Raw genomic sequence first — 57671 nt, 5'->3', positions numbered from 1 at the left:
AACTGATTTCACCTTAAATTCCATCAATCCATGAGAAGGCCCACATAGCTCCGCACATTTCCCACGGTAAACGCCTTCATTAGGCGCACTAAAGCTAAAGCGGTTAATCGTTCCAGCTGGGTTGGTATCGATTTTACCGGAAAGAGAAGGGACCCAGAAGGAGTGCAGCACATCTTTAGTTTCCAGTTCAAAGGCGATATCTTTGCCCACCGGAATAATCAGATCCTGTGCTGTAGTTACCTTATAATCGGTATACTCAAACTCCCACCAGTATTGGTGGCCGGTTACTTTAACCTTGATCGCATTCTTGTCATTGGAATGATCATCTCCAGCGGCAAACACTGCTTTCACCGTTGGCACGGCCAGTACTACAACAAGGATAAGCGGAATAACTGTCCAGAGAATCTCAAGTTTAATGCTGCCCTCAACCTGCTCAGGGATTTCATTCTGACCCGGTCTTCTGCGGAAGCGGATCAGTACATAAGCTGCAATCGTAAAGACAATCAGCAGCACCACGATCATAATGCTGATCGACAGCTCCATTAATCCGTAAGATCTGTCTGCTGCAGGTCCCTGTGGTCTGAGTACTGACAAGTCCTCACGACCGCACCCGGCAAGAAAGAGTCCAAACATAGCGGTCATGGGAAGGAGTCGCTTTACAGCCTGCCACGTTTTCATCATTGATCTACCCCGCTTTTCCCGATTTCGTAGATTCCTGTTTTTTTCTGTCAATTATAACAATCACTATTAATATAAGTTTAAGGGAAAGTTTTGTCAATCGTTCACAACTAGTTCACATTGTAATTTTCGACACAATAAACCCTTGTCCCATCTGGATTTGATGGCATTTTATGAAAACGCAAACAAATAAAAAATAATAAAGAAAGCGCATACACTTTAAAATGTGTCTATTAATTCATTTGACTATTCTATGAGGAAGACTTTTCCTTATTCGTAAATGGGCATACAAAAAAAACCGATTCCAGCAACAAAAGTTGCTCGGGCACGGTTTATAAGAATCCTCGTGGATGTTATTACTCAAAATGATGTCTAAAGTTAAGCAAGTGACAAACGTATCTGTTAGCTAGGAGACGGATGAATTCATCCGTACCAACTCGTGTTCCACGACCATGGTCAGTTCCTCTTCATAGCCTCCTGTAATCCGATACTTTCGGACGTACTCCTTTACGAATTTCTTGGGATCTTTGGGCCGGAAAATGCGTGTCATTTCCCGTAGACTTTCCTTGACTTCGTTATGACCTTTACTTGCCATGATCAGTTCCCTCCCAAAACATTGAAAATGAATGCTCCGTTGTAGAGAATGCATGATGAAAAGTACGCCGTAACCTCGAATGCAAGTGAAGTATCCATTACACATACGTGGCTTGCACTATCCGTCAAAACGTGGAATCTAAAGCTATGTCTAGCCTTTGAAACACCGCCTTGCCGGTGAAGCAGGTTCGTCGTGATTTGGGCTGAGAGTAAGGACGCCTGATGAACGATAGCTCCTTGACACTTTTATTACCCGAAGAGCCACTTACTGAATCACTCCTTTCGGGCCTTATCGTTATATTGTATCATATTCCGGATTAACTTCCACCTTTCCTTGTAAAATGTACTATTTGGAAAATATTATTTTTTTACAACTCTCTTCGTAAGTCATATGTCTCCAAACTGGTTAAAATATAATAACCAATACAGCAAGTGAAACTGCATTTATCAACAAATGAGAAGGAGATCGTTATGGTCCAGCCTGTAATTCCCGTAATGACTACCGCAACGCCAGAGGACACAGCTACACGCCGGGAGGGTCTTGAACAAGCCCATCAAGCTATCCTAAAAGAATATCCCAAGATGCATAGCATACTTATTGTGCGCCATGGCAACCTTATCTTCGAACGTTATTATAACGACCATCATGCTGGAGCATTAAATGATCTCCGTTCTGCTACCAAAAGTTTTGTCAGTGTCCTTACGGGAATCGCTATCGACCGTGGCGAGATGCCTGATCTCCATATTTCTGTATCTGAGGTACTTCACAAGCATATTCCATACCTTCACTCCCCACATCTCTCAAAAATCACACTCCGTCATCTTCTTACCATGACTTCCGGCTTTAGCTGGATCACAGGGAAGAAGCTCGGTGAACCTCTCGTCCGGAACCTCCATCGCAGCCGCCGCTGGGGTTCCTTTGGCCTTAGCTTGAACATTATTCCAGAACATATCGGCCAGTTCCAATATCGAAGCATCGACTCACATCTAATCTCGATGATGATTAGTGAATCTACAGGTCTTGATGCATTTTCCTATGCAGCACAGCATTTATTTACTCCACTCCGAATGGCTAATACCGCTTGGTTACCTAGTCCCGAAGGACATAGCATGGGCCATATCGGCTTGCACTTAACCTCTCGGGATATGGCTAAATTCGGAATCTGCCTGCTGAATAATGGAGTGTTTGCAGAGCAGCAAATCATCCCAGAGCATTGGTTGCAGGATGCACTTACCGCTCAAACTAAGGGATATCCAGCGTTTGGTGATTACGGATATCAGTTTTGGATCGGTACGATGAGCGGGCAGCCCTACAAACTCGCCCACGGGCATGGCGGGCAGCAGATTCTGCTCTTCCCCAATCTGGATACTGTCGTGGTCTTTACAGCAGAGAGCAAGACAAACAACTGGAAGAACCCACGCAAGCTGCTTGAAAAGTATGTTCTCCCTTCAATGAGCTAAACATACTTTTTCCTGACAAGTCATAGGCTTGTAAGGAAGAAGGATTCGAACAATCAAGCCCCTTCTTCTCCAAGCAGAAGGAGAGTGAGCCTATTGTCCCCTTTTAAATCATCTACCGGATTGCCCGATAATATAGCGGGCGCGTTGTGTTACTTTTTCCCTTTTCTCGGCGGCGTCGTCTTTCTCGCATTGGAGAAACGCAGCCGCTTTGTGCTGTTCCATTCGCTGCAATCACTGATTACCTTCGGAGTGCTGATGATCCTCCACGTTCTAACCGGATTGGTCCCTTTCCTCGGTCCCTTGATGAGTGCACTCGTCTCTCTCTGCAGCTTTGGAGTGTGGCTGCTAATGATCTACCATGCCTTAAGTGGCAGGTGGTACAAACTCCCTTGGGCAGGTGATATCGCAGAAAGTCAGATTCGCCATCTGTAATCCCCCCCCAAAAAGCAGTCCCTCTGATCGCTGAAAAGTATTCCCTTTTGCCCATCCACTCCTTACAATGTAGAAAGGGCATCAATGGAATTCTACAGGCTGGAGGAAATTATATGTATCTATTTATCATAAACCCACGTTCCGGCGGGGGAGCAGGCGGCCGGACCTGGCATACTGTAGAGGCGCTCATGAAGGAGCGTTCGCTGCCTTTCATGTCCTTGTTTACGCACAGCGTAGAGGGTGCAGAAGCCCTTGTTTTAAATACACTAAAGCATCGCGAGGATTGGAAAGCTGTGATTGTAATCGGTGGTGACGGCACGCTCCATAGCATTTTGGGTGCACTTTGCGGTAAAGATATCCCCATGGGCGTGATTCCTGCCGGCTCCGGCAACGACACCGCCCGGGGGTTCGGCATCCCGCTTTCGATAGAAGCCGCGCTGGAGGCCGCCCTTAGTGAGCGGTATATCGAAGCAGACCTGCTTTCAGGAGCAAACGGACTGACCGTAACAGCCGTTGCCAACGGCTTTGATGCTCAGGTGGCCGAGAATGTGAATGCCAGCCGTTACAAACGGCTGTGCAATGCCATTGGAGCAGGCCAGCTGGCGTATATCATCGGCATATTGCATACGCTGATGACGTTCAAGCCCTGCCGGGTAAGTGTAGTCTGCGACGGCACGGAGCATGCCTTCGAGAAGGCATGGCTGGTCTCGATCTGCAACCTGCCCAGCTACGGCGGCGGGCTTTTGATCTGCCCGCAGGCAAAGGCCGATGACGGCCAGCTCGACGTCTGCGTCGTGCACGGGTGCAGCCGCGGGCAGCTGCTGCGGCTGTTCCCTACGGTACTGAAGGGCAAGCATGTGGCGTTGCCCTTCGTGTCTATGCTGCGCGGACGTAGCGTAGCCGTAGGCTTTGCCGAGGCCCGGCCTGCGATCGGCGACGGCGAGAGCCTCGGCAAAGGGCCGCTGGCCGTTCGCTGCGAGCCGGGGGCGCTGCGGGTGCTATCGCCGCTGGCGGCGGACAGCGTACAGCTGCCCGTCGACACTGCAGCGGCATGCGGCAGCAACGGGTAACCTGACCCGTGCATACCATACACACAAAAAACAGCAAGCGACTGGTTCATTACCAGTTCGCTTGCTGTTTTGTATATCCTATAGCTTTTGTTTGAGCATTCATTCCTAAAGCCTCAAACAAGAGGCTCTTCCTCGTCTTCCACGAAAGTGACTCTTCCGTCCTCCAGTGAAGCAATACGCACAAGTGATTCTACGCGATATCCCGCTTCCTGCAGCAGCCGATTCCCTGGCTGGAACGCTTTTTCGATCACAATGCCAATTCCAACCACACTTCCGCCCGCCTGCTCAACAATACGGGCAAGTCCGAAGGCGGCTTCACCATTCGCCAAGAAATCATCAACAATCAGCACCCGTTCTCCGGGAGCAATGAATTTCTTCGAAACGGTAATTTCATTCGTTTCTTTCTTCGTGAAGGAGTATACCTTCTCCACGTAAATGTCTTCTGTCAGCGTCAGCGATTTCTGCTTACGGGCAAAAATCAACGGAACCTCCAGCTCTAATGCTGTCATAATCCCCGGAGCGATTCCCGAGGATTCTATAGTCAGCACCTTCGTAATTTCTTCGCCAGCGAACCGGCGGATAAACTCACGGCCAACCTCGCGCATCAGGAAGGGGTCCATCTGATGATTCAGAAAAGAATCCACCTTGAGCACTCCTTGCCCGAGTACAATACCTTCTTTCAATACCTTTTGTCTCAACAGCTCCATAGTGCTCCTCCTTCTCCCATCATTAAATCCATTCTCCCCACATTACAGGCCTGTCGGCTTCTGAGGCAATAAATTTCCAACGATCGATTTTAAATTATGATCATCCTTGCTCTTTTCCTGACCGTTATCATAACCCGTAATTCGAATCTCCAAGAAATCTCCCGGATTTACCGGTTTAAAAATCAATTTCTCGCGGTCTTCCAGTCTCACGTTAAAATTCATATCCTTAAACATTTCGACCAGTTCTGCTTCTCCAGGAGATGCTCCCTTATCCAGAAACAATAGTCCACGCAATTTCTTAGGACCATCATTGTGCACCACTTCAAAATGAACGATACATTCCATGCTTCTCACCTCCCTATGATAATAACTACTGCGCCTGTTCTTCCCCATCATCGCCTTGATCATACATAACATATTTGCTATGAATTTTGCTGTAACGTTCTCCATAACGCTCTACTAATTCTGCGCCCATATCCTGCTCCAGCTCGAATAAGACCATTTCCTGTGTAAAATGATTCAACAACAGCTCCACTAACACCGGGTGCTCTGTTACCACTGCTTGTGCGGATCCATCATCATAACGCATCCCCAGCATACACCAGCTCCGGTCGATCACAAATGAGAACTTCCGTCCATCCGCCCGCTGCGAATCTTTTCCGAATGACGGCCATACCGGGTAAGAGGCAGCAGCAGCATTGCCACCGTCAAAAGCCCATAAAAGCCTAACGCCACGCAGTTCGGCCTGTTCAAGTTCGCTCCGCAGAAGCGACGCTTCCTCGCGCCACATATCCACCACAATCTCCTGCTCTGCCATGTTAAGCTGGCGAATCAGCGCCCCCATTACATTGCGGTCGCCCTCTACATTATAAAAAGAAGGACTAACAGGCCCCCCGCGAGGCATCTCACTTTCCATATAAGCCAGCGAAGCTTGAACTCTTCCCGAGATCATCGTCGCCAGCTCCTCTGGATTGAGAACACTATACCGCGCAGGCTCTCCTTCACCACATCGTACATATCCCTGCTGTGTTAGGCGCTGAAGCGCCGCATACACATTTGATCTTGAAACTCCGAGCTGTTTGGCAACCTCATAGCCAGAAGCCTGACCTTTAGTCGCAAGCTCGACCATGATTTTGGACTCCATCTCCGTGAAGCCCAGATTGCGCAGATGCAGCAGCAGCTGTTCCATCTTGTTGTCCCCCTAAGCCCTAAGCTGACTGATATCTGTACTATATTTGCTCCGATCCACAACGCGGGCACCATAAGGAGCCCTTTGGCAATTCATTCCGACAGATTTGACACTTAATCATATCACGTACACCACTGTCCTGGGTGACTGCGGACTCCTCCTGATGTTCATTCGCATTCCAATCGCGGATGCGACGATCCAGCTCAAGCTGTCTTTGTCTTTCCCGTTCCAGCTGATCAGCATGTCTGCGATCCCGTTCGATGTCATGTTCGTTCGCCGCATATTCCTCCAATGGCAGCTCATCATCCTCTGAAGGCAGAATCTCAGAATACACCATACTTTGCGGATGGAGCTTCATTGCAATCTCCTTCTCTTCATCCGTTAGCTCATCTGCACCATAGTATTGATCCTCATCCTCTTCGTCCTCATCCACAGTTTTGACGAATACGGGCGGTGAAGGAATCTTTCTTGAAGTGGTTAGCTCCTCCAGCTTACTTCCACACTTTGGACAAAAGTTTGCATCGAGCGCCACAACATTGCCGCAAGAACATAACCGTTCATTTTTCAGTTCAGCAATCCTTGCGCGTTGGACTTCGATTTTTTCCTGAAGTTTGGAACAGGTCCGTGCCAGTTCTACCATTTTGCCTTCAGCTACCGACATATCCTTAGTGCGATACCCTTCATAAAAAAGCCTGCCCATTTTCGTGAATTCCACTTCCATCTCACGTTCAATATCGGAAATAAGCCCGTTCAGCTTGCCAATCTCAACAGAGCTTTGTGCTTTTTCAGTAACCCGGCTCGCACTATCTTTGATTCGTTTCATAAAACTCATTACAGTTCCTCCCTCTCCAGCGATACGTGATTCTATCATACCAAATGTATCGAACAGATTCATTAATGTGCTTTAATACGCGATTTAGCGGAGAATGTTCCTATAAATTCTTATTTTCACTGATTTCAGACGTTATTTTGCGTCAGGGGTTCTACATCGGTTAAAATAGAATTAATCACAAATAACGAAATTGGGAGAGTTTCAGTGGAAGAACATGACAGCACACAGCTTACGCTAAAACAGATGCAGGTACACGTTAAGGATCTGCAACATTGGCAGGATAACGAGGATTTCACAAATCTTATCAATGAGTTTAAGTCTCTGCCAGCACTCTATCGCCATGCACTAAATGATCTTGAGAATAAAATCGATGTGATCAAAACGGAATGGCAGGTCCGTGACGGCTTCAGTCCCATCGAACATGTTAAATGCCGAATTAAAGAACCCAAGAGCATCCTGCAAAAGATGGAGCGCAAAGGTTTCGAGTTCAACTTGGAAAATATGGAGCAGCACATTCACGATATTGCAGGTATGCGGATTGTATGTGCTTTTGTTAAAGATATTTACCGTCTGGTTGATCACCTCAGCACACGCGAAGACATTCGCGTATTGGAGATCAAAGATTATATAGCCCATCCCAAGCCGAATGGGTATCAAAGCCTGCATCTTATCGTCGCAATTCCGCTCGTCCTGCTGGAAGGAACACGCTGGGTCAAAGCAGAAATACAGCTGCGAACCCTAGCCATGGACTTCTGGGCAAGTATGGAACATATTCTGTATTATAAATTCGATAAACAGCTCCCTTCGCATGTTGCTGAGGAATTGAAGGATGCCGCACGCGCCGCCGATGAACTGGATCAAAAAATGCTGCGCCTGCGCCGTGAGATTCTGGAACTTGCAGAAGGGGAATCCCCTGCCGGCGGGCAGGTTTAAGCTTTCATATTTCTACATTTCTCAAAAATTAAGGGGATGTCTCATAAGCCATGACAATGGCTGCTGGGACACCCCCTTCTTTTTAATCGATTAGGCCGTTTGATCGATACCCTTCGCCGCCGAAGCAAGGTGTTATCGGAGCCGATCTTATTCACAGATTAATCCTCCATTTTGCATAATAACGGACCCCAAAGTCGCTATGGACATAAAAAACACCAGATTTGTGCCCTTTTATATGAAATAGCTGCACTGGAGTCCGAAAACATGCTGGATAGGCGGTAAATGTGTGAATAACGCCCCCTGGGTCCCTAAGCCTCAACGGCTAATATTACATCCGGCATTCCGCTGTATTCAGCCTCAAGGCTTGCCAACCAAAGGCTTCCATGTAACGCCACCATCTGTAGTGGTCTGTAGAAATCCTGGACCCGCCAGCCAGCCGTTTTTCGGCGTAACAAACTGAATGTTTTCTGCCTTCGCGAATAGCTGTGATGTTGCAATCATCCTCCAGCTTACTCCCCCGTTGACAGTCGCCACCAGTTTGCCGCCCTCCTGCAAGGCCCAACCTTCCCGAGCGTTCAGCCATGTTGTTCTCACCGCCTCAGTACCGAGTAATTGAGGGCCCGGCTTCCATGTCCTACCTCCGTTATCACTTGTGTAAAACACCATACTTCGAATCCCATCGTCAACAATCTCCAGCGGCAGGATGCCTTTCATATTGTCTTTGCCTGAGAATTTAGGTGGATAACTATTACTGTAAGTAAATGCTGCCATAGCAGCCGGCTTCTTTAATTGTTCCGGCTTCCAGCTCTTCCCGCCATCCGAAGTTCTGAACGTTAAAATGTATTCTTGCCCATGGTTGCTGGAGGTGATCCAGCCATTCCGGGAATCCTGAAAGGTCATCCCTGTTGGATAGGCTTTAATACTCCCCGTTAGATTTCCGATTCGCTTCCAGCTGTTCCCGCCATCTGTCGTGCGATACAAGGATTTCTCCATCATCCCGAGACCAGGTTCTGAATCCAGCAGCACATACCCGTTATTCACATCGATAAAATGAATAAATCCGCCACTGTATCCTTGCTCCCAATCCTCCGTGACGGGAAGTTTTGTCTCCTTCCAGGTCTGGCCCTGATCAGAGGTATGATAGATCAGGACAGGTTGACCCATACCATGACTACTTATAATCCAGCCATTTGTGGCATTCAGGAAAAAGCTTGCTGCGGCAAAGATGCCTGTTTCTTGTGGAATAGGAACGATATTGCTGTCCGGATGGTACCAACTACTCCCTCCATCGTTCGTAGTCCATAATCCAGTCTCATCTATTCCCCACCCATGCTTTATGTCATTCATGCTAAATTTAGCAGGATACCCCTGCAAAGAATTCATATCCGTCTTCAGCTCAGCGGTATTTGTCCCAATACTCGAATCTAAACCAAACTTATCGTTTACCATGCAGGATTGCAGAAATAACCCGGCAATGATTATCGGGGCAAAAACGGCATATAGTCTCAAATGAAATCCTCCTTTTTCCATTTCCTTCTATTCTATAATCATAGACAGAGTTTAATAGTAAAAGGTTACAGAAGCTTTACACAAAGAAGCCGCCTCCTCAGATAGGATGCGGCTTCTTTACACTCCACTGCTGTTTAATTACGCCTTACTTGCTCGACGGGCAGCTGCTTCTGCTACTCGATTCATAATCAAAGTTAGGCCTTCTAGCGCCTTAGGTGTCTGAGGCAGCAAAGCTCCCCAGTCTTCCGTTACCGCTGCTACTACCGGCGATGAAGGAAATGGCCTAGCCGTAATCTCATGGAACTGCGGTCCCGGCTGGTGAAGCGAACCTTCAGCAGCCGCTTCTGCAAGCCATTCTCCAGAGGAAATTGCGGGGCCCTTGCGCTCTAGCCGTGCTAATTCCGTTGCAAGCTCACTAACTGGGGCTGCCTCTGTCTCAGAATCATCGGCAGCTATATCACTTTCAGCCCAAAGGGCAAATATTCCATCCAAGAGTTCTCCCTTAGTAAATCCTCTCAGAGAAAGCGCCAGCAGCGGTTCTTCAGCAAGTCGTTCTTTTATAAGCTGCAGAATCTCCGCCTGATCCTCTAACCCTTCACCCTCAAAGAGGGCCTGCTCCAGCTCTGTATCTGTAGGCAGAAGATCCAGTTCCGCCAGCCCACCCGTTAATCTCCCCTGCAACAATGCAAATACCTCATCCGGACTTAGCGCCAGACGCCGCAATATTTCTTTTCTACGGGCAGCATGCCATACTGGAACCTTCAGAGAGAGAGGTCGCTCCGGTCTTTGTCCCTGAGGAACAGCAGAAGTACCGACATTCCATTCACCCTTTGCCCGTGACCCTCCCGTCACTTTCCCGGGCGAAGTCGTCCATGCTGCTTTTACTAATCCAGGCACAACTTCCAGCCGCATCTCTAACAGTTCACTCATTGTTTGATCCCTCCGTATTGCTCATGTCTTTCCTTACATCCAATCCTGATCCTGCAGTTCAATAAGCTCCTTCAGTTCATGATTAGACATCTCGGTCAACCATGTTTCACCAGAACCAACAACCTGCTCCGAAAGGCTTTTCTTCCGCTCAATTAATTCGTCAATACGTTCCTCCAGCGTTCCTTGGCAAATCAGCTTATGAACTTGAACATTCTTATCCTGTCCAATTCGGAAAGCCCGGTCTGTCGCCTGATTCTCCACTGCCGGATTCCACCAGCGATCGTAATGAATAACATGATTGGCCCGGGTTAAGTTCAAACCTACTCCACCCGCTTTAAGAGATAACACGAAGAAGGATGGACCCTTGCCCTCTTGAAAATCATGCACCATCTCGTCACGCTCTCGTTTTGGAATCCCTCCGTGAAGGAACAATGGCGATGTACCATAACGCTTAGTAAGCTTGCTCACCAGCAGCTCGCCCATCGCTACGTATTGCGTAAAGATCAACACAGATTCGCCAACTTCAGCAATACTGTCCAATACCTCGAACATAACCTCCATTTTACCGGAATGTTCATTACGCGGACTCCGACCTTCTTCTTTCCGGAATAGCTGAGGATGATCGCAAATCTGCTTCAGCTTCGTCAGAGAGGATAACACCAGTCCACGGCGAGCCATACCACTGCTCTCCCCGATCACGCCGAGCATTTCATCCACAACACCCTGATACAGGGCAGCTTGGGTCTCGGTCAGCGGGCAATAAGACTTCAACTCCAGCTTCTCCGGTAAATCCTTAGAAATATCCGGATCACTCTTCAGACGCCGCAACAGGAAGGGTGATACCAAGCGATGCAGCTCCCGCAGACGCTCCCCACCCTCCCCAGACACATAACGCTGCCGGAAGGAATGATAGGTTCCTAAATAGCCCGGGTTTAAAAAGTGGAAAATAGACCATAACTCGCCAAGTCTGTTCTCTACCGGAGTACCCGTCATAGCTATGCGATGCGGCGCTGATAACTTCATCACACTCTGCGCCTGCTTCGTACGGTGATTTTTAATATATTGAGCTTCATCCAGCACCACTGTTGACCACTGAACATTAGCTAAATCCTCGCTGTCACGCCCTGCCAAGTGATAGGTCGTCAGTACGATATCATGACTGGTTGCCAGTTCTAAGAAGCTATCTCCCCGAACACGGCGTCCACCATGATGTATGTGTACATTAAGCGAAGGAGCAAAGCGCTGCAGCTCCCGCTGCCAGTTGCCAAGAAGCGAAGTTGGGCAGAGAATCAGCACAGGCTCCTGCTTCTCTTCAGGGGGAGCACTTAACGCCCGGTCCAGCAGGCAGGTGATAACCTGCACCGTTTTACCTAGACCCATATCATCGGCGAGACATACCCCAAAACCCAGACCACTGAGCTCGGCCAGCCACTGATAACCCCGCTCTTGATAAGGTCTTAAAGTTCCATGCAGACCTTCAGGTACGGGACGCACCGGAAGATTACGTAATACATCTCCGCGCATAAGCGATGCCAACAGCCCGGATGTCTCCATCCCAGTGACGGACATTCCTTTCCAGAGCCGATCTTCACCATCCTCGGCTTCTAGGCGCATCCAATCCGCGGCAGTCATTTCTCCGTTTTCATGGCGTTTCATATATCTAAGAACCTGGCGGATTTCTTTAGGATCTATCTCGATCCATTCCCCGCGGAAACGTACAAAAGGTACGCCAGCCTCTACTAATGCGTTTAGTTCTTCCTCACTAATCGCACTTTCTCCAAGCGAGGCCTCAATACGGAACGAGATCAGCTCTTCCATACCCAGAGCCGCGGGCGCAGGACTATCGCCCCCGTTCACGCCTGGCTGCATTTTCATCTTCATGCCAATGCGGCGGCGTCCTTCACGGCTCCAGCGCGAAGGCATCTGCACCGTTATTCCCCGATCGCGCAGCTGCTGCACCGTCTCCTTCAAAAAGAAATAAAGACGTTCTGGTTCCAAATCTGCCCCCGTAGGCGCAGGCTTAGCAAGAGCGCGCTGGATATCCGGCGATATCTTCGCAGCCCGGCCCAGCGCTATAAGCAGCTGCTGCTGGATATTGCGATAGCGTTTCCCCCATAACGTAAACTCTCGTTCCTTACTGCTCCAGATCGATTTGGCGGGAAACCAAAATTCCCCTTCTTCCTTATTCTCCGCCCAGAAGGTTAACCGCCAGACTTCATTATTGTCTTCTGGCGGCTCCAGCCGTAGCCCAAGACCCAGCTGCCCGCTCCGCGCTTCCTCTGGCTCTGAATGTGGCACATCGCTGCCAGCGGTCTCGTTCACAGTGACCAAAAGGTCCGTCACCTCTGCTGGAGTTCCTTGCACGGGTATATCTCGGCTTCCAGTGAGAAGGCTATTCCACCACAGTTCAGTTAAAGGAGAATAACCCCGGCGATAATTCGCTTTATAAGGGGTTAACTCACTTTCAATGCCCGCAATTACCTTTTTTATCTCAGCAGTCATTACAGCCTGCATAAAGGAGTAAAGCACATAAGCTCCAGCCTCATCGCGAGAGGATAGATCCCCTGCCTCTGCGATATGCGTTCCTAGTGCAAGAACAGGCATGGATGCTGCCAGCTGCAGAAAGATCTCTTTGTCCTCCTGCTTTCGGAAAGCTGGCGACCAGCAGACTGTCGCCGCCTGTTCTCCGCCGCGGCGACGTGAGCCCACGGGGCGTGGTGGCAAGGCTCCCGGCGTAATCCCGCCTGTACCCATCAGCTCCAGCGCAAAACGTGCCGCTGCTGCCCAGTAACGCAGTTCGCCACCTGGCTCCACTCCCTGATCTCGGCATAACGTCTCATCCCATGCCAGAAGCAGTTGAAATGCATCGCTAGGAACCAAGGCGAGCCCTTCGAACGTTCGTCCGGGCAATCCGCGCCGGGCTGGCTTCCCCTCTACAGGGGGAGCCGGATATTTCACTTCTGCCAGACGCAGAGCAGCAGTTGCAAAAGGACGCACTCCTCCCTGTAGCTCCATCCGCTTCACTACGCGAGTCCAAGCGTCAACCTTCGGCTCCGAAGTTTCGCCAGAGAAGCAAAATAAAACGTCCCCTAACCATATTGCATACAGATGCTTAGTCATCGGTGATCTCCTGTCTTTTAAGCAAGCAAAAAAAGAACCAGCCCCTCACCATCAGGAAGGGTAACTGCAACCTTTTCCGCGAGAAATAAATTTTGAAGCTATACAAGTAGAAGCCGCCTCTTCCTCTTTTAGAGAGGGGATGCGCTCCTGCGGTAAATATAAGGATAAAGAACTAGGACAAAACTTATATTTTCTTGAATCTTCATCTCTTCATCTTATACGAAAAAGCGCTGATTTAAAAACATTTCTGCATATTTTCTGTAGATTTTTATGAAATAAAGTTGAAGGATATAGAAACACCCAGTAATTTGATTCATTTAAAATACCCCGCACTACTGCCCTGCTATCCAAGAATGTTATGACTCACTAGTCACTTCTTTTCTTTTTATAGTCTTAATTGTGCCAAAAAGGGGTATATTCTAAATAAGCAACACCCTATTAAAAAAGCTAGGGAGTGAATTATTTGAGACGTTATAATCCTTATAAATGGTGGAACCTCGTATTCTTTGTGGGTGTAATTATCGTAAATGTGCTGGCGGTAACCTTGCCTTTGGGCGGAAACAGTACAGGAGAGATCTCTGACAAATATAAGACTTACATGACTCCTGCTGGCTATGCCTTCTCCATTTGGTCGCTGATTTATTTATTGTTAGCCGGTTTCGTTATTTATCAATTCCGCTCCTATACAAGCTCTAGGGATTCTGTACGAGTTATTTCGTTCTGGTTTATCCTGAGCTGTGTTTTTAATATGAGCTGGCTTTTCCTCTGGCAGTATCTATACATCGAGCTTTCATTGATTGCCATGGTGTTAATGTTAATTTCAATCATTGTTATCTATCGCAAATCGCGCCAGATCGCAAATCCTACTTCAGGTGAGAAATGGTTGATCAAGCTACCCTTTAGTATATACCTTGGCTGGATCTCTGTGGCTACTATCGTGAATGTTAGCGTTGTTCTAGAGAAAAATCATTGGGATGGATTTGGACTTAGCGGGATAACCTGGGCTGTGATCATGCTCTGCGTGGGGACACTGCTTGCGGTGTTAGTCAGCTATCCTAACCGAGACAGCATCTATCCTCTGGTCTTCGTATGGGCTTTCATCGCGATTGCCCTGGAACATAGAGAGGCTAATGCAGTCTTTGTGACGGGCACAATAACGGCAGGTCTTCTGCTGCTCTACAGCATTTGGCTATTGCTCACACCCCGCAGAAGATACAGCAGATACTGATTGTCCTTTTGATATTATAAAAAGGCAGGCTCAGAAGGTGATCCTTTTGAGCCTGCCTTTTTTGTAGATTAATTTAGAAGTGCGAAATCATATTTATTTTTTACGCGCTACCGCTTCGATCTCAACAAGGCCATCTTTTGGCAGACGGGCAACCTCAATGGCACTGCGGGCAGGATAAGGTTCTTTAAAGAAGGTGCTGTAAACCTCATTAACTGCTGCAAAATCATTCATATCCTTTAGGAATACAGTGGTCTTCACTACATGATCCAGTGATGCACCAGCCTCCTCAAGAATAGCTTGTACATTGCTAAGTGCTTGACGAGCTTGTTCCTGAACGCCTTCAGCCAAATTCCCTGTCTCTGGATTAAGGCCCAGCTGTCCTGAAGTGTATACCCAACTACCGGTGGTAATGGCTTGACTATAAGGACCAATGGCTCCAGGTGCTTTTGTAGTAGCTACTTGTTTTTTACTCATCTTGTTACCCCTCTCCATTAAACGCTGATCATTTATTGTCCATTGTAAGTCCTGTTCTCACCGTAATGCAAATTTATTAGCAGCCCGAAAAACTTATCGTTTTCCAATCACATGTATTACTTCATTCGTGTAGATATGCAAACCATGCGTGTCAGCAGAGGCAATGTTAACCATAGCTCTCGCCACAGTTACACCAGGTATGGCACGATATTTAGCCGCTTTGCCAACCATTACAAACTCCAGTGCTTTCATCAATCTAGCCGCGACGCGTTCTCCCAGTCTGAATTCCTCACGATGACCCAGCAGCAAGGAAGGCCGAAACAAATGCAGCCCTTGAAAACCGATATTGCTTAACGCTTCCTCTGCTCTACCCTTAGTCCGACTGTAGAAATTGCGCGATTTGGCATCTGCCCCCATGGATGAAACAACCAAGAACTGTTTAACACCGTGATCTCTCGCAATAGCAGCAGCTGCAAGCGGATAATCCAGATCGACACGTTCGAACTGCTCTTGTGAGCCTGCCTTCTTGATCGTAGTCCCGAGGCAACAGAAGATGGAATGAACGCCTTCGAACGAATCGCTATACTCCGCCAGGTTCTCCCAATCCACAACGATTTGCTTAAGCTTGGGATGTTCTAAAGCTAATGGAGTCCGTACAAGCACTCTCACCTCACCCCAACCTTCATGATTCAGCAATTCCTCCGTAACCGCTTTCCCTACTAATCCAGTAGCTCCTAATACCAACGCAATCCTTAACATGGAATAGTCCCCTTTACTTCTATTCGTCCTTTAGAATACGACGGCCCAGCAGGAATGCAAGAGCGATCATAAGCGTTCCCACTACCAACTGCATACCGTATACTTGGGTCCATTGCGGCCAGTGCGCAATTTTTTCATACAACTGTCCCCCGATAAGCGGACCAAAAAAGGATGATAAACCCGTAAGCGCCGCATAGGTCGCCATATACATAGGCCGTTCTTTTTTCGGCGTGTCTCCAATAATAAAATTAAACGCCAGCTGGTTGAAACCGCCTACACCTACACCAAAAACAATATGAGCGGCAAACAACACCAACAGCATCGGCAACACAGACAAGAGTCCCCACATTAAAGAGGACAAGGCAATAATCGGCAACGTAAAGAACAACAGACGTTTATTGCTATATTTTGCATTTAGATTGCCCCAAACGTAGAAACTGGCCATCATAAAAAGAGTCTGGGACACATTAAGCAGTGATAACGTTTCATAATTTATATGAAGTAACTGCAACATGACATACGAGTATAGCGGAACAGTTAGATTCTGCAGCAGCAACCAGGCGGCCAGAAACAAAGTAGACTTCATAAATAAAGTATCTTTAAGCGGTTTCTTAAACATCGGCAAAAATTTATGTTCTTCCGATTTCTCGAAAGGCACGTCGGGATAAAAAAAGAATACAACGACGTTAGAGATCGCGAAGATCCACACAACAATATAAAGAATCAGAAAGCCATGGCTCCCGGGATAACGATCCAAAACGATACCCCCACCATACATTACCAGACTACCGAGTGCATTCAGGAACGTATTACGAATCCCAAAATAACGTCCACGTACACGTGCTGGAACAAGATCGCTGATCACAGAGCTCCACAGCACACCACCCGCCGTATTGGCAATAAATGCAGTAGTATATAAGGCTATAAAAGCCATGACCCAATACTCTTTAGGAAAAATAAACGGAATTAGCCCCGTAGAACTCCAAAGTATCCTATGCAGGCCGATAAAAGTAACCATAGCCCATTTGCGGCTTGGCAGCTTCTGAATCAAAAAAGCTACCCCGATCTGCATCACATTAACCAAGGTGGTAAGCGCTAGCACAAATCCAATTTGACTTGAAGTGGCTCCTAAATATAGTAGGAATCCTGTTAGAAACTGCCCTTGCAGCAGTACCTGGAAAATGGTCGATGGCACACCTTCCCAGGTAGCAATGCGCAAATTTCTGCGATGTACTGAGGTTTTACGGACACGCTTTGAACTAGTAACTGTGTGCTTAGTTTCCATGTTGTTCATAGAGAGGGGTAACACTCCTTTGATGCGGCATTTGCTTCATTCTACTCCGCATCAATCTACTGTCAATACGCCAAATTAACAAATAATATTGGAGCTTACTCTTCTATGATTTCGAGGGGTAAATAAAGCGAAAAACGGCTCCCTTTACCTTCCTCACTTTCTAAAGTAATGAAACCTCCGAGCAGTCTGGCCAAATCATTACTAATAGAAAGCCCTAATCCTGTTCCGCCATATTTTCGACTAATTGTTCGATCCGCCTGTTGGAAGGCTTCAAAGATCATGGCATGCTTCTCTGGTGCAATACCAATACCGCTATCTTCTACCTCAAATACAATCCAATGCTTCACAATAGCTCTTTCCCCACGTTCCTCTTGACGAATACGGAGTGCGACATGGCCAGACTTTGTAAATTTAAAAGCATTAGAAAGCAAATTGCGCAGGATTTGCTGAATCCGCTGCGGGTCGGAATGAATCATTTGTGGAACATTTTTTTCCATATCAATATTAAATTCCAGTTCTTTTTGTTTCGCTGTCACAGCGAACTGCATAGCCAGAATCTCTGGAATCTCACTAACACTTAAATCTTCATTAATAATATCTAATCGACCTGCTTCCACTTTGGACAGATCTAATATATCGCCAATAATCATCAATAATTCTTCACCAGAACGGCGGATAATAGCTGCATACTCCCTCATTTCTGCTTCCGTAAGAGAATTATCATTGTCTTCAATTAATTGCGATAAATTAATAATGCTATTCAATGGCGTTCTAAGCTCATGAGACATATTTGCCAGAAATTCGGATTTAAATTGCGAAGCCATCATTAACTGATCGGCACGCTCTTCAAGCTCAATCTTATTCTTATGCAGCTCCTCCGTCTGGGCAGACAGCTGTTCATTAGCACGCTCAATCTGTCCATTCCGCAAGAGACCCAATTGAAAGTCACGGATAATTAAGGAGAATAGAACACTTAGAATCAATCCGGCAGGGAAAGTAATCGGCATAATCTCTTTTATGTACTCTGGGGCGGGGATCACACCAAACACCATAATGTTGATTGCGTTCATTACATTTATGACTAGAATCACGATCAAACCTTTGTTCACCATACATAAGTTAGATCGTCTGACCCAGTAGCTAAGCGCAGCACAAACAAATCCTAGAATGGACAGATTAATGGTTCCGGCCATCGCCGCCTCATTTATTCCAAAAGTTAACCGTGTAAGACCTGTTCCTATACCGATCAAAACAAGAATGAAAGGATGCGGATAAGCCAGCGTTGATATAATAAGTGGCACAAAACGTAAATCAAAAATCACATGCTCACCCAGCCTATATCCAAAAAGAGTACTAATCCACCCGGCAAAAATGGCCAGTAATACCCAGCTTACCTTCTTTATTCCTACACTTGCATTTGAAATGGTGTTTTTATATATAAGATTAGCCAAATAGGCTACAGCTATTAGCATTGCGGTGTTTCCAAAAAATATTTTAAGATAACCCATAGATTCACTCCCACCTCGGCAAAATAAATTACAACTTTCATCTCATAATACTACCATACTAAAGCCCCATTCGATAACTAACGCCCATGGACGCAGAAGAAGAGCGCAAATCAGATGCGATTTGCGCTCTTCTTCTGGAATTTTATATTAACGTCATTAGTAATGAATTAATCGCGGTAGGAACGTCCCCAGGTTTGGTACTCTTTCTCCGCGTCTTCTTTCGTATGTCCATAACGTTCTTGTAGTTTACCTACTAATTTATCTTTTTCACCGTCAATTACGTCAAGATCATCATCTGTAAGCTTGCCCCATTGCTTCTTGGCCTCGCCTTTGAGCTGTTTCCATTTTCCTTTAAATACATTGTTGTCCATTATAAGCTCATCTCCTTAGCTGAATTAATTAGGGTAGGATTGTTATCCCGTGTTACCTTTACTTACCCTTCCCCATTCGCTATGAATCTTTCCACATTTCAAGACATTAGCAAATTAAGTCGTATTCTGTCACATATATTTTTAAATATATGTATTCAAATCTTTTAAAATTTGATATAATCCAGATATAAATTAAATATTTAATTTTTTAAGTGATTTATTTCACAATTGTTTTCCTAGTCCATGTGCTAGAATGCCATCGGAGATAAAACAACATCATTAAATTTTTTCCTAATGTATGCCGATATAAGTCAAGATACTGTTACAAATGGGTAATAACGCATGAGATTAAAGTGACAAATATCATTTATAAAGTGATTTTTATCACTTCGCTCGACTATTAAAATGTTTTACATTTTAATATATATATTTTAAACTATATTTTTGGAGGTCATTTGAAATGAAAAAAGCTTCTGTTATCTTGTCGAGCGCACTTATCCTTGGATTGCTCGCAGGTTGTGGTAACAACACAGACAACGCCGCAGCCCCTACTAACGCACCAGCTGAAACAACTGCTCCTGCAACAAATTCCGGTAACGCTGGAACTGAAGCTGGACAGTACAAAGACGGAGTTTACTACGGTACTGCTGACGTTGATGCTAAAACTGGCTGGCAATATTTCGCACTCTTAACTGTAGAAGGTGGAAAGATCACTAAAGCTGACTGGGATGCCTTTAACGTTAACACTGCAGGCGACCTGAAGAAAAAAGTTTCCGAAGATGGTAAATATGGCATGAAAGCTGGCGGTGCTTCTTCTGAATGGCACGAGCAAGCAGCTAAAGCTGAAGAATTCCTGATCGAAAAACAAGATCCAGCAGCTATAACTTTTGATGCTGAAGGGAAAACTGATGCCATCTCTGGTGTATCCGTACACGTATCTGACTTTGTAAAAGCTGCTCAAGCTGCTCTTGCTGCTGGTCCAGTAGAAGCTGGTCAATATAAAGACGGAGGCTACCATGCTGAAGGCGAAATGGACGCTGAATCCGGTTGGAAATCCACTGTTGACCTGACTGTTGCTAACGGTAATGTTGTAGCTGTTAAATTCAGTGGTTTGAATGCTGCTGGCGATGACAAGAAGCAATTCTCCGTTGATGGTAAATATGGTATGAAAGCTGGCGGCGCTTCTGCTGAATGGCATGAAGAAATCGCTTTGGCTGAAAAATACTTCCTTGAAAACAAAGGTGTTGCTCCAACGCTTGATGCTGAAGGCAAAACTGATGCAATTTCCGGCGTGAGTATTCATGTTGGTGAATATTTTACACTTGCAGAAAAAGCACTCGAAGGCGCGAAATAATTTCGCAGGACCTTCTGCAGCTAATCAGACGAATGAGGTGAATTTCTCTTGAAGAAAATAGTCATTTTGGGCGGCGGCTACGGCGGCGTACTCACGGCTAAAAAACTGGCAAAGAAATTTAAGAAAAACAAAGATGTTGAAATTACACTGATCGACCGGAATCCATATCACACTCTATTGACTGAGCTGCATGAGGTTGCCGCGAACCGTGCTCCAGAGGATTCAATCAAGATCGATCTTAAGAAGATTTTTGCGGGCCTTAAAGTAGATGTTGTTCTTGATGAGATCAGCAATATCGATTTCAAAAGCAGAAAACTTAAATCGGATAAAGCTACCTACGCTTACGATTACCTTGTAATCGGCACAGGTAGCAAACCAACCTTCTTCGGCATTCCAGGCGCAGAAGAAAACACCTTCTCCTTCTGGTCTTACGATGATGCGGTAGCATTGAAACGTCAAATCCGCGATATGTATACCAAAGCGGCTATGGAGAAAAATCCAGCTGTACGTCGTGCTATGCTAACCTTCGTTATTATCGGTGCCGGCTTTACTGGTGTCGAGCTAGTTGGTGAAATGGCTGAACAACGCGAGGAATTATGCAAGGAGTTCTTTATCGACCCATCCGAAGTAAGACTGATTGTGGCTGATATGGCTCCGAAGATTCTGCCTATCCTTCCAGATAAGCTGATTCAAAAAGCTGAAGCTCGCCTTCGTAAGCTGAACGTAGAAATCGTGACTGGCGCTAAAATCACCGAAGTAGGCAATGGTAGTGTTGCACTTGGTGAGAAAAACGTTGTCGATTCCCAAACAATTGTTTGGACTGCTGGTGTTGAAGGCTCCGAAATCGTTGGTGGACTTGAAGTACAACAACAAGGCCGCAAACGGATTGTTACGAATGAGAACCTGGAAAGTGTAGATCATAAGAACGTTTACGTAGTAGGGGACAACATTTTCTACATTCCTGAAGGTGAAACTCGTCCTGTACCACAAATGGTTGAGAACGCTGAACAAGCAGCTCCGATTGTTGCTGGCAACATTGCCGCTGACATTCAGAACACTGCTAAAAAAGCTTACAAACCAGGTTTCCACGGTACAATGGTCTCCATTGGTAGCCGCTACGGTGTAGCAAACGTTGGTCTGCCAGGTAAGTTCTTTATGCTTACTGGATTCATGGCAATGCTATCCAAACACTTTATTAATATGTTCTACCTGTCTCAGGTTGTCGGATTCAATAAAGTATGGACATATATGATGCATGAGTTCTTCCATGTTGAGAACCGCAAGAGCTTCTTGGGTGGTCACTTCTCCAAACGTTCACCTAATTTCTGGCTCGTACCACTTCGTGTTCTACTTGGTGGTATGTGGTTATACGAAGGTATTGAGAAGATCCAAAAGATTTGGAAAGATCCAGATAAGATTTTCTTGATTCCAGCTGCTCCTTTTGCAACGGATGCTTCATCAGCAGCCAGTGTTGCAGTAGATGCAGTTAAAGACACCGTAGATGCACAATCTGCAGCTTCAGCAGTATCCACTGCAAAAGAAGCTGTTGAAGCGTTGCCTGTACCTAACTTCGTATACAACATTACAAACTGGTTCATGGATTTGATGTTCTACAACAACGACGGAAGTTACACTTTCCTCGCGAAATGGTTCCAAATCGGTATGGTATGTGCAGAAATCGTCTTCGGTATTATGCTCATCGTTGGTCTCTTCACTGCACTCGCTTCTATAGCGACTGTCGCCATGTCGGTCATGATTTGGTCAACCAAAATGGCATCGACAGAAATGTTATGGTACGTTGCTGCTGGTATTGCCTGCATCGGCGGATCAGGAAGCACACTTGGTCTAGACTATTATGTACTTCCTTGGCTTAAGAAACAGTGGAAGAGAATTCCGCTCGTCAGACGATGGTATCTATACACCGACTGATAATAAAACCCTGAATTAGTGTAATTTATCATATAGAACATATGTGCAAATTGTATTTTATTAGGGTTAAATATGGATATACTTCAGAGTAATGTGTCCCTAGGACACATTACTCTCCTTATTTACAAGAAGAAAATAACCTTCCTAATCCTAGGAAATGGTGGTTTTTTCTTGAATGAATGGTTTTGTAGGGATGATCGGGGTATGGTTTCTTCCGGCAAAACCGACAAGAAGGAGAGAATCTTGTGAACAAACAACTCATAGAAGATACCCTCCGGTTGTTGCATACTGAAATGTCACCTATTGCCGGAATTGAGCTTCAGCCCTCTCCGGCTGCATGTGAACAGTTAATCTCGGTACTGGAACGCCATGATCTGGAATACAGCCGCAAAGTCAATTTGCTGGGTATTTACACTATTCTCACTTTGGCAGCAGAGCGCCATATGGAATGTATCCCACATCATCCCGACCTTACACGCAACATTTTGGATGGAGATTATTTGTATAGCTTTTACCTGCAGTTTGCGGTGAAATGCCGTGAGCTCGACTTAGTTGCTTATCTAGCTCCTTCGATCAAAAAAATGCAGATTAGACGGTCAAATGGAGACTTCGCGGAACATGATCCAGCTACTGGAATCGAAGAGTTCTTGATCCAAGAGTGCAGACAGCGTAATCGCACAAGCAAAGCCATTTGACAGGTGGGATCCATAAATGAAGCTGCATGAGGCCTTAAATATAGACATAAATGAAATCAACCGCGAAATCGTAAACCTTGTGGCGCGTGATAAAGATGTACCTAAGAAATCTCAGCTCGCGCAAAGTGTTCTAGAGCTTATAAATTCCGGTGGTAAACGCCTTCGTCCCCTCATGGTCATTGTTGGCAGTCGGTTTGGCCGTAAGGATACCGGCCGCAGAGCGCTTCAATTAGCTGCTGCTGCTGAATTTATTCATGCCGCCTCATTAATTCATGATGATATCATTGACCGTTCAGAGTTACGGCGGGGCGTACCCGCCTTACATATTAAGACGGGTACATTGTCAGCAGTACATGTTGGTAATTACATGTCCGCTCGGGTCATCGAGCTGCTGAGCAAATATACAGGAGATAAAAACAGATACGTTCATGACTTATCCTCTGTAGCCACCGCTCAGCTGTGCCTGGGTGAATATCAGCAAATGGAACATGCTTTTGATTATGAAATTACAATGGATCAGTATTTGGAGAAATCCTTAAACAAAACCGCTCTTCTTATGGCAACCTGCTTACGGGTTGGTGCTTTGTCCACTGAAAGCACCGAAGAAGTTGCCAATCTCCTTTATAATTTTGGAGAAGCCTTAGGGATGTCCTTTCAGATACAAGATGACTTGCTAGATTTCACACAGTCCGCCGATGTCCTAGGCAAACCTGCCGGTAGCGACCTGCGACATGGTCAGGTCACCCTGCCAGTGCTGTACGCCTTGCAGGACCCTAAGCTCTCGCCTGTGATCCGTGCAATCGGCCCGGATTCTTCCGACGCTGAAGTAGCACATGTGCTCACCCTAATTAACAATAGCGATGCCCTCGCTCGCGCTGAACGGGTCAGCCAGAACTATCTGGATAAAGCTGCAGCTATTGTGCAGCAGCTCTCCTCCTACCCGGCACATGCTGATCTGGAAACGTTGCTGCAATATTTTGCGGACCGTGATCGCTAAAGCGTACGTTCTAATACAAATAAAAACGGATACCTCCCATTCACTTGGGGGTATCCGTTTTTTTGATTTAAACACATCATTTCATTGATCTTGTCGCAAATTCAAACCGATATTTTTCCGCTTCAACAAGACAAGCTAACACGCAAACGCAGCGTAGCGCACATGAGCTAATTTAGTCATTCTACTCCATCGGATATAATTAGGGAAAACCTCCCTAAAATTAGCTACTAATCGCTCGAAAACTACGATATTAGGGAAAACCTCCCTAATAAAGTCCACTTTAGCATGCTTTTAAGAGTAACCAGCTATATTTCAGGGAGAAATTCCCTAAAACAGAGTTTAAAGATAATAAACGCAATAAGATTAGGGAGGTTTTCCCTAATCTTTGCATTTAGCTTCCCCCTTACAGAGCGGGGAGCGAGTTAACACAAAAAAGGAAAGCTAGCGTAGCCAGCTTTCCGATTCCTTTGCCTACCCCTTTTGGGTAGGCTATTGTCTTTTATTGTTAGTTTGCGGGCAATGCGCCAATGTCAGCCAGCCGGCTCACCAAAGCCAGCTCCCTAACTAACATAGAAAAAATCAATCAGCGTACACAATAATATCACTATGCTGATTACCTGATTTAGATTATAAGAAGCCACCTTCATCAGCTTACGATTCGAAGGTTTTATAATCTTATGCTCGGTCATCAGGAGCAATGTAGCGATGCCAATCCCAACCAGATACATCCAGCCGAGATCCTGCCATACGTATAGGAATAATAGCAGCATAATCATAATGAAATGTAGACCTTTGGCGATACGCAGCGCATTCTCTAATCCAAAGAAGCTCGGAATAGACCATAACCCATGCCGCCGGTCAAATTCAATGTCCTGAGTGCCGTAGATAATATCAAATCCGGCAATCCAGAGCATAACTACCGTTCCGATCACAAACGGTGTAAATGCGATATTTCCGGTTACGGCAAACCATGCACCAATCGGCGCGGAAGCAATGACAAAGCCTAAATATAAATGGCTGAGAAAGGTGAAACGTTTTGTATAAGAATAAGTCGATATCAATACGATTGCTACCGGCGATAAGAGCAGGCAGAGCAAGTTCAGCATGCCTGAAGCCACAATAAAGATGGCATAATTGACAATAACAAAGACAACCACTTCTTTTTCTGCCAGTAACCGTTGTGGCAAATGCCTATGTGCCGTACGAGGATTCTGTTCATCAAACGTACGGTCTGCCAGCCGATTGAATGCATTAGCGCCATTACGGGCACCGATCAATGCAATCAGACCCCAGATCATTACATGCCCTGATGGCCAGCCCCCAGCGGCCCACACCATAGAGATAATGGCAAACGGCAGCGAAAAAAGTGTATGAGAGAACATCACCAGTTCACTGAACATTTTCAGCTTTAGGCCTGCAGTTTTAAAAATGTTTAGAATAGCCATTCGTTTTCCTCTTTCTTCGCTACTTGAAATTCATTGTATTAGACATTAAGCTCCGCAAGGACTTCATTCAGGTTGTTAAGCAGCCCGTCGATATCCTCTTCCGTAATAATCATCGGCGGTTGAAAGGCTAGTACGTTGCGTCCTATGCCATTTTTGCCGATCAGGTATCCTCTGTCTTTCATCGCTTCCAGCACTTGATCTGTAAGCGCCGCAGAGCCTTCAGCATTCTCACCAGCAAGCTCCGCTCCCAACATAAGCCCAATTCCCCGGACATCCACAATAAGCGAAGGATAACGCTCTTGAAGGGTCTTTAGCCCTGCTTTCAATTGTTCTCCGAGCAGCACTGAGCGTTCAGGAAGCCGTTCATCGCGAATATAATCAAGCACAGCCAGTGCTGTTGCAGCAGATACCGGATTGCCTCCAAAGGTTGAAGCCGACGGACGGTTCAGCGCAAGTGCAATCTCATCCGTTGTCGCAAAAGCCGCAACCGGAATTCCATTCCCCAGTGCCTTAGCCATACTTATAATATCGGGCACTACGTCAAAATGCTCCATAGCAAATATTTTGCCTGTACGACCAAATCCAGTTTGAATTTCATCAGCGATCAGAAGTACGCCGTATCTCTCCAGCAACATTTTGACCTCACTGAAGTAGGTTGGCGTTGGCATAATCATACCACCATTGCCTTGGATTGGCTCTACGATCATTGCAGCGATAGTATTCCCCTTCTCCTCAAGCACTCGCTCCAGAGATTCCAGGGAGAGTGCAGCGGCTTCCTCCAGAGATAGTTCTGGATGATATGGGCGAGGAATAAACTCAACGTCATGATCCAAGTATTTATCGGTACGCCACATCGGCAGTCCTGTCACACTCATAGTTAGATTGGTACGGCCGTGTAGACCACTCTCCAATGCAATGAACCCCTTACGTCCTGTATACATCCGGGCGAGCAGCAACGCCCCTTCATTAGCCTCTGAGCCGCTGTTCACGAAGAAGGTTCGGCGTAGACCGCCTGGCATAACCTCTTCCAGACGTTCAGCCAAATCCACATTTGGCTGAGTTAAATAGATCGTAGACGTATGCTGCAGCTGCTGCAATTGCTCAATCGTACGTCCAGTTATGGCTGGATTGCAGTGCCCACAAGCGACTACAGATACACCTGCGAAGAAATCTGTATATTGTTTGCCATTTTCATCATACACAAACTGCATCGAACCTCGCACAAGCTGAGGCGCATCGCGGTAAAAATGCTGTGTACACGGATAGAAATATTGCTTACGCTTCGCCGCTACGGCTTCTCTTCCGATGAATTCTTGCTGTTCCATGATTGATTCCCTCTCTTCTTGTGAAAATAGTAACTTATTGATAGAGTACTGTGCATTCTTCTTACTAGCAGACGATATTTTGTCCCAAAAAATAGAATTAGTTAAATTGCAGCGAACCTAGAGTATAACCCGCATAAATGGGCTCAAGACCACCTAGCATGTCATCTTTCACTTCAGTACGATTCATAGCTTGTTGATAAGAAATTATAATTTCACGCAACTGCTGAGCACTATACGTCGCTCCTTCAATACGGAAGCTAGATATGCCTAGATCAATCATCTCACCAAGTAACGGTAAATAGCAGAGCTCTTTTGCGAACAAAAGATGGCAACGGCCGTGCTGATCACGATATACCGGATTTTCACCTTTGTCTGTTTTTAGAACCAATACATTATTGTGCACATATTGATTATCCTCTTCAGCGATAGGTTCCATTACTTCAGTATTCTCATAAAGATCATGTTCCATATACATTAGTGCAGGTGTACCATGTACAACAACTTCCAAAGGCGTGTCACAACGTGAGGCAAAGGTAGCAAAGTGCTCCAGCGTCATTTCCGGTGAAACCGAAAGCTGAGTCAAACCTAATTTTGCATATAATTGGGCGGAAAGATGATTGTAGACATTTAAACTACCATCTCCAATTAACGGATAACCTGTAGAGCTGTATCTGCGAATCGCTCCCAAATTAGTAACGATTATACCGTCGATCGGCAAGCGTTCTCCACCAAGCAATTGATCATATTGATCGAAATGCAGCTCGGTCATCATGCGTGGCAACCCTAAATATATTTTGCTATCGCCTTTTAGTTCACCAAGTTCCTTAATATCACGTTTTGTAAAAGGTCTGTCCGGTTCAAATACATCGCCCGGCAAATACAGACTATCCACACCCAGTTCCAATACTACGCGCGCCTGTTCCACATTATTCACACGTACAGCCAGCTTCGCTTTTGTTGTCTTAGGCTTCTTTTCTTGCGCCAAACGTTCCCGCAATTCCTCTACACGTTTTTCAGATAGCTCACGTTCTGCGGTTGGTGTGCTAAATACTTTTCCAGTGCTATAGAATTTGCCCGTACCTTCATAACGACGGTTGATATTAGCTAACCCTGGTTTACCAAAAGCATAAGCTGTCGAAAAGTCGCGCTTGCGGTTGTTGTACAGTTCTTTGGTATCAACCGTACGATCAAAACCAATCGGATCATCGATATATCGGTCAATGGCTTCGCCGTAGCTATTCGCCAGCATCACCATAAATTCCTTATCACGCATACGGCCCTCAATTTTAAAAGAAGTAATGCCTGATTCAATCAATTCCGGAAGATGCTCATACATAAACATATCTTTGACAGCCAGTGGATATTCAGCAGGATATACATATCCGTCTTTTTTAACCCGATAATCCCAGCGGCAAGGCTTCATACATTTCCCCCGGTTGCTGCTCATACCAAAAACATGGGAACTAAAGTAACAATTTGCACCATGCACAGAGCACATATCTCCATGAATAAAATATTCCAGCTCCATGCCACTCCGCTGACCAAGCAGCTTAGCTGTCTGCAGATCCATTTCCCGCGAGGTAACTACACGAGTTACACCCAGATCACGCAGCGCATAGATCATCTCCAGGTTGTGAACATTCATCATTACTGAAGAGTGAATAGGAAGGTTAAGCTCCATCTCCCGAATAAGCTCCAATACTGCCATATCCTGAACAATCAAGGCATCCGGCCGAGCACTATCAAGAAAACGCAGGTATTCTCTAGCTTCTTCCACATCTTCCTCACTAAAAAGATTATTCACAGTGATATACACTTTTTTGTCTAGACGGTGTGCGATATCAAGTGCCTCTACGATCTCTTCATGAGTAAGATTATAACCTTTGCGCATCATTCTCATATTCAATACAGGTCCACCAAAATAAACTGCATCACACCGTGATTGGATCACTTCCTTGAAAATCTCAAACGTTCCTGCGGGTGCGAGTAATTCAATTTCTCTACCGTTAAAATAACGTGCCATTCAAGTTCCCTCCCAAGTTGATACTACTAATAGGGAATGAGTATTATAACAAAGCTACTGCAATTCCCATGACCACAAACATCCCAATAAAAACAGTATCGAATTTGCCCCACCTTAGGCGGTGATACCGACTGCGGGGAGCATCCATGCGAAAACCGCGGGCTTCCATGGAATACACCAGATCCTGAGCACGCCTAAAAGCACTGGCGATAATCGGGACCAGCAGGGAGACTAACATCCGTCCCTTTTCCTTCAAAGGCAGCTCTTTTAGATCAGCTCCCCTTGAGGCCTGCGCCTTCATTATGATCTGCGATTCATCTAGAATCGTAGGAATGAAACGAAGTGAAATGCTGATCATCAGCGTGATACGGTCAGGGGATAAGCCAAGCTTTTTGAAGGGTGTCAAGATCCCCTCCAACCCTTGATTCAGCTTCCCCGGCGTTGTTGTGAAGGTCAGAAGCGCTGTAAAGGTGATAAGAAAGAACATGCGGATGACCGAAAATGCCCCTAATCTTAGCCCTCCCTCATAGATAGACCAGGAACCAAGAGTCAGCACTACCTCCCCTGTCTTCACAGACACCACCTGCACAATAAAGATAAATAACATTAAATAACGTAAAGGCTTAGCTGCTTTCAGGAAGTATTTAAGCGGAATCCGCGTGGAAGCCATAACGGCTATCGAAAAAATAGCCAACACAGCCATGGCCATCCACGAACGTGAGAGCAGGATAACAGCTACGTATAATAGCATGCCAGTGATTTTGGCACGAGCATCCAGCTTGTGCACCCACGAACCGGTCTCAATACTCCGACCTAAGATCAGTTTCTCATTCATGGTCATCCCTCTTTCCATCGGGCTTACCAGTGCTTATTGATTCCGCTGGCAGCGAAGCTATAAGCTCTGCCAGACTCTCAGCCGTCAAGCGGGGGACTTCATCCACAAGACCTAAATGATCAGCAACTGCACGCCAGTAACGAAGGGACTGCGGAACCGTCAAACCACACTGTTCCAGAATCGAAGGATCACCTGCAAGTGCCTTTACACTGCCCTGAAACGCCGTGCTGCCCTCTTTAAGTACAACCCAGCTGTCCGCATAGGGCAATAACTCATCCATCCGATGCGTAACGATAATGATCGTTCTGCCCTGCTCACGGCATAATCGCTCCAGCAAGCTGATTAGCTCTGCACGGCTAATGGGATCAAGCGTTGCCGTGGGCTCATCCAGAACGATGACCTCCGGGTCCATAGCTAGCACGGAAGCGATAGCCGCCTTACGCATTTGTCCACCGCTCAATTGAAAAGGATTCCGCTCCAGCAACGCGAGATCCAGCCCCATATCTGACATGGCCTGACGTGCACGTGACTTTGCCTCATCGAGACTCATACCGAAATTAAGGGGACCGAAAATGAGATCCTTTTCGACCGTATCTTCGAACATCTGCTGCTCCGGAAATTGAAATACCAATCCGACTCGGCGGCGCAGTGGCATTAGCTTAGGGGACTTCTCACCAGCCTGAATGGTTACATCAAGCACTTTTACCGTACCCTCGGTTGGTTTCAGTATCCCGTTAAACATTTGCAGCAGCGTCGATTTACCTGAGCCCGTCGCCCCCGCAATACCAACCATCGAGCCAATGGGTACACTGAGGTTAATGTCCCGGAGCGCCGTCAGCTTCCAGAGGCTTCGGTCAGCGTAGGTGTAACTTACTTGCTGTAATTCTATGGCCATAACGTGTCTATAAGCTCCTTTTCACTGATCGGAACATCCACATGAATACCCTGGTTCTGCAGCTCGCGTGCAAGGCGCCAAGGATAAGGTTCACGCAGATGGCATTTTTCCAGAAGCTCCTCGTTCCGGAACAACTCCGCCGGTGTAACATCTGCAGCCAAACTACCTCCATGCAGCGCAAGCACCCGATCCGATGCCAAAATCTCATCTGCATCATGCGTAATCATGAGGATCGTGTACTTCCCTTCTGCCCGCATATCCTGCAGAATGCCGAGAAGGTCATTTCTGCTTCCTTCATCCAACATAGAAGAGGCCTCGTCAAAAATGACGATGCCTGGTTCCATAGCAAGAATGGAAGCGATAGCAACACGCTGCTTTTGGCCTCCCGACAGCTCACCCGGATGCTTGGACAACAGATGATTTATTCCTAGTCTTGTCGTATAGGAGTGCAAACGTTCAGCCATCTCTTCGTACGGCAAACAAAGCCCTTCCAGGCCGAATAGGATATCTTCCTCTACAGTGGCTCCAATAAACTGATTATCTGGATTTTGGAACACCATTCCGATACATTGCCGAATGCTTCCGATCGTTTCCTCACTAAGCAGCATGCCACTAACCTCAATCTCACCAGCCCCCTTAGGCAGCAGAGCATTAAGCAACTTGACCAACGTAGACTTCCCGCAGCCATTAGGACCAACCAAGCTGACCCATTGTCCTTGTGAGATAGATAACGTTATATTTTGAAGAATCGGATGCTCGGGATCATAGCCAAACGATACCCCATCCAGAGAGATGACTGCTTGTCCTTCTCCCTCTAAGTCTTGACCTTCGTATGATTCATTCATGTTAGTCATCCTTCCGCTGATGTGACTAATCAGTCCAAAAATTCTTCAAACAGCGATATTTTTGACAATGACGCCACCAAATAACGGACTGCATAGCCCACGGCAATTCCTGTTACTACCCCAGTGATCAGCAGCATGGGAAGATAATAAAAAATACTAAGTGATGCAAATACCATAGAAGCTGCCAGCAGCTGACCGATATTATGTGCAACCCCACCAGCTATACTAATTCCGATCAAGCTTATACTCTTACCTTTGCCACTAATCAGCATCAGCACAAACATAACAACAAAGCTAAAAAGTGAACCAAATAAACTAAACAGCAAGCTTGAGAAGGTACCTAGCAGAAATGCAGTAAGCAGTGTTTTGAGGATGACAAGCAGGAAAGCATCCCGTCCACGTAAAAAGTAAATACAAGTCAAAATCATAATGTTGGCCAGTCCGAGCTTAGCACCCGGCACCAGTCCCATCCCGGATAACGGAATCTGTGCCTCTATTAAACTTAACACTACTGCCACTGCGGCGAAAATCGCAATAATCACTGTTCTTTTTAAAGCTGTTGCAGATTCACTACTGGACATAGGCATCTATATCATCCTCCCCCGACGCACTGGTGATTTCGACTAATACTCTATGCGGTAGACAGACAATCGTCTGTTTGGGCAGGGTAATAAAACCAAAACCTAGGCAAACTTTATCAGCGCAATCGGCATCGTACATTTCAATCCCGTAATCATGCACCTTCAAAATGTTATAGCCGCGTTCCGTGCGGACCTCAATGGTTTGTTCTTCTTTTGTAAGCTTTACCGTTTTAAATAACTCACCGTCCACCGTTACATTGGCTATGAGATTTTTACCGGCCCCACCTTTGTCATCATTGTCCGAAAACCATCTCGGTACGAGAAAAGCGAGCGCAGCAATCAATACGATGGAAATCAGCCACACATCTGCGCGTTTCATAAAAATCTCCCTTATTTTTTAATTAAAATCCAGACTTATTAATTATAACGGTCTACCCTCAATCCTTCAATCAATGTTGGAGTTTATTGTCAGTTTTAGAGAGCTGTTCACAAAATAGGCACGCAAAATAACCCCAGCAGACACAAGCCCTTCGTCTCTGGCATTTTCAGTTGTAGTTTGTAGCGTTTGCAAAAATATCCAACTTACATTTTAGCCCATTTGCACCGAGATCGCCCATCTCCTCTGGTTTACTAGCTTTTCCGGAATAATTCACAATTAACCCAATTTAAGTTACTTTCGAAATCTAAGCGCTCCCTATCGAGGTTTGTTTCTCTCTAGAATCAAATAAACCTTATCTTGGAATTCATTATTATATTTGCCTTTTAAACAATAGTGTGTTATATTTATATGGTATTTGTTTTTCGATATATTGAATATCCCCACCAAGAAGATGTCAGGCCGACTATTATACACATCGGCATTTTGGACAAAGAGGCTTTATGTTTTCTTGCAGTACTCTTCCTTTTTATGAGATTAAATTCGAAATATAGCATTCCGATTCACACTGGCGCGGTCAATGGAGCCGCAAGGGCAAAAGAGAGGTAGGGCTTTTGTCGTATTGGAAGGATTATTCTCGCCACACGGCTGCTGGAAATAACAAGGAATCAAGACACCCGTTACTCACGAACGGCGGGGGATGAATATAACGAGAAAGCATGACGGTACGATCCTTATTCAAGGACTACGTCATGTGTGGAAAAATATAGGCGCCCGATAACCGCTACCTAGCGGATATCGGGCGCTGTCTACGTTCAGGACTTATTTTACATATCGGCTTACAAAAGCTGTTACTACATCTATATACCCCGCCTTATCCGTATCATAAGACAATCCATGCCCCGCTTGCGGCACTATGAGCCTCTCTTTTGGACTCTGGCATGCCTCATACAATTCATTCATCATAGCAAAAGGTACAAAGTTATCCGCATCCCCGTGAATAAAAAGAATCGGAACCTTCGCTTTCCGCACTTGTTTTAATGCAGAGGCTTCACCAAAACCATACCCCGCCTTCAAGCGGGTGATTAGACTTGCACTTTGAACGAAAGGGAAACTTGGCAAACGATACATGCGCCGTAGTTGGTAAGATAATTGTGCTTTTACTGAGGTATAAGCGCAGTCCGCAACAATAGCTTTTACCTGCGGCGGAAGATCTTCCCCTGAGGTCATTAGCACTGTAGCACCGCCCATAGAAACACCGTGAAGCACAATTTGAGCACTAGACCCAGTCTTTTTAATCATGTATTCAATCCATTGCAAATAATCTTTTCGTTCCGGCCAACCAAAACCAATGTAATCCCCTGCGCTATCTCCATGCCCCCTTGCATCGGGAATTAGGATGTTAAAGCCTAAGTTCTCGTAGTAGATTTTGGCGTACGCCCCCATATCCTTTGCTTTACCTGAATAACCGTGGGCTAGAATGGCTGTGCGTCCCGCAGCACGATTAGATTGGAGTAAGAAACCTCTTAGTTTAAGTCCATCTGCAGATACGATCTCAATATTCTCGAAGCTCTGGCGAGAGACCCAATCCTTCCCCTCCCCCCAAGAAGCTCCGGCAACCGGAGGATCAGCCTTCAGATTAGGATTATTACTTAGAAATACCTTTGGTGCTCGTTTAATAGCAATACCATAGAAGAAAAATCCCACATAGATTAGAATCCCTATGATGATTACAGCGCTAATAATGAACCATATCAATTCGCCTTCGCCATCCCCTCTTCATTTCTTTTGCAACACGAGTATACCATCTACTTAGAATGCACCAAACTATCGCAATCATGACATACAAATAGAGCCGCCATCGGGACACCCCCCGAAAGCGACTCTATGTTGTGCTCTACCGTTTATTATTTATTCTTTTTGGAGAACTTGGTTCTCATTAATAATCCGATAAGTGCAAAACCTAAACCTGCTACATAGTAAGGTGCAGGACTTGATTCACCCGTTTTTGGCAATTCCTTCACAGGTGGCTTACCTAATGGGATCGTATCGTCCACTACGATGATTTCATCAGGTGTTGGTGTTGGCGTTGGTGTCACTGCCGGTACCGGGCCTAATGGGATCTCATCATCATCAACAAGTACTTCTGTGCTATTCGACGGTGTTGGTACTGGCGCTGGTGTCGGAGAAGCTACAGGCCCAAGCGGCACAGGATCTTCTGCAAGAACTATAGTGCCAATTACGGATGATGGCGTTGGTGTCGGTAACACCGAAGTCTCTGGTGTCGACGTTGGTGTTACCTCTGGTGTTGGTGTTACCTCTGGCGTTACCGTCGGTGTCGGTGTTGCTTCTGGTGTTACTGTCGGTGTCGGTGTTGCTTCAGGCGTTACCGTCGGTGTCGGTGTTACCTCTGGCGTTACCGTCGGTGTCGGTGTTGCTTCAGGCGTTACCGTCGGTGTCGGTGTTGCTTCTGGTGTTACCGTCGGTGTCGGTGTTGCTTCTGGCGTTGGCGTTGGTGTCGGCGTCACTGTTGGCGTCGGCGTTGGTGTTGGTGTCGGCGTCACTGTTGGCGTCGGCGTTGGTGTCACTGTCGGCGTCGGTGTTGGTGTCACTGTCGGCGTCGGTGTCACTGTTGGCGTCGGCGTTGGTATTGGCGTCGGTGTTGGTGTCGGTGTCGGCGTCGGCGTCACTGTTGGCGTCGGCGTTGGTGTTGGTGTTGGCGTCGGCGTTGGTGTCACTGTCGGCGTCGGTGTTGGTGTCACTGTCGGCGTCGGTGTTGGTGTCACTGTCGGCGTCGGTGTCACTGTTGGCGTCGGCGTTGGTATTGGCGTCGGTGTTGGTGTCGGTGTCGGTGTCGGCGTCGGCGTCACTGTTGGCGTCGGCGTTGGTGTTGGTGTTGGCGTTGGTGTCACTGTCGGCGTCGGTGTTGGTGTCACTGTCGGCGTCGGTGTCACTGTTGGCGTCGGCGTTGGTATTGGCGTCGGTGTTGGTGTCGGCGTCGGTGTCGGTGTCACTGTCGGCGTCGGTGTCGGTGTTGGTGTCGGCGTCACTGTTGGTGTTGACGTAGGCGTTGGCGTCGGTGTTGGCGTCACTGTCGGCGTTGGTGTCGGACATGGTGTTGGTGTTGGCGTCACTGTCGGCGTTGGCGTTGGTGCCACTGTCGGCGTTGGCGTTGGTGTCACTGTTGGCGTTGGCGTTGGTGTCACTGTCGGCGTTGGCGTTGGTGTCACTGTCGGTGTCGGCGTCGGCGTCACTGTTGGCGTCGGCGTTGGTGTCACTGTTGGCGTTGGCGTTGGTGTCACTGTTGGCGTTGGTCCAGGTTCATCACCATCGTATGGATAGTGGTGAAATTCACCACCACCAGTCCCTTTGAGTGAAGCCGCCACTAAAGTACCGTTAATCTGACCATTAATAAAATCAACATGAGCATAGGGGGCAAGTATGCTTCCCATTACACCTATGCCTGCCATATCCAGATACGCAGCTTGGCTAAAGTTAAGCAAAATTTTCTTGCTGTTCAACACGTTATTAGGTAGAAATCCGAAGTTTTTCATTTTTACGTTAGAACCATCAATATTAATAATTGCTGTAGATCCTGAAGGAACATTTATTGTAATTCCATAGGTATTAGAGACGTTATCTCCTGGAACATTAAAAACATTGACCGCAGGATCTGTACCTGTCAGGGTAAGACTGCCATATTGGTACACTGTTGTTCCATTCGCCGGCAATGCTGCAAGTTCTGCTGATTTGTCCTTCAAAGACTGACCTACGGCTGAAAAGTCAATCGTACTCCCCTGTCTTTTTGTACCTCCCTTGAGGAGCGTTACATTCCCTGAAAAATCTCCCCCGTGCACGATATTCCCATAAACAGTACCTCCGTTGAAAGTAAGATTCCCTCCAACAACAAGTGTGTCAGTCAAGGAAACCTCAGCAGCGGTCAACCTATCTCCAACACTATAGTTGGTTAAGTTAACGTTACCTCCAGCAGCAAACCTTCCTTCCGTATCCGAAACCGTTGTTATATCCCCTAGAATAAACACGTTGTAGACCCCTGCAATTCCCAATGTAGAAGAACTACTAGCTCCAGCAACTCCAGCTCCTAATGAGGAAAGCCCACTACCTACCGTCAAAATCCCAGCTAATACAAGCGAGAGTAACGGTCTTATTCTTCTTTTCAAATGGCACACCTCCTAAAACTATGATTTATATTAATCAGAATAATTACCAGAAACTCTAAAGGACCTAACAACAAAAAAGACCGCCAAAAAGAAGTGGAATTCCCTTCTCATGGCAGTCGGACGGTCATTGTGCCTTTAAGACACTTTAGACTCCTGGACTTTGCGTCCCGCCCTTTCAGACGGTTTGCTATTATCATGACTATATATATGTATTACACTGCAAGTCCAGAACTGGTAGCCGAAGCATTCTCTCCAATAACCGTCTATGACTTTTAATACTTTTTGAATTAATAACAGTTTAGCGCCCGACACCCACAATTGTCAATCAATTCCTTTCGATGATCCCCCTCATTATTACCATACAAAAAAAGCGCCTAAAGGCGCTTCGCATAAGGTTTTTCATTAAATTTTAAAGTAACTGTATATAGCCCAATATGGATATCCATAAGGGAACACTCAGAATTAAACCAAAAAACAATCCACGCTGGAGGCTGCCCTCTTTTTCCATCATAATTCTCCTTTATGTGCGTCCGATACATTAATTTTTATTATTACAATTTTAATATAATTTATTCTTCGTTATTTAGTTGTGAATTTAATCACATTGGATAAGCTGTTTAGAAATACCATTGATTATTTTTGGAATATCGGGGTAGAATACGAATATACGTTCCTATTAGAGGTGATGAGATTCATGCATAGAGCAGAAAGCAGGGACAACATGCTGGTGAAATCTTATTTATTGCTTCCGATGATTTTATCAGCTTTCGAACGGGACTCCGCCATTTTATCTACACACTTACGAACACCCGCCCCTTATCTGGAGGTGCTTGGAACAGCTGCTGCAGTAGCTACAACAGATCTAAGGGATGTTCGTGCAGAAATGAGAAGACGGGGAATCAAGGTGTATGAGCAAAACAGACTTAATACGGGAATTGAAGCCAAGTATATATGTCGTGGCTATCACGAACGAATGCTGCTGTTGAATGACATTGTTGCGGCTCAGGCTGCCATCCATATGCGCAGATACCTAGGGCTGGATATTTCCTCTTTTAAGAGTTACGAAGAACAGTATCAGATTAAATAAAGCTGTATAGAAGCCGCTCTACTCTCCCCCCAATCAATTAGTGAACAAAAAAATAGGCCTTACCATGGGAGTTGGCAAGACCTGAGAGAGATATACCACAAAACACTGGGGGGTGTTTGGTGTCTTCAATATATACCTCGAACCTGAAAAAAAGCTGATAGGCACATAAAAATTACATTAAAAATATCATTCGCCGTTCAGAAGTGATCCGAATGCTCCCACAAGCTTAGCCGACCTTTGGCTGGAATTGGATGGCGCAGTGAGTGAACCTCTTCAAGCTTCCAGGCAAAACGTCCTTCGCTATAGTCGCCAAAATCATATTCGTTCCCATTGATCCATTCCCTTAAATCCACCTCTGGAGTAACCACATAACATCCCGCGAGCTGACCTGTAGCAATAATAGCTCCTGTCGGCAAATTATTCGCTGTATAGCCATGTTTCGCCAATACTGATTTGTACGGTTCCTGTTCACAAATCTTTTTGTCAATCCTCATTCCGGCATGGATGCCTAACTCGCCGCGGTAGGCTGTTCTCCATGAACGAGTTTCAAACTCTTTTTCACCAAGAGCAATTAAGGTCGCCCAAGGCTGCCGTATTGTTATACACCGCATGATATTTATCCCCTTTGTTTATGTTGGACGTTTGTCACGGATGCCACGGATCTCGATCTCGCGTTGTGTAATCTTGCTCTCCTTGACTTGATAAATAATCCCAACCGTTTGGTCGATACTCATTTCCATGATTGATCGCCTCTAAAAATAAGAACATTCATTTTTATTATATACAAACAAAAGTTCTAAATATCAATATTATTGACATTCACCTGTAACTCCCCACAATTTAAACAAATAAAATAATTAAAATTGATAAAGGAGAATATAGTTTGTATACTAATCAAGTAGTTAGTGTGCAAACTATATAAAGAGGGGAATTAATTTATGGACAACCCAGGACAGTTATTAATAAGAGTAAGTCTTGAAATGAAAAAAAGCTTAACAAAAAAACTTTTACTTTATAATGTAACAGCTCCTCAATGGGCAGTATTAAAAGATATATCTATTCATTTAGAAGGAACAACTCCAGCTATGATTGCAGAGCGAACTTACTCGGATCGCCCTACAATAACGGGTATACTCGAGCGACTTAAAGCAAAAGGACTTCTGGACATTAGAGATAATCCAAATGATAAACGATCAAATCTTGTATTCATTACAGATTCGGGAATGATAATTAAGAGTCAAATAGAAGTTCTTAGTGACGAAATCATGGATAACGCACTTAAAAATATTTCTGAACAAGAAATGTCCACGTTTATGAACGTGCTTAAAACGATCTATTTAAATATTAGTTAGGGAAGTGAGACTTATGATTCTAATCACAGGGGCAACCGGTAATGTAGGACGTGAAGTGGTTAACGAACTAAGGAAAAGTGAAACACCTTTTAAAATTGCCTCCCATCGAAAAGACAGTGAGTATGTTTATTTTGATTTTGAAAATGCTGATTCTTTTCGTCCAGCGTTAACAGGAGTGAAAAAATTATTTTTACTGCGCCCTCCTCATATAGCTGACGCAAAAAAATATTTCCAACCCCTCATAGATATCGCAAAGGAAGTCGGAGTTGAACACATTGTGTTTCTATCTCTATTGGGCGTAGAGAAAAACCCAATTGTTCCACACCATAAAATTGAAAAAATCATTAAAAAATCAGGAATTCCATATACTTTTTTACGCCCAAGTTTCTTCATGCAAAACTTAATTTCTCAACATGGGGAAGAGCTACGTAAAGAAAAGGAGATCTATGTACCCGCAGGAAAAGGCAAGACTAGCTTTATCGATGTTCGTGATATCGGTACTGTAACAGCTAGAATCCTAACTGAGAATGGTCATGAAAATAAAGGTTACTCGTTAACGGGAACTGAAGCGCTAGATTACTATGAAGTAGCTGAAATTTTATCTGAAGAGCTAGGAGAAACAATCAAATATGTTAATCCATCAGTTCTTCAGTTTAGAGATAAAATGTTAACAAAAGGAATTCAAAAAGAATTTGTGACTGTTATGATTGGAATTTACTTCACTGCAAAAATTGGATTAGCCAAAAAAATCACGCCCGATTTACAAATATTACTTGGTAAAAGACCCATTACATTCAAAGAATTTGCACATGACTATAAGTACGAATTAGTTTAATCATGGTGATTTTTTGGCTAAACCATCAGGAAGCATTTCAGGATACATTGTTACTGCCGCGTGCGAGGGGAATCAATAAAGGTCGTCATAATGGATATGCTGCTGTTTATTCTTATATTGGTAATGTACTAAATGCTATGCCTGTGCAACCGATTTTAAACTAATGTCGTAACCACTAGAGGGGAAGGTCCATGATTCAAAAACCACGTACTACTATTAAATGGACTCTTATTTTTTTTTTGTTATTAGTCACCGCCTGTAGTAAGAATGATGAAGTTTTGAAAGGAATTGTACATACAATAGATGTAGAAAATAAAAGAATTTTAGTGATTTCCGAATTAAAAGAAGAAGACTTGAACAAGGAATACAAGGAGGTGCTCGAATCTAATGAGTACTCTCAAGCCATTTGGGTAAATAAAATTGCACCTTCTAAATATAAAAAAGGCGATGAGATTAAAGTATTTTTTGAAGTAAGTGATGATTCATTCCCTGCACAAGTTACCGCCAAAAAAATCACCAAAATCAAGAATTGAGCAAAAAGAATAGAATCTACTATAAAGAAGCGGCTTCTCCAAAAGGGGCGGCGCTTCTTTGTGTAGATTTAAGGAGAAATCCATATTTATAAATGCACTCTGTGCAAAAAAGTGACCCCACCACTTTCGGCAGGGTCTAGATCTATTTTATAAGGGGGTTATGTGATTACTATAATCCTCTTAGCTTAAATAAGTATGAAGCCCGTCTAAAGATTTGCTGAAATATTATTATTTTTATCGAAACCGATCAAATATAGTAACGTATCAATCTTAATTTTCAAATTACTACATATACAAAATGGAGGTGTGTATAAAGATGAAAATATTCAGTCTATTGCTTGTAGCATTGTCTTCCATTGGAGTAGTTGCCACATTCGGATTTTCAACATTCAGCTTAATCACAGGAATTATAGGAGGGCTTATTGCAGCATTTGCAATTTCAGGCTACTTGCAGTCTGTCAGACGTGATTACCCCAATGAGAGCTATGAGAATAAACAAGTTAAGTATCAATCGAACTATAATACTTGGTAAGCAAAAGCCCCACCTTAAACTGGTGGGGTTTTTCATATTCCCAAACACTTGTAAAATCACTTTGTGATATTAATGGTAGAAGAAACAAACGAGGGATAATGGCTAGCTGTAGAAGTGCTTTCACCGAAAATTCATTCCTTAGTTCATAGACTACTTGAGCTTTGTCTTGTTTGGTGATTTCCCCTTGTTTTGAACCTCTAGTTTAATCTGTGCAGGATATGATGTATAGCCCTTTTTAAAAGCTTCTTTCCCATGATGTTCATATTGACTAATCCAATTACTGTATGACAATTAAATAGAAGAGAGCTGCTAAAACAAACCGGTATAGAGCAAACCACTCCAATCGAAGTCGCTTAATCAGTTTGATGAACGTCACTACTGCAATCATTGCCACAAGAAAGGATGTCGCAAAGCCAATTAACATTAGAAGTAAATCGTCAGAACTCAGCAAATCACGACTATCGTACAAATCCAACAAGCTTGCACCAAACATAACTGGCACGGAAATAAGGAATGTAAAATCTGCGGCGGCTTTTTGGCTAGTGCCAAGCAACAGGCCACCTGAAATTGTCGAACCTGATCTCGAAAATCCCGGCCATAACGCCAAGCATTGGAACAGACCAATTCCGAAAGCCTGTTTATAATTAATCCCATCGATAGTATCAGCGGTTTCAGTCCGCCTATTCCGCGCTGCAATGATCATCAACACCCCACCAACAACTAGACCGATCAAAACAGGGGTTGGGCCAAATAATTGGCTTTTTATTGTGTCCTTGAAGAGAAGATATAGGATTAATGCTGGTAACATAGCCAAAATCATATGAATGACATTTAATCCTTTGCTTTTGGAAAAATCCATTCTAATCATATTAAGCCCAATTTCCAAATACCTTTTCCAATAAAGAATTAGAACTGCCATCACTGCACCCAACTGAATAACAATTTTAAAAGTTATTGCAGCATCTCCCTCAAAGCTAAGCAAATCGCCTGCTAAAATAAGGTGTCCAGTAGATGATACTGGTAAAAATTCAGTTAAGCCCTCTATTATGCCAAGTATTATTGCTTTAATTACGTCAGTCATCAGTGGATTGTCCCCTTTCGGAAATAAAATCATTTAATTTCCAGTATAAGGGAGACACGTAAACTTCCCCATCGATTAACCTAACAATATTCAATTCAGAATGACATAATTGTCACATTGCTCATTATTTCAGTCTTAAGGGGGCTTTGGTTTGCAAAACACAAAACATTAAGTATAATGTTACTGTCGAAACGCTAAGGCGTCTGTACAGGATGGCTACCTGGCACTGATGATGGCAGGCCAAGCGCTTTATAAAGTTTTCTTTATGTGTATTTATACTTTAGGAGCGTGGTTATCTATGAAAATTAATATTACCGCACATTTTAACATTGATATTACTTTATCTCTTCATCTGTTAGCCGTAGCCAGTCTTGCTTATGAACTCAGTTCACTGACGAGCTCGTGAAATTCGAGCGAAAAGTATCTGTACTAAGACACCTTGTGGTGTCTTTTTTTATTTTTATAGTAATTACCATCTAACCAATCTGCCCCCGCAAGAGAAAAGCAGCTTATGCTGCTCCTCCTCCACCATCCTTCATTCTGACTGCTGTCAGCTTGCGACACACCTTCCATCTGCTCGACAGTGACCACTAGTCATACCGTTTTCATTAGCGATTTCGCCATGTCTTATCTTTTAGAAGAATGGTAGAAGTCAGGGGATTCAATGAAAAATGACGCGGTCCCGAACCCTCGGAAATCCGCGCCACATATGGTTTTTTGGGATGCTGGTGAAGGGAATTGAACCCCCGGCCTACGCATTACGAGTGCGTTGCTCTACCCCTGAGCTACACCAGCTTAAGGCTGATTTTTCTGTCAAACAAAAAATATTATACAACTTTCAGCCAGAAACGCAAGCCTATTTCTCCCTGTTTTCCGCCCTCCTAAACTGCTAATCTACCTGTAGCTTACGCTCCACAGACTCTAACTTTCCACGGCTAGTGGAGGGTTTATCGCGGCGGTCGTCTATTTTAAGTGAGGTAGAGACACGTTCTGCACCTGCGGCAAAAGGAGACTCATGCAAAGCTTCTACCGCGGCAAAAATGCGTTGCAGAGGCCCTTCGATGATCGTCCCCATGGACGTAAGTTCATATGTAATCCCTTCTACTGTCTTCAGCACCCGCTGCATATCCGCAACATAGCTGCTAAGACTGGTACTGCCTGTTCCAATTGGAATAACTGTAACTTCAGCAATAGGCATGAGAATACCTCCTCGAAATTTTATAGTACCTATCTTCTTCCATTGTAACAATTCCACCGCTCTGTCACAAACTAAGCAAGATTATCCTCCCTTATCTCTTCTATTTCTTCTGATTACTCCAAAATATGACTTTGGGCTAAGAGTATTTTCTCATGCGCAAATTCTAGGGTCATCTGCACTATATTTATGGACTCTTTGTGGCATCTTTTCGGACAATTTATGAATCATTTCGCATCTCCCTGTGGATCAATTGTGGATTACTTATGGACAGCCTGTGGATCATTTGTGGAGTACTTTTAAAGAACCCGCTCCCCGCGCGGGTTTTCTAAAAAACTGTTTACAAACACAACATCTTGGGTTATTTTTATCTAACGACAACAAAATATAGTGGAGACAGGCGCTTTGATCCTTAACCGGATTTAGAGCTTAATAGGGAAGCGCGGTGAGAATCCGCTGCGGTCCCGCCACTGTAACCGGATGGCCTTCTTAAGCTTCTGGGAAGCTTGAGAATCCACATCTCCCGGCAGATGCCACTGAGGGTTAGGAACACCCTTGGGAAGGCGCCGAGAGATCCCACGGAAGCCAGGAGACCTACCTGTTTCGACGACACCAACTATTGATGCCTGCGAGGAACAGGGATGGTGTCCGCATGCGGTCATCTACGTAGAGACCTCTGCAAATATCCGTGTGGATATTTACATAACGCATCGGGCATTTTCTGCCATCCTCGGGTAGGGGATGCTTTTTTTATGTAATCAGAACAAATATACGACTGCTTATGGCAGTCCAACTTCCTATGGATATATGGATTTGATGATAGATGTTTTTCTTTTATACTGAGAGGAGAGCTGTACAATGACGTTGTTGGAGAGACAATTTAATGGAGTAGAAAATGCACGGGAAGTTCTTTTAGAAGAGCTCATTGATTTAGGCCGGGATATTATCGACAGTCGGGATATGGACCTATTGCGCGAGAATGCCAATTTGAATGGAGAGAGTTTCTCCGGTAAAATGAGCAAGTTCGGCAGTGAATATTCAAAATGGTACGCCCGCAATTTTACGATGCCGCCGCAGCTAGTGCAGGCTATTGATGACAATGTCGTCTATGTGCATGATCTGGATCAATACGCGATTGGAACGACGAACTGTATTTTTATCCCGTTTGATAAACTTCTCCGTGAAGGTTTCAATACCGGCAACGGCAGCGTTCGTCCTCCGAACTCAATAATGACTGCTATGTCTCTGGTAGCGATTATTTTCCAATCCCAGCAAAATGCTCAATATGGTGGTGTATCCGCCAATAAACTCGACTATGATCTGGCACCTTATGTAACCAAATCCTTCGCCAAGCTGTTCCGCAAGGGTCTGGATTATTTTGAAGAAGGACAAGCTGATGAATCTTTGGGCGAGATTACGATGAGCCGGACCGATCTGGCGGAGTTATATCCAAGAGCGTTCCGTTTTGCACTAAAGGAAACCGAAATCGAAACCCTGCAAGCGGCTGAAAGTATGGTACATAATCTGAATACCATGTCCAGCCGATCCGGTGGACAAATACCGTTTACCAGCATCAACTACGGTACTTGTACTTCACCAGAAGGTCAGCTTGTGATCAGTTCTCTGCTAACCGCAACTATGAACGGACTTGGCAGCGGAGAAACACCAGTGTTCCCGATTCAAATCTTCAAATGCAAGCAAGGAATCAATCAACAACAAGGCGATCCTAACTATGAACTGTTCCTAAAAGCGGCTGAATGTTCTGCGCGCAGACTATATCCAAACTTCGCTAATCTGGACGCTCCGCTCAACTTGCAGTATTATGATCCAAGTGATCCTGATACGGAGTTCGCTACAATGGGCTGCCGAACCCGAGTGCTCGGTGACCGTTTTGGTCGTAATCATTGCTCTGGAAAGGGCAACCTTTCCTTTAATACACTGAATCTGGTTCGGCTAGGTCTGGCACACGGCACAGTAACAGGCAGACGTACCATCGCAGACGAAGCTGGCTTCTATGAAGATCTAAATCATTATATGGATATTGCGCTGGAAGGACTTCTTCATCGGTTCCACATTCAAACCGCACAAAAAGCTAAAGCTTCCGATTTCATGATGCGAGAAGGCGTCTGGGAAGGCGGCGAGCATCTTGCACCTGATGACACTGTAGGCGATCTGCTAAAGCATGGCAGTCTGTCTCTTGGCTTCATCGGTATGGCGGAATGTATGAAAGCTATGTACGGCAAACACCATGGCGAGGATATGGAAGTTCATGCCAAGGCGCTGGCTATTGTGCGTCATATGCGGGACTATTGCGATCGGAAAAGTGAGGAACTGGATCTCAACATCACTCTGTTCGCAACTCCAGCAGAAGGTTTGTCCGGTAAATTCACAAAAGTTGACCGCAAGGTACTGGGTTCCATTCCGGGCGTAACCGACCGTGAATATTATACGAACTCTTTTCACATCCCTGTATACTTCGATCTGGGTGCTGCTCAGAAGATCAGCTTGGAAGCTCCTTTCCATGAATATTGCAATGCCGGGGCTATTTCTTATGTCGAATTAAACGGCAATGCCCGCAACAACCCATCGGCTTTTATCAAAATCATTAAATATGCGCTCGAACAACAGGTCAGCTATTTCAGCATTAACCATCCGATTGACCGCTGCTCCAGCTGTGGATACGAAGGCGTAATTGGGACAAACTGTCCTTCCTGCAACGCACATGAGAATGACGTGCACATCCGCCGTTTGCGCAGAGTTACAGGTTATTTAACCGGCGACTATCAGACCCGCTTTAATGCCGCCAAACAAGCTGAAGTACGGGATCGCGTTAAGCATCTATGAATATTTGCGGTTACTATCCGGAGTCGATTAACGAGGGAGAGGGCATGCGGGCCGTCCTCTTTCTCAGCGGCTGCCGCCATCGTTGCCCGGGATGTTTTAATCCCGAGACATGGAACTTTAAATATGGAGAAGTCTTCACCTTAGAACGACAACATGAAATTATTGCAGAAATCGCCGCTAACCCTTTGCTGGATGGTCTGACACTGGCAGGCGGCGATCCTTTTTTCTCAGCAGAAGAGTTGCTGGGGTTCATTCATGAGCTTCGCGCTGTACTGCCAGGCTTCTCAATCTGGATTTACAGTGGTTATACGTACGAAGAACTTACAGCCCTTCCCGGTACGCCGGAATGGGATCTACTTAAGCAGTGTCAGGTGTTAATAGATGGAAGATTTGTAGAAGAACTGAAAGATACTACGCTTCTCTACCGGGGAAGCTCCAACCAACGCATTATCGACATTCCGGCCAGCATGAACGGCTCGGAGGTCTTTCTGTGGCAGCCTGCTGCGCTATAATATATCAATTTTTGATATTGAAAATTAATTTGAAATAAGAAGGGATGAACTAACCATGCCGCAATTCGTAGTAAAACCGGATAATCGCCAACTGGCTTTTGATGAGAACCGTCTTTCCGTCTACGCTGACCGTATTCTGGAAGGTCTCGATCAACTAAATAAAGAAACTTTGCTGCGTGGAGTGAATTCCAAACTGCGTCGTGACTCGGTAAGCGGAGAAGAAATCAGCAACGCCTTCACCATGAGCGCTCTAGAGCTTGTAACAAAAGAAGAGCCTACCTGGAAGTTCGCAGCTGCCCGCGCCCTTCTGACAACCCTTTATAAAAAAGCTGCTGTTCATCGCCGCTACAAAGCTTATCCAGAAGAGCCTTACGGTGAATTGTATCCACTAATTACGGATCTCGTGAAAAAAGGAATCTATCGCGAAGAACTTCTAAGTCATTACACCAAAGAACAAATTATCGAACTAGGTGGGTGTATCGATTATACACGCGACCTTTTGTTTGACTATATCGGTCTGCTTACGCTATCCGACCGTTATTTGGCGCATGATTTTGACGGCCGTGTGATGGAGCTTCCACAAGAACGTTATATGATTATTGCCATGTACCTGATGCACCGTGAGCCAGCTGAGAAACGTCTTGAGCTTGTAAAAGAAGCTTATTGGGCTATGAGCAACATCTACATGACTGCTGCTACACCTACAATGTCTAATGCCGGCAAAAAGGTCGCTGGACAGCTATCCAGCTGCTTTATTGATACTGTAGACGATTCCCTAGAGGGTATCTTTGACTCCAATACAGACGTAGCACGTCTAAGCAAAATGGGTGGCGGCATCGGCGTTTACCTTGGAAAAGTACGGGCACGTGGTTCGGATATCCGTGGCCACAAGAACACAAGCTCCGGCGTAATCCCTTGGATTCGCCAGTTGAACAATACAGCAGTCAGCGTAGACCAGCTGGGCACACGTAAGGGTGCTGTAGCTGTTTATCTTGATGTATTCCATAAAGATATTCTCGCTTTCCTTGATCTTAAGCTGAACAACGGTGACGAGCGTATGCGTGCACATGACGTGTTCCACGGGGTCTCCCTGCCTGACCTGTTCATGGAAGCTGTAGAATCGCGCAGCCACTGGAACCTCTTCTGCCCTCATGAAGTGAAAAAGGTCATGGGCTGGACTGATAAAAATGGCCGTCCACTAGGATTGGAAGATTTCTACGATGAAGAGCTTGGCAAAGGTACTTTCCGTGAAAAATATGCTGAAGCTACAGCGAACCTGGAATTATCCCGGATCACTGTTCCTGCGATCGACATCATGAAACGGATTATGAAATCACAGCTAGAGACGGGTACACCGTACATGTTCTACCGTGATACCGTGAACCGGACCAACCCAAACCGTCATCAAGGTATGGTTTTCTCCTCCAACCTGTGCACAGAAATTATGCAGAATCAGTCTGCAACAGTAATTGAACAAGAAGAATTAGTAACTAAAGATGGCCAGACCCGGATCGTTATTTCCAAAATCCCTGGCGACTTCGTAGTCTGCAACCTGAATTCAATTCACTTGGCACGGGCGATTCCAGCTGGCGTATTAGAAAGACTTGTTCCGATCCAAGTCCGTATGCTTGATAACGTAATCGACATTAATAATATTGAAGTTCTGCAGGCACAATACACGAACAGCCAGTACCGCGCAGTAGGTCTTGGCACATTCGGCCTGCATCATCTATTGGCACTCAAGGGCATTCGTTGGGAATCCGATGAAGCCGTAGAATATAACAATCATTTATATGAACATATCAACTACCTGTTGGTTCGTTCGAGCATGGAGCTTGCCCGTGAAAAAGGCCGTTATCCGAAATTTGCTGGCTCCGATTGGGAGACTGGCGCATACTTCACTTCCCGCGGGTATGTTAGCGGTGAGCAAGAAGGTAAATATGTAACGACTGAGCAATGGCGCGAGCTGCAAGAAGAAGTAGCTAAGGACGGCGTGCGTAACGCTTGGATGTTCGCCATTGCGCCAAATGGATCTACATCGATTATTGCCGGCTCCACCGCCAGCATTGATCCGCTGTATGAACTGCTATCCTATGAAGAGAAAACAACTTATAAGATCGCTAACCCAGCACCGGATCTGTCCGACAAAACGATCTGGTACTATAAGACAGCATTTACAATTGACCAAAACTGGTCGATCCGCATGGCTTCTGCTCGCCAGCGTCACGTCGATCAAGGCCAAAGCTTTAACCTGTATGTCCGTCCTGACATCAAGGCTACCGAGTTCCTGGAACTGCATCTGAATGCCTGGAAGGGCGGCTTGAAATCAACTTATTATGTGCGTAGCCGTGCTTTGACTATAGAAGAGTGTGAATCTTGCGCTAGCTAATTATCTTAGTGCCCTGAATAGAAAAACGATGATGAATTTCGTAACTGCGAGGAATGTTTGGGCTTCCGGCCGCTATTGTCATCAGATGTCTTGATCTTTACCGCTATTAGCGGATGACATCCGATGACAGCATATGCTTTCGATGCGAGCTTTCCTACGGAAAGCTTTCGGGCGAACGCTGACGCTCCTACAGCTCCAAACTTCCTCTCCGTTACTCCATCACCGTCTTTCTATGAACAAGACACCAAAGAAAGATTACCCGCGCAAAAAATGGAGGGATAAGAAATGCAATTACAAAAGATTTTTAATACTGAAGCACCTAATCAATCCACACGCATTATCGACGGTGAATGCTCAGGTATTCTGAACTGGAACGATATTCGCATGCCTCATATGTACAAGCTGTATAAGGTGCTGCTGCTTAATCACTGGATCGCGGATGAAATTCCAATGTCCAAGGATGCGCAACAATTCCCGATGCTGGATGCCGAGGAACAACGCGTATTTAAGATTAATATCTCCCTACTCGCTGTGCTGGATTCGATGCAGACGATGTTCGTGAGCGACGTGAAGCGTTATTTCACCGATTCCTCTTTGGAAGCTATCTCCGCTATTATCGGGCAGCAAGAAGTGGTGCATAACCAATCCTATTCCTATGTTCTATCCTCTATCGTGTCGGAGAGTGAGCAGAAGGAAATTTTTGAATATTGGAAAAAAGACCCTGTCCTGCTGGAACGCAATCAGTTTATCTCTGATATTTATCAAGAGTTCCGTGATAACCCTACGAGACAGACCTTTTTCCATGCGCTGGTAGCAGATCTCATCTTGGAAGGGATTTTCTTCTACAGCACTTTCGCCTTCTTCTACAATCTGGCCCGTGACCAGAAGATGATGGCGACCAGCCAAATGATCTCTTATATTCAACGTGACGAGAATCAGCACTGCTACTTCTTCGCAGAAGTATTTAAGCAGCTGCTCGTAGACTTCCCTGAGCTGAACACCAAAGAAAACATGGATTACGTATACCGTACCATCGACCGCGCGGTAGAGCTCGAAACCAACTGGGCTTACTACACACTTACTAACGTGCGTGGCATTGATCTTAACGAGCTTAGCGACTACATCAAATATACAGCGAACAAACGTCTGACTTTGATGGGTATGGAAAAAGCTTATCAAGGTGTTGACGTTAACTGTATGCCTTGGATCAAACCTTTCTCCGATGATGCGCTTAATGCTACCAAAACTGACTTCTTCGAAGCCAAGTCCCGCAACTATGGTAAGGTTGGCGACGATAACGGATTCGACGATTTGTAAGACCGGATATATACAATCCCTATATAAAAAAGAGGCCATTCTCTACTTTCTTAGTGAGATGGCCTTTTTGCTATAGCTTATATAATGCAAAAAGCGCCCCTCTCCCCTGGTATCAGGTATGAAAGAGACGCTTATACATTTGTTATTAGCACTAAGCACAGAAGGCTTGCTACTTAGTCTTATGCCTTGCGTTCCACACGATGTGTAGTTTCTTCTGCAAGCTCATCTAATGCATCGTTCAGGCGTAGCTTCAGCTCCTCAGCAAGCTCTACCACTCCGTGATCATTACGAACCACTTGAGAATCCACGGCATAAACGCCGCCAAGAATGTAACGTGCGCCCAGTACGGACAACACAGGTTTCAATGCGTAATCAATTGTGAGCAGATGTGCAAGACTGCCGCCCATGAACAGCGGGAGTACAACTTTTCCGGCCAATCCCTTTTGTGGAACCAGATCTAAAAAGGTCTTCAGCACGCCTGTATAAGAAGCTTTATAAACCGGGCTAACCACGATTACCGCATCAGCTTCCGCTACAAGGCCATTGGCTTTGACGATAGACTCACTTTCAAACTTAGTGTGAATCAAATCCTCCGCGGGTAGTTCTGCTACGTTAATACGCTCAACCTCGAAGCCCTGATTGGTTAAGCTGGCCTCCGCATATTCTATAGCTGCATTGATACGCGATACCAGGGAAGGCGTTCCGTTAATCACAACAATTTTAGCCACTTTTCCACCTCTTCCATCCCACTTAAGCAGCTCACACTGCTTTATTTATTATCCCGACAAAATTACTTTAAATTAATACTAATCCTAACGTAGAATTGATATTTTTGTCAAACCATAACCACTTGCGCTCCTCCCGCTCTTAAGTTATACTAAGCAACAATATTAAATCCAACAATCAGGCCAATGATCGGCATCCAACCGTGAGGCGTCTGCGACCGGAGTCTACAACAACTCCCTAAGTTCACCGGGTTTCGCCCGTTACCGCGAAGACCAAAGAGGGTCGGATTGTTCCTGCAGTTAAGGAGATTCGATCAACCTGGGTGGCACCGCGAGCTGACGCTCCTCGTCCCATGGATGAGGGCGTTTTTTGCGTTTTTTTAACCAAAAAGGAGCGAAACGGTATGCTGGATATGAACTGGATCAAAGACAATCAGGAACTTGTAAGAAACATTACGGCTTGGAAAAGAGTCGACTTCCCACTGGATGAACTGCTGGAATGGGATGAGAAACGGCGCGAATTGCGCCAAGATACGGAACAGTTGAGAGCCCAGCGTAACGGCCTGACCAAAGAGGTTGAACGACTTTTACGACAGGGTGACAGCGTGGCAGGAGAAGCAGTTAAAGAACAAGTAAGAGAACTGAACAACCGCCTGAATCTCTATGAGGCAGATCTAACTGAAGCAGACCGGCGCTGTGGAGAACTCATGCTGCTCGCACCAAACCCTGTATCGCAGGATACACCGATCGGTCATGATGATAAAGATAATGTAGAACTACGACGAACCGGAACGTTGCCGGAATTCGGCTTTAAACCGCGTGATCATGTGGAGCTAGGCGAGCTCCACAATATCATCGATATCCCCCGTGGCGTCAAAGCAGGCGGTCCACGCAGCTATGTGCTGAAGGGTGCAGGCTTGTTGTTACATCTGGCTGTACAGCGGCTGGCCATTGATGTACTGACTGCCCGCGGCTTCACGGTGATGGATGTTCCCGTGATCGTCCGTCCGGAAGCGCTGGAACGTACGGGCTTCTTCCCCGGCGGGATGGATCAGACCTATGAGCTAAACGGAGACAATCGCTGGCTGGTAGGCACATCGGAGGTGTCGCTTGTTTCGCTATATAGCGATGAGATTGTCGAACTGGATTCGCCAATGCGACTCGCCGGAATGTCGGCCTGCTTCCGCCGTGAGGTAGGATCGGCGGGACGGGACGTGCGTGGCCTGTACCGTGTTCATCAATTCTCAAAAATTGAACAAGTTATCGTATGTCGGAATGATGAGGGCGTGTCGGAGGGCATGCTGCAGGAAATTCTTGCGAATGCAGAGCATATTCTACAGCTCTTGGAACTCCCCTATCGGATCATGGCTGTCTGCACAGGAGATATGTCCCTGAAGACACATAAGCAGTATGACATCGAGACTTGGATGCCAAGCAGAGATGCCTACGGAGAGACACACTCGGCTTCCAACCTGCTCGATTTCCAGGCTCGTCGCTCGGGCATTCGTTACCGGGATACAGACGGTAAGCTGCAATACTGCCACACCTTAAATAACACCGCAGTGGCTACACCAAGGATCCTAATTCCGCTGCTGGAGAATCATCAACTGGAGGATGGATCCATTTACATTCCGCAGGCACTGCGTAAATATATGGATGGAATTGAACGGCTTGAGCTTCCGCATCAGTAATACTGTGTTGTCCAAATAGATTTTAAATTAATAATGCCCTTCCACTTCTCGATAAGAAGCTGGAGGGGCATTATTTTAGTTCCGATACATTCTATATAATTCTAATCTCTATTGTTTTCCCTATGTAAAAATTAACAAAACTCTAGAATAAATTTGTCGTAATCCATAATCAATTCAACAATATACATAACATGCAATTAACATGTTGGTGCTCTATTAACCATAAAAATACTAGATTTATTATTAATATTGTATTTATGCACTGTTTTTATACTAAAATCACAACATTTCAATTTTTAGATTTAATTGATGCAAACTTTAATTTATATTCATGTAAGACAACCTTTCATTTTACATTTGAATGCTAAGATTTAATAGGTTGTAAATAAAAGATTCGAGGGGAGAATGACTTATCCAAATGATTATTTCTTCAAGAGTAAGAAAATGGTTCGCTACTGGACTGGCAATGTTAATGGTTGCCGGCAGTGTGTTACCAGCTGTCCAGACTGCCGAGGCAGCACCGGATAATAGCAACATTGTTATCTCGCAGGTCTATGGTGGTGGTGGAAACGGCGGAGCGGAGTTTAAAAATGATTTTATTGAATTATACAATCCTACGAATCATCCAGTAGATTTGACTGGATGGAAAGTTCGGTATACCTCAGCGGCCGGAACCTTTAGTAGTGGAACAGACTTAAATGGAACTATCCCGGCAAATGGATACTTCCTTATTGAGGAGGCCGCTGGAGCTGGAGGAACTAGCGACTTGCCTGCTCCTGATGTTAGCAAGGGAATCCTTGCTATGAGTGGTACAAACGGCAAAGTCGACCTCGTTGATAAATCAGGTGCAACGATTGATTTAGTTGGCTACGGAACAGCCACAAATGTCGAGGGAAGTGCGACCGCTGCTCTCTCCAATACGACAGCCGCTATCCGTAAAGCTGCGGCTGATGCACCGGCAGACAGCCGCGGTCTAGATACGGATAACAACTCTACGGATTTTGTTGTCCAAGCACCAAGTCCACGAAACAGCAGCTACGGTACATTACCTGAATTACCGGAGACTGCTAGTTCCGTATTAGCTTCACCAGCCTCTAATGCCTGGCCGGTAGGCACAGAAATATCTTTAAATTCTCCAACGGTTGGAGCATCCGTCTATGCAGCTGTTTATGGATCAGGTGGTTCAACTAATTTTCAACCTTACACAGGGCCTATTACCTTAACTGAGGACACTACGATTAAAGCGTATGCTTCAGAACCAAATATGCCAGACAGCCCTGTATCGACTTTTGATTACACGATTCTGGCCAAAACAGATGTTGCAACAGCACGCCTTGCTAGTAAAGGTCAGAATATTTTAACAGAAGGTATCGTAACTTACATTAATGCAGCAAAAATGTATATTCAGGATGAATCTGGCGGGATCGTACTTTATGGATTTCCAGAGTTCGCAAACGTTGGAGATCGTGTTGAAGTAAGCGGCACAATGGATATCTACAGCAATCTGCAAGAAATCAAATTCCAAAGTGGACTTCAATACAATGTAGCTGCACAAAATGTTGGGGTGCCTGCACCAAAATTGATCACCGCAACCGACTTGTCTGCCGCGAACGGCGAAAGCCACGAAGCTCAGCTGGTAACTATGAATAATGTGACCATAGACAATGTAAATGGCAGCACGGTGACTGCTAGCCAAGGTGGACAACAATTCACAATTTTTTCAACCCTGCCTAAACTAGTTAAGGGTAAAACCTTTGACAATATCACTGGGGTTATCGAGCAATATAATACGACTTATCAATTCATTCCACTTAACGAAAATGCTTTGGTGGAAGAAACTTTTTCCGTTATGGCCAGCCCTGGCGCAGGTCGCATCATCAAAGGAAGTTCTGTGACCCTTTCCAGCCCTACTCTTGGAGCACAGATTTACTACACGACCAACGGAACTGAACCAACAACAGCAAGTAAACTTTATTCAGATCCGATTACAGTTAATCAAGATCTTACCGTCAATGCAATTGTCGTAGCAGATGGCAAGACAAGTAAGGTTTATACCTTTGCTTATAAAGCGTCTGAACTCCCTCGTATACATGATATTCAAGGAGAATCTCATGCTTCTGAGTATACAGGTCAGAACGTTTCTGATGTAGAAGGCATCGTTACCCAATACGGGTACACCTTTGCAACTGGCGCTTATAGAGGTTTCTTTATGCAAGATCCTCAGCCAGACGATAATGTAAACACTTCGGAAGGTATTTTTGTATACAGCACTAATTCATCCCTTAAACCTCAAATTGGAGATTTAGTCCAAGTTAGTGGAGCTATTTCCGAATACAACGAAGGTAACGCAAGTAATTTAACCTCTACTCAAATTACTATGACTTCAATAAAAGTGGACTCCTCTTCAAGTTATACTGTGCCGGTGCCTGTTGTACTTGGTAAAGGCGGGAGAGCAATTCCGTCTACCATAATTGACAATGACGGCATGGCTAATTTTGAGCCTAATGAAGATGCAATTGATTTCTACGAATCGTTAGAAGGTATGCTAGTCAAGCTCCCTACCCCTACGATTATCAGTCCTTATTGGACAAGTGGTAGCGGAAATTCTATGCTCTATAACATCCCTACAAGAGTAGAAAATGATACACCTGATGTCATCACACCAGCTGGTGGATTAGTTCTCAAAGAATACAACCAATACAATCCTCAGCGCCTCATCATCGCTTACGGAAATCCGGGGCAAGAAGTCATCACCGGAGATAAGTTCGCTGGAGATGTTACTGGTGTCATCGGATACAACAACGGTAACTTCAAAGTAATTCCGGAAAACGGTAAGCTTCCAGCCATCACTCCAAGTACCTTTAAGCAAGAAACAACTACTCTTGAAGTCAATGATAGTAAGTTGTTGATTGCATCGTATAACATTGAAAACTTCTACCCCGGTGTCGGAGCAACAAAAATCCAGAAACTAGCCGACTCCATCACAAACAATATGAAAAAACCTGACATTATCGGTGTTGTCGAAATGCAGGACAGCAATGGTGAAACCAATAATGGAATCACTGAAGCAAGTGCAGCCGAACTGATTAAAGCCATTGAAACCGCTGGCGGTCCCGTATATAAATACACAGACATCGCTCCGGAGAACAATATGGATGGCGGTGCCCCAGGCGGAAACATTCGCGTAGGATTCCTGTACAATCCAGCAAGAGTACAGCTTGCAGACAGTGTGAGCGGACAAAAAGGTACAGCTACACAACCCGTTGGATATAATGCAGCGGCAGATCAATTGACCTACAATCCGGGCCGAATTGATCCAACAAACTCTGCCTTTGCAAGTTCACGTAAACCCCTTGCTGCACAGTTCGTATTCGGTGGCGAAACAGTAATTGTGATCGCTAACCATTTCAATTCAAAAGGCGGCGATACCGGTCCTTTCGGAAACGTTCAGCCCCCTGTATTGTCCAGTGAAACACAGCGCCATAAAATCGCGGCGGTCGTAAACGGATTTGTCAAAGAGGTTCTGACTGCAAATCCTAAAGCCAACATCGTAGCTCTTGGTGATTTGAATGACTTCCAATTCACTAAAACTGCAACCCTCTTAAAAGGTACAGAACTAGACAATTTGATCGATACATTGCCTTTAAATGAGCAGTATACGTACACCTATGACGGAAACTCTCAAGTGCTAGATCATATTCTTGTCAGTAAAAATCTAACGGCTTCTTCTAAAGTAGATGTCGTTCATCTAAATGCCGACTTCTCACCATCGAATGGCCGGGTATCCGATCATGATGCGGTTTTGGCACAGATTGATTTTAATACTGCTGAAGACTTCCCACTAACCATTCTGCACACCAATGATACACATGCAGGATTAGATACTGTCAGCTCGCCAAACAACATCTTACGCCGTGTAACAGCAATCCAAGATGCCAAGGCGACTACAGAGAATCCTATTCTTGTAGACGCAGGTGATGTGTTCTCCGGAACGCTTTACTTCAATAAGTATCTGGGTCAAGCAGATCTGGCCTTTATGAATCTGGTCAAATATGATGCTATGACTTTCGGTAATCATGAGTTTGATAAAGATTCAGATGTACTGTCCAAATTCATCGGCAACGCTAAGTTCCCATTCGTCTCCTCCAACGTGAACTTCTCAGCGGATGATATTCTTAGCAAAATGTTCACCAATGAAATCGGCCGGTCAGGTAATGCTGGAACCATCTACCCTGCGCTGATCAAAGAAGTAGACGGCCAACAGGTCGGCATCATGGGTCTGACGACAGAAGACACGGCGAACATTGCTTCACCAGGTAAAGTGACCTTTGAGAATGCCTTCGCTAAAGCGGAAGCAACGGTCGCTATGCTTGAAAAAGAGAATGTTAACAAGATCATTGTTCTCTCACACCTTGGCTACGAAGAAGATCTCAAGTTAGCCAAAGCTGTTAACGGCATTGATATTATCGTTGGGGGGCACAGCCACACGCAACTGAATCAAGCCGTTGTTGATAACAGCGATCCTAACGCACCGAAGCTTATTGTACAGACCGGTGAAAAAGGTCTTTTCCTTGGACAACTTGAAGTTAAATTTAACCAAGATGGCGTACTGACCGATTGGAAAGATCAATTAATCTCCATCGATGCTAAAAACGGCACTAACTACGTTATCGCCGAGGACCCAGAAGCCAAAAAGATCCTGGATACGGAGTATAAGCCGGGTATTCAAGAACTAACCAATGAGGTAGTAGGAAATTCAGAGGTTGTTCTAAACGGCGTTCGCGATAATGTGCGCACAAAGGAAACTAATCTTGGTAACCTGATTGCCGACGGCATGCTTTATGCAGCTCAAAAAGCGGGCACTAATGCCGTAATCGCCCTGCAAAACGGCGGCGGTATTCGCGAATCCATCAACGAAGGACCGATCACACAAGGCGAAGTACTCGGCGTACTTCCATTCAACAACGATCTGGTTACGATCACTTTGACTGGACAAGAAATTAAGGAT

The 57671-nt window shown here is 45.3% G+C and carries 48 protein-coding genes, 1 tRNA gene and 2 riboswitches (2 of these 51 running past the window's edge); of the genes, 20 read left to right on the top strand and 29 right to left on the bottom strand.

All coding sequences use genetic code 11. From position 1 onward, the window contains the following. A protein-coding gene (coxB, locus tag NYE35_RS02930; RefSeq protein ID WP_038568530.1) for a cytochrome c oxidase subunit II crosses the window boundary here: on the bottom strand, window positions 1-681 show its 5' portion. 366 nt of this gene lie to the left of the window's left edge; 681 of the gene's 1047 nt are visible here — the first part of the coding sequence; it begins with the start codon at window positions 679-681; the stop codon falls past the left edge of the window. 403 nt (window positions 682-1084) lie between these two features. After that, complete coding sequence (locus NYE35_RS02925) at window positions 1085-1273, bottom strand: hypothetical protein (protein WP_019913840.1); 189 nt, start codon at window positions 1271-1273, stop codon at window positions 1085-1087. Window positions 1274-1743: 470 nt separating this feature from the next. Here NYE35_RS02925 and NYE35_RS02920 point away from each other — a divergent pair, with 470 nt between their 5' ends. From NYE35_RS02920 to NYE35_RS02910, 3 genes are all read left to right on the top strand, one after another. Beyond that, window positions 1744-2733 carry a serine hydrolase domain-containing protein gene (locus NYE35_RS02920; RefSeq protein WP_038568527.1) on the top strand — a complete coding sequence of 330 codons (990 nt, stop codon included), beginning with the start codon at window positions 1744-1746 and terminating at the stop codon, window positions 2731-2733. Window positions 2734-2826: 93 nt separating this feature from the next. Continuing rightward, the gene (locus NYE35_RS02915) at window positions 2827-3165 is read left to right on the top strand and encodes a DUF4870 domain-containing protein (RefSeq protein WP_036682511.1); all 339 of its coding nucleotides are present in this window, start codon (window positions 2827-2829) and stop codon (window positions 3163-3165) included. A gap of 113 nt (window positions 3166-3278) precedes the next feature. Continuing rightward, a complete protein-coding gene (locus NYE35_RS02910; protein ID WP_052096739.1) occupies window positions 3279-4235 on the top strand; it encodes a diacylglycerol/lipid kinase family protein in 957 nt (318 codons plus the stop codon). Window positions 4236-4348: 113 nt separating this feature from the next. Here the strand turns inward: NYE35_RS02910 and NYE35_RS02905 are convergent, their stop codons facing one another. From NYE35_RS02905 to NYE35_RS02890, 4 genes are read right to left on the bottom strand one after another with little or no spacing between them, the layout of a single operon-like run. Beyond that, a complete protein-coding gene (locus NYE35_RS02905; RefSeq protein ID WP_076101352.1) occupies window positions 4349-4942 on the bottom strand; it encodes a xanthine phosphoribosyltransferase in 594 nt (197 codons plus the stop codon). Window positions 4943-4984: 42 nt separating this feature from the next. After that, window positions 4985-5287, bottom strand: coding sequence for a hypothetical protein (locus NYE35_RS02900; protein ID WP_038568522.1), 303 nt, complete (start codon window positions 5285-5287; stop codon window positions 4985-4987). Between the two features lie 25 nt (window positions 5288-5312). Then, window positions 5313-6131 (bottom strand): TrmB family transcriptional regulator, encoded by an 819-nt coding sequence (locus tag NYE35_RS02895; protein WP_036682516.1) that lies wholly within the window; start codon window positions 6129-6131, stop codon window positions 5313-5315. Window positions 6132-6171: 40 nt separating this feature from the next. Further along, window positions 6172-6963 carry a zinc ribbon domain-containing protein gene (locus tag NYE35_RS02890; RefSeq protein ID WP_036682517.1) on the bottom strand — a complete coding sequence of 264 codons (792 nt, stop codon included), beginning with the start codon at window positions 6961-6963 and terminating at the stop codon, window positions 6172-6174. 243 nt (window positions 6964-7206) lie between these two features. Between NYE35_RS02890 and NYE35_RS02885 the strand changes: the two genes are divergently transcribed. Continuing rightward, the gene (locus tag NYE35_RS02885) at window positions 7207-7896 is read left to right on the top strand and encodes a GTP pyrophosphokinase (RefSeq protein WP_051491247.1); all 690 of its coding nucleotides are present in this window, start codon (window positions 7207-7209) and stop codon (window positions 7894-7896) included. A gap of 357 nt (window positions 7897-8253) precedes the next feature. Here the strand turns inward: NYE35_RS02885 and NYE35_RS02880 are convergent, their stop codons facing one another. From NYE35_RS02880 to NYE35_RS02870, 3 genes are all read right to left on the bottom strand, one after another. Then, window positions 8254-9405, bottom strand: a complete 1152-nt coding sequence (locus NYE35_RS02880) for a WD40/YVTN/BNR-like repeat-containing protein (protein ID WP_341120104.1) — start codon at window positions 9403-9405, stop codon at window positions 8254-8256. Between the two features lie 138 nt (window positions 9406-9543). Beyond that, complete coding sequence (locus tag NYE35_RS02875) at window positions 9544-10335, bottom strand: hypothetical protein (protein WP_051491244.1); 792 nt, start codon at window positions 10333-10335, stop codon at window positions 9544-9546. 33 nt (window positions 10336-10368) lie between these two features. Beyond that, complete coding sequence (locus NYE35_RS02870; protein WP_036682521.1) at window positions 10369-13455, bottom strand: DEAD/DEAH box helicase; 3087 nt, start codon at window positions 13453-13455, stop codon at window positions 10369-10371. Between the two features lie 463 nt (window positions 13456-13918). On the opposite strand from NYE35_RS02870, the gene NYE35_RS02865 reads away from it, so the two are divergent. Next, the gene (locus tag NYE35_RS02865) at window positions 13919-14683 is read left to right on the top strand and encodes a TspO/MBR family protein (protein WP_076146867.1); all 765 of its coding nucleotides are present in this window, start codon (window positions 13919-13921) and stop codon (window positions 14681-14683) included. Window positions 14684-14776: 93 nt separating this feature from the next. Here NYE35_RS02865 and NYE35_RS02860 read toward each other — a convergent pair whose 3' ends face one another. The 5 genes from NYE35_RS02860 to NYE35_RS02840 form a co-directional block, all read right to left on the bottom strand. Further along, window positions 14777-15157, bottom strand: coding sequence for a RidA family protein (locus NYE35_RS02860; protein ID WP_036682524.1), 381 nt, complete (start codon window positions 15155-15157; stop codon window positions 14777-14779). A 93-nt stretch (window positions 15158-15250) separates the two neighbouring features. Then, the gene (locus NYE35_RS02855) at window positions 15251-15916 is read right to left on the bottom strand and encodes an oxidoreductase (RefSeq protein WP_076103876.1); all 666 of its coding nucleotides are present in this window, start codon (window positions 15914-15916) and stop codon (window positions 15251-15253) included. Window positions 15917-15935: 19 nt separating this feature from the next. Then, window positions 15936-17210 carry an MFS transporter gene (locus tag NYE35_RS02850; RefSeq protein ID WP_051491245.1) on the bottom strand — a complete coding sequence of 425 codons (1275 nt, stop codon included), beginning with the start codon at window positions 17208-17210 and terminating at the stop codon, window positions 15936-15938. A 95-nt stretch (window positions 17211-17305) separates the two neighbouring features. Then, the gene (locus NYE35_RS02845; protein WP_076103875.1) at window positions 17306-18718 is read right to left on the bottom strand and encodes an ATP-binding protein; all 1413 of its coding nucleotides are present in this window, start codon (window positions 18716-18718) and stop codon (window positions 17306-17308) included. Between the two features lie 167 nt (window positions 18719-18885). Further along, window positions 18886-19089: a CsbD family protein gene (locus tag NYE35_RS02840; RefSeq protein WP_036682530.1), complete on the bottom strand. Its 204-nt coding sequence runs from the start codon at window positions 19087-19089 to the stop codon at window positions 18886-18888. A gap of 460 nt (window positions 19090-19549) precedes the next feature. On the opposite strand from NYE35_RS02840, the gene NYE35_RS02835 reads away from it, so the two are divergent. From NYE35_RS02835 to NYE35_RS02820, 4 genes are all read left to right on the top strand, one after another. Beyond that, window positions 19550-20443, top strand: coding sequence for a hypothetical protein (locus tag NYE35_RS02835; protein ID WP_036682532.1), 894 nt, complete (start codon window positions 19550-19552; stop codon window positions 20441-20443). 48 nt (window positions 20444-20491) lie between these two features. Next, a complete protein-coding gene (locus NYE35_RS02830) occupies window positions 20492-22372 on the top strand; it encodes an FAD-dependent oxidoreductase (RefSeq protein ID WP_036682533.1) in 1881 nt (626 codons plus the stop codon). 245 nt (window positions 22373-22617) lie between these two features. After that, entirely contained in the window at window positions 22618-23067 is a 450-nt protein-coding gene (locus NYE35_RS02825; RefSeq protein WP_036682535.1) for a hypothetical protein, read from the top strand. A gap of 16 nt (window positions 23068-23083) precedes the next feature. Continuing rightward, window positions 23084-24064, top strand: coding sequence for a polyprenyl synthetase family protein (locus tag NYE35_RS02820; RefSeq protein ID WP_036682537.1), 981 nt, complete (start codon window positions 23084-23086; stop codon window positions 24062-24064). A 560-nt stretch (window positions 24065-24624) separates the two neighbouring features. On the opposite strand, the gene NYE35_RS02815 is transcribed toward NYE35_RS02820, so the two are convergent. From NYE35_RS02815 to NYE35_RS02770, 10 genes are all read right to left on the bottom strand, one after another. After that, a complete protein-coding gene (locus NYE35_RS02815; RefSeq protein WP_036681005.1) occupies window positions 24625-25509 on the bottom strand; it encodes a UbiA-like polyprenyltransferase in 885 nt (294 codons plus the stop codon). A 38-nt stretch (window positions 25510-25547) separates the two neighbouring features. Beyond that, complete coding sequence (locus NYE35_RS02810) at window positions 25548-26834, bottom strand: aspartate aminotransferase family protein (protein WP_076103873.1); 1287 nt, start codon at window positions 26832-26834, stop codon at window positions 25548-25550. Between the two features lie 97 nt (window positions 26835-26931). Then, complete coding sequence (locus tag NYE35_RS02805; RefSeq protein ID WP_094902649.1) at window positions 26932-28857, bottom strand: peptidase U32 family protein; 1926 nt, start codon at window positions 28855-28857, stop codon at window positions 26932-26934. 43 nt (window positions 28858-28900) lie between these two features. Then, window positions 28901-29692 (bottom strand): energy-coupling factor transporter transmembrane component T family protein, encoded by a 792-nt coding sequence (locus tag NYE35_RS02800; protein WP_036681014.1) that lies wholly within the window; start codon window positions 29690-29692, stop codon window positions 28901-28903. Further along, window positions 29685-30587, bottom strand: coding sequence for an ATP-binding cassette domain-containing protein (locus tag NYE35_RS02795; RefSeq protein WP_094902651.1), 903 nt, complete (start codon window positions 30585-30587; stop codon window positions 29685-29687). Before NYE35_RS02795 ends, NYE35_RS02800 begins: the two co-directional genes overlap by 8 nt. Beyond that, complete coding sequence (locus NYE35_RS02790; protein WP_051491165.1) at window positions 30578-31432, bottom strand: ATP-binding cassette domain-containing protein; 855 nt, start codon at window positions 31430-31432, stop codon at window positions 30578-30580. The genes NYE35_RS02795 and NYE35_RS02790 overlap by 10 nt, the downstream gene beginning before the upstream one ends. A gap of 29 nt (window positions 31433-31461) precedes the next feature. Continuing rightward, window positions 31462-32019, bottom strand: a complete 558-nt coding sequence (locus tag NYE35_RS02785) for a Gx transporter family protein (protein ID WP_094902653.1) — start codon at window positions 32017-32019, stop codon at window positions 31462-31464. Next, complete coding sequence (locus NYE35_RS02780) at window positions 32003-32392, bottom strand: NusG domain II-containing protein (RefSeq protein WP_036681022.1); 390 nt, start codon at window positions 32390-32392, stop codon at window positions 32003-32005. Before NYE35_RS02780 ends, NYE35_RS02785 begins: the two co-directional genes overlap by 17 nt. Before the next feature lie 819 nt (window positions 32393-33211). After that, window positions 33212-34147 carry an alpha/beta hydrolase gene (locus NYE35_RS02775; RefSeq protein WP_305953821.1) on the bottom strand — a complete coding sequence of 312 codons (936 nt, stop codon included), beginning with the start codon at window positions 34145-34147 and terminating at the stop codon, window positions 33212-33214. 149 nt (window positions 34148-34296) lie between these two features. After that, window positions 34297-36570, bottom strand: coding sequence for a choice-of-anchor A family protein (locus tag NYE35_RS02770; RefSeq protein WP_341120101.1), 2274 nt, complete (start codon window positions 36568-36570; stop codon window positions 34297-34299). A gap of 108 nt (window positions 36571-36678) precedes the next feature. Then, window positions 36679-36769: riboswitch (cyclic di-GMP riboswitch) on the bottom strand. 495 nt (window positions 36770-37264) lie between these two features. Between NYE35_RS02770 and NYE35_RS02765 the strand changes: the two genes are divergently transcribed. Then, window positions 37265-37657, top strand: coding sequence for a hypothetical protein (locus NYE35_RS02765; RefSeq protein WP_051491249.1), 393 nt, complete (start codon window positions 37265-37267; stop codon window positions 37655-37657). A gap of 197 nt (window positions 37658-37854) precedes the next feature. On the opposite strand, the gene NYE35_RS02760 is transcribed toward NYE35_RS02765, so the two are convergent. Continuing rightward, window positions 37855-38268, bottom strand: a complete 414-nt coding sequence (locus NYE35_RS02760; RefSeq protein ID WP_076101343.1) for an ASCH domain-containing protein — start codon at window positions 38266-38268, stop codon at window positions 37855-37857. Window positions 38269-38595: 327 nt separating this feature from the next. On the opposite strand from NYE35_RS02760, the gene NYE35_RS02755 reads away from it, so the two are divergent. From NYE35_RS02755 to NYE35_RS02740, 4 genes are all read left to right on the top strand, one after another. Beyond that, the gene (locus NYE35_RS02755; RefSeq protein WP_036682564.1) at window positions 38596-39009 is read left to right on the top strand and encodes a MarR family winged helix-turn-helix transcriptional regulator; all 414 of its coding nucleotides are present in this window, start codon (window positions 38596-38598) and stop codon (window positions 39007-39009) included. Between the two features lie 13 nt (window positions 39010-39022). Beyond that, the gene (locus NYE35_RS02750) at window positions 39023-39844 is read left to right on the top strand and encodes an SDR family oxidoreductase (RefSeq protein ID WP_036682566.1); all 822 of its coding nucleotides are present in this window, start codon (window positions 39023-39025) and stop codon (window positions 39842-39844) included. 191 nt (window positions 39845-40035) lie between these two features. Beyond that, window positions 40036-40377, top strand: coding sequence for a DUF3221 domain-containing protein (locus NYE35_RS02745; RefSeq protein WP_094902047.1), 342 nt, complete (start codon window positions 40036-40038; stop codon window positions 40375-40377). 316 nt (window positions 40378-40693) lie between these two features. Then, entirely contained in the window at window positions 40694-40909 is a 216-nt protein-coding gene (locus NYE35_RS02740; RefSeq protein ID WP_036682571.1) for a hypothetical protein, read from the top strand. A gap of 277 nt (window positions 40910-41186) precedes the next feature. Here NYE35_RS02740 and NYE35_RS02735 read toward each other — a convergent pair whose 3' ends face one another. From NYE35_RS02735 to NYE35_RS02725, 3 genes are all read right to left on the bottom strand, one after another. Then, window positions 41187-41990, bottom strand: coding sequence for an undecaprenyl-diphosphate phosphatase (locus NYE35_RS02735; RefSeq protein ID WP_036682573.1), 804 nt, complete (start codon window positions 41988-41990; stop codon window positions 41187-41189). 723 nt (window positions 41991-42713) lie between these two features. After that, window positions 42714-42785: transfer RNA gene (locus NYE35_RS02730), tRNA-Thr, on the bottom strand. Window positions 42786-42879: 94 nt separating this feature from the next. Continuing rightward, on the bottom strand, window positions 42880-43188 hold the full coding sequence (locus NYE35_RS02725) for an MTH1187 family thiamine-binding protein (RefSeq protein ID WP_036682575.1): 309 nt from the start codon (window positions 43186-43188) through the stop codon (window positions 42880-42882). A 378-nt stretch (window positions 43189-43566) separates the two neighbouring features. Next, window positions 43567-43801: riboswitch (cobalamin riboswitch) on the top strand. 242 nt (window positions 43802-44043) lie between these two features. On the opposite strand from NYE35_RS02725, the gene NYE35_RS02720 reads away from it, so the two are divergent. The 4 genes from NYE35_RS02720 (at window position 44044) to NYE35_RS02705 (ending at window position 50247) form a co-directional block, all read left to right on the top strand. Continuing rightward, window positions 44044-46029 carry an anaerobic ribonucleoside triphosphate reductase gene (locus tag NYE35_RS02720; protein WP_036682578.1) on the top strand — a complete coding sequence of 662 codons (1986 nt, stop codon included), beginning with the start codon at window positions 44044-44046 and terminating at the stop codon, window positions 46027-46029. Then, a complete protein-coding gene (gene nrdG / locus NYE35_RS02715; protein ID WP_036682580.1) occupies window positions 46026-46541 on the top strand; it encodes an anaerobic ribonucleoside-triphosphate reductase activating protein in 516 nt (171 codons plus the stop codon). Before NYE35_RS02720 ends, nrdG begins: the two co-directional genes overlap by 4 nt. 55 nt (window positions 46542-46596) lie before the next feature. After that, on the top strand, window positions 46597-48930 hold the full coding sequence (locus NYE35_RS02710) for a ribonucleoside-diphosphate reductase subunit alpha (RefSeq protein WP_036682582.1): 2334 nt from the start codon (window positions 46597-46599) through the stop codon (window positions 48928-48930). 285 nt (window positions 48931-49215) lie between these two features. Then, a complete protein-coding gene (locus NYE35_RS02705) occupies window positions 49216-50247 on the top strand; it encodes a ribonucleotide-diphosphate reductase subunit beta (RefSeq protein ID WP_036682584.1) in 1032 nt (343 codons plus the stop codon). 179 nt (window positions 50248-50426) lie between these two features. Here NYE35_RS02705 and ssuE read toward each other — a convergent pair whose 3' ends face one another. Continuing rightward, entirely contained in the window at window positions 50427-50975 is a 549-nt protein-coding gene (ssuE, locus tag NYE35_RS02700; protein ID WP_036682586.1) for an NADPH-dependent FMN reductase, read from the bottom strand. A gap of 401 nt (window positions 50976-51376) precedes the next feature. Between ssuE and serS the strand changes: the two genes are divergently transcribed. Both serS and NYE35_RS02690 read left to right on the top strand, forming a co-directional pair. After that, window positions 51377-52663: a serine--tRNA ligase gene (serS, locus tag NYE35_RS02695; protein ID WP_076101338.1), complete on the top strand. Its 1287-nt coding sequence runs from the start codon at window positions 51377-51379 to the stop codon at window positions 52661-52663. A gap of 418 nt (window positions 52664-53081) precedes the next feature. Next, window positions 53082-57671: the 5' portion of a 5'-nucleotidase C-terminal domain-containing protein gene (locus NYE35_RS02690; protein ID WP_094902049.1), read on the top strand. The gene runs 1689 nt beyond the window's last position; the window shows 4590 of its 6279 coding nt (coding positions 1-4590); it begins with the start codon at window positions 53082-53084; its stop codon lies off the right edge, out of view.

This window comes from Paenibacillus sp. FSL L8-0494 (assembly GCF_038003695.1).
Classification (GTDB): domain Bacteria; phylum Bacillota; class Bacilli; order Paenibacillales; family Paenibacillaceae; genus Paenibacillus_AQ; species Paenibacillus_AQ odorifer.
This window is presented reverse-complemented; position numbering and strand designations above follow the sequence as displayed.

Excerpts from the sequence above, each read along its gene's own strand:
- NYE35_RS02925 (WP_019913840.1), bottom strand. The coding sequence starts at position 1,273 with ATGGCAAGTAAAGGTCATAACGAAGTCAAGGAAAGTCTACGGGAAATG.
- NYE35_RS02920 (WP_038568527.1), top strand. The coding sequence starts at position 1,744 with ATGGTCCAGCCTGTAATTCCCGTAATGACTACCGCAACGCCAGAGGAC.
- NYE35_RS02910 (WP_052096739.1), top strand. The coding sequence starts at position 3,279 with ATGTATCTATTTATCATAAACCCACGTTCCGGCGGGGGAGCAGGCGGC.
- NYE35_RS02905 (WP_076101352.1), bottom strand. The coding sequence starts at position 4,942 with ATGGAGCTGTTGAGACAAAAGGTATTGAAAGAAGGTATTGTACTCGGG.
- NYE35_RS02900 (WP_038568522.1), bottom strand. The coding sequence starts at position 5,287 with ATGGAATGTATCGTTCATTTTGAAGTGGTGCACAATGATGGTCCTAAG.
- NYE35_RS02895 (WP_036682516.1), bottom strand. The coding sequence starts at position 6,131 with ATGGAACAGCTGCTGCTGCATCTGCGCAATCTGGGCTTCACGGAGATG.
- NYE35_RS02890 (WP_036682517.1), bottom strand. The coding sequence starts at position 6,963 with ATGAGTTTTATGAAACGAATCAAAGATAGTGCGAGCCGGGTTACTGAA.
- NYE35_RS02885 (WP_051491247.1), top strand. The coding sequence starts at position 7,207 with ATGCAGGTACACGTTAAGGATCTGCAACATTGGCAGGATAACGAGGAT.
- NYE35_RS02875 (WP_051491244.1), bottom strand. The coding sequence starts at position 10,335 with ATGAGTGAACTGTTAGAGATGCGGCTGGAAGTTGTGCCTGGATTAGTA.
- NYE35_RS02870 (WP_036682521.1), bottom strand. The coding sequence starts at position 13,455 with ATGACTAAGCATCTGTATGCAATATGGTTAGGGGACGTTTTATTTTGC.
- NYE35_RS02860 (WP_036682524.1), bottom strand. The coding sequence starts at position 15,157 with ATGAGTAAAAAACAAGTAGCTACTACAAAAGCACCTGGAGCCATTGGT.
- NYE35_RS02855 (WP_076103876.1), bottom strand. The coding sequence starts at position 15,916 with ATGTTAAGGATTGCGTTGGTATTAGGAGCTACTGGATTAGTAGGGAAA.
- NYE35_RS02850 (WP_051491245.1), bottom strand. The coding sequence starts at position 17,210 with ATGAACAACATGGAAACTAAGCACACAGTTACTAGTTCAAAGCGTGTC.
- NYE35_RS02845 (WP_076103875.1), bottom strand. The coding sequence starts at position 18,718 with ATGGGTTATCTTAAAATATTTTTTGGAAACACCGCAATGCTAATAGCT.
- NYE35_RS02840 (WP_036682530.1), bottom strand. The coding sequence starts at position 19,089 with ATGGACAACAATGTATTTAAAGGAAAATGGAAACAGCTCAAAGGCGAG.
- NYE35_RS02835 (WP_036682532.1), top strand. The coding sequence starts at position 19,550 with ATGAAAAAAGCTTCTGTTATCTTGTCGAGCGCACTTATCCTTGGATTG.
- NYE35_RS02820 (WP_036682537.1), top strand. The coding sequence starts at position 23,084 with ATGAAGCTGCATGAGGCCTTAAATATAGACATAAATGAAATCAACCGC.
- NYE35_RS02815 (WP_036681005.1), bottom strand. The coding sequence starts at position 25,509 with ATGGCTATTCTAAACATTTTTAAAACTGCAGGCCTAAAGCTGAAAATG.
- NYE35_RS02810 (WP_076103873.1), bottom strand. The coding sequence starts at position 26,834 with ATGGAACAGCAAGAATTCATCGGAAGAGAAGCCGTAGCGGCGAAGCGT.
- NYE35_RS02805 (WP_094902649.1), bottom strand. The coding sequence starts at position 28,857 with ATGGCACGTTATTTTAACGGTAGAGAAATTGAATTACTCGCACCCGCA.
- NYE35_RS02800 (WP_036681014.1), bottom strand. The coding sequence starts at position 29,692 with ATGAATGAGAAACTGATCTTAGGTCGGAGTATTGAGACCGGTTCGTGG.
- NYE35_RS02795 (WP_094902651.1), bottom strand. The coding sequence starts at position 30,587 with ATGGCCATAGAATTACAGCAAGTAAGTTACACCTACGCTGACCGAAGC.
- NYE35_RS02790 (WP_051491165.1), bottom strand. The coding sequence starts at position 31,432 with ATGAATGAATCATACGAAGGTCAAGACTTAGAGGGAGAAGGACAAGCA.
- NYE35_RS02785 (WP_094902653.1), bottom strand. The coding sequence starts at position 32,019 with ATGCCTATGTCCAGTAGTGAATCTGCAACAGCTTTAAAAAGAACAGTG.
- NYE35_RS02780 (WP_036681022.1), bottom strand. The coding sequence starts at position 32,392 with ATGAAACGCGCAGATGTGTGGCTGATTTCCATCGTATTGATTGCTGCG.
- NYE35_RS02765 (WP_051491249.1), top strand. The coding sequence starts at position 37,265 with ATGCATAGAGCAGAAAGCAGGGACAACATGCTGGTGAAATCTTATTTA.
- NYE35_RS02760 (WP_076101343.1), bottom strand. The coding sequence starts at position 38,268 with ATGCGGTGTATAACAATACGGCAGCCTTGGGCGACCTTAATTGCTCTT.
- NYE35_RS02755 (WP_036682564.1), top strand. The coding sequence starts at position 38,596 with ATGGACAACCCAGGACAGTTATTAATAAGAGTAAGTCTTGAAATGAAA.
- NYE35_RS02750 (WP_036682566.1), top strand. The coding sequence starts at position 39,023 with ATGATTCTAATCACAGGGGCAACCGGTAATGTAGGACGTGAAGTGGTT.
- NYE35_RS02745 (WP_094902047.1), top strand. The coding sequence starts at position 40,036 with ATGATTCAAAAACCACGTACTACTATTAAATGGACTCTTATTTTTTTT.
- NYE35_RS02740 (WP_036682571.1), top strand. The coding sequence starts at position 40,694 with ATGAAAATATTCAGTCTATTGCTTGTAGCATTGTCTTCCATTGGAGTA.
- NYE35_RS02735 (WP_036682573.1), bottom strand. The coding sequence starts at position 41,990 with ATGACTGACGTAATTAAAGCAATAATACTTGGCATAATAGAGGGCTTA.
- NYE35_RS02725 (WP_036682575.1), bottom strand. The coding sequence starts at position 43,188 with ATGCCTATTGCTGAAGTTACAGTTATTCCAATTGGAACAGGCAGTACC.
- NYE35_RS02720 (WP_036682578.1), top strand. The coding sequence starts at position 44,044 with ATGACGTTGTTGGAGAGACAATTTAATGGAGTAGAAAATGCACGGGAA.
- nrdG (WP_036682580.1), top strand. The coding sequence starts at position 46,026 with ATGAATATTTGCGGTTACTATCCGGAGTCGATTAACGAGGGAGAGGGC.
- NYE35_RS02710 (WP_036682582.1), top strand. The coding sequence starts at position 46,597 with ATGCCGCAATTCGTAGTAAAACCGGATAATCGCCAACTGGCTTTTGAT.
- NYE35_RS02705 (WP_036682584.1), top strand. The coding sequence starts at position 49,216 with ATGCAATTACAAAAGATTTTTAATACTGAAGCACCTAATCAATCCACA.
- serS (WP_076101338.1), top strand. The coding sequence starts at position 51,377 with ATGCTGGATATGAACTGGATCAAAGACAATCAGGAACTTGTAAGAAAC.